This is a genomic window from Halorussus salinus, from assembly GCF_004765815.2.
Taxonomy (GTDB): Archaea; Halobacteriota; Halobacteria; order Halobacteriales; family Haladaptataceae; genus Halorussus; species Halorussus salinus.
The window spans coordinates 225,538-280,829 of record NZ_ML974129.1; the positions used below are offsets into that span (position 1 = coordinate 225,538).

58 protein-coding genes (1 of these 58 running past the window's edge) are annotated in these 55,292 nt (G+C 66.5%); 33 read left to right on the forward strand and 25 right to left on the reverse strand.

Annotated elements, in window-relative coordinates:
- The first annotated feature begins 12 nt into the window (after window positions 1–12).
- From EPL00_RS23565 to EPL00_RS13045, 5 genes are all read left to right on the forward strand, one after another.
- Window positions 13–255 (forward strand): hypothetical protein, encoded by a 243-nt coding sequence (locus tag EPL00_RS23565; protein ID WP_202932636.1) that lies wholly within the window; start codon window positions 13–15, stop codon window positions 253–255.
- Window positions 248–841 carry a hypothetical protein gene (locus EPL00_RS13030; protein WP_162224216.1) on the forward strand — a complete coding sequence of 198 codons (594 nt, stop codon included), beginning with the start codon at window positions 248–250 and terminating at the stop codon, window positions 839–841. Before EPL00_RS23565 ends, EPL00_RS13030 begins: the two co-directional genes overlap by 8 nt.
- A gap of 46 nt (window positions 842–887) precedes the next feature.
- Window positions 888–2,435, forward strand: coding sequence for a glutamate--cysteine ligase family protein (locus EPL00_RS13035; RefSeq protein ID WP_135854592.1), 1,548 nt, complete (start codon window positions 888–890; stop codon window positions 2,433–2,435).
- Window positions 2,436–2,553: 118 nt separating this feature from the next.
- Window positions 2,554–3,765: an outer membrane protein assembly factor BamB family protein gene (locus EPL00_RS13040; protein ID WP_135854593.1), complete on the forward strand. Its 1,212-nt coding sequence runs from the start codon at window positions 2,554–2,556 to the stop codon at window positions 3,763–3,765.
- Complete coding sequence (locus EPL00_RS13045) at window positions 3,762–4,667, forward strand: hypothetical protein (protein ID WP_135854594.1); 906 nt, start codon at window positions 3,762–3,764, stop codon at window positions 4,665–4,667. The genes EPL00_RS13040 and EPL00_RS13045 overlap by 4 nt, the downstream gene beginning before the upstream one ends.
- Window positions 4,668–4,824: 157 nt before the next feature.
- Here the strand turns inward: EPL00_RS13045 and psmB are convergent, their stop codons facing one another.
- Both psmB and EPL00_RS23570 read right to left on the reverse strand, forming a co-directional pair.
- Entirely contained in the window at window positions 4,825–5,541 is a 717-nt protein-coding gene (gene psmB / locus EPL00_RS13050; RefSeq protein WP_274380997.1) for an archaeal proteasome endopeptidase complex subunit beta, read from the reverse strand.
- Window positions 5,542–5,684: 143 nt separating this feature from the next.
- A complete protein-coding gene (locus tag EPL00_RS23570) occupies window positions 5,685–5,852 on the reverse strand; it encodes a hypothetical protein (protein WP_202932637.1) in 168 nt (55 codons plus the stop codon).
- A gap of 382 nt (window positions 5,853–6,234) precedes the next feature.
- On the opposite strand from EPL00_RS23570, the gene EPL00_RS13055 reads away from it, so the two are divergent.
- The 9 genes from EPL00_RS13055 (at window position 6,235) to EPL00_RS13095 (ending at window position 13,983) form a co-directional block, all read left to right on the forward strand.
- Window positions 6,235–6,615: a DUF555 domain-containing protein gene (locus tag EPL00_RS13055; protein ID WP_135854596.1), complete on the forward strand. Its 381-nt coding sequence runs from the start codon at window positions 6,235–6,237 to the stop codon at window positions 6,613–6,615.
- 74 nt (window positions 6,616–6,689) lie between these two features.
- On the forward strand, window positions 6,690–7,229 hold the full coding sequence (locus EPL00_RS13060; protein ID WP_135854597.1) for a CBS domain-containing protein: 540 nt from the start codon (window positions 6,690–6,692) through the stop codon (window positions 7,227–7,229).
- 85 nt (window positions 7,230–7,314) lie between these two features.
- The gene (locus EPL00_RS13065) at window positions 7,315–8,436 is read left to right on the forward strand and encodes a pyridoxal phosphate-dependent aminotransferase (protein WP_135854598.1); all 1,122 of its coding nucleotides are present in this window, start codon (window positions 7,315–7,317) and stop codon (window positions 8,434–8,436) included.
- Window positions 8,437–8,657: 221 nt separating this feature from the next.
- Window positions 8,658–9,293 carry a hypothetical protein gene (locus EPL00_RS13070; protein WP_135854599.1) on the forward strand — a complete coding sequence of 212 codons (636 nt, stop codon included), beginning with the start codon at window positions 8,658–8,660 and terminating at the stop codon, window positions 9,291–9,293.
- Window positions 9,290–10,093 (forward strand): RNA methyltransferase, encoded by an 804-nt coding sequence (locus EPL00_RS13075; protein ID WP_135854600.1) that lies wholly within the window; start codon window positions 9,290–9,292, stop codon window positions 10,091–10,093. Before EPL00_RS13070 ends, EPL00_RS13075 begins: the two co-directional genes overlap by 4 nt.
- Before the next feature lie 162 nt (window positions 10,094–10,255).
- Entirely contained in the window at window positions 10,256–11,083 is an 828-nt protein-coding gene (locus EPL00_RS13080; RefSeq protein WP_135854601.1) for a phosphatase PAP2 family protein, read from the forward strand.
- A gap of 97 nt (window positions 11,084–11,180) precedes the next feature.
- Complete coding sequence (locus EPL00_RS13085; protein WP_135854602.1) at window positions 11,181–12,677, forward strand: globin-coupled sensor protein; 1,497 nt, start codon at window positions 11,181–11,183, stop codon at window positions 12,675–12,677.
- A 105-nt stretch (window positions 12,678–12,782) separates the two neighbouring features.
- Entirely contained in the window at window positions 12,783–13,208 is a 426-nt protein-coding gene (locus EPL00_RS13090) for a TATA-box-binding protein (protein WP_162224217.1), read from the forward strand.
- 13 nt (window positions 13,209–13,221) lie between these two features.
- Window positions 13,222–13,983 (forward strand): HEAT repeat domain-containing protein, encoded by a 762-nt coding sequence (locus tag EPL00_RS13095; RefSeq protein WP_135854604.1) that lies wholly within the window; start codon window positions 13,222–13,224, stop codon window positions 13,981–13,983.
- A gap of 122 nt (window positions 13,984–14,105) precedes the next feature.
- On the opposite strand, the gene gatE is transcribed toward EPL00_RS13095, so the two are convergent.
- From gatE to EPL00_RS13115, 4 genes are all read right to left on the reverse strand, one after another.
- Window positions 14,106–15,977, reverse strand: a complete 1,872-nt coding sequence (gatE, locus tag EPL00_RS13100; RefSeq protein WP_135854605.1) for a Glu-tRNA(Gln) amidotransferase subunit GatE — start codon at window positions 15,975–15,977, stop codon at window positions 14,106–14,108.
- Window positions 15,978–16,031: 54 nt separating this feature from the next.
- Window positions 16,032–16,301: a hypothetical protein gene (locus EPL00_RS23815; RefSeq protein ID WP_135854606.1), complete on the reverse strand. Its 270-nt coding sequence runs from the start codon at window positions 16,299–16,301 to the stop codon at window positions 16,032–16,034.
- Window positions 16,302–16,445: 144 nt separating this feature from the next.
- Window positions 16,446–17,930 carry a PH domain-containing protein gene (locus tag EPL00_RS13110; RefSeq protein ID WP_202932638.1) on the reverse strand — a complete coding sequence of 495 codons (1,485 nt, stop codon included), beginning with the start codon at window positions 17,928–17,930 and terminating at the stop codon, window positions 16,446–16,448.
- Window positions 17,927–18,391 (reverse strand): PH domain-containing protein, encoded by a 465-nt coding sequence (locus EPL00_RS13115; protein WP_135854607.1) that lies wholly within the window; start codon window positions 18,389–18,391, stop codon window positions 17,927–17,929. Before EPL00_RS13115 ends, EPL00_RS13110 begins: the two co-directional genes overlap by 4 nt.
- A gap of 186 nt (window positions 18,392–18,577) precedes the next feature.
- On the opposite strand from EPL00_RS13115, the gene EPL00_RS13120 reads away from it, so the two are divergent.
- The 3 genes from EPL00_RS13120 to EPL00_RS13130 all read left to right on the forward strand — a co-directional run bounded on the left by EPL00_RS13120 (window position 18,578) and on the right by EPL00_RS13130 (window position 22,246).
- Complete coding sequence (locus tag EPL00_RS13120; RefSeq protein WP_135854608.1) at window positions 18,578–20,506, forward strand: ABC transporter ATP-binding protein; 1,929 nt, start codon at window positions 18,578–18,580, stop codon at window positions 20,504–20,506.
- Window positions 20,507–20,586: 80 nt separating this feature from the next.
- On the forward strand, window positions 20,587–21,306 hold the full coding sequence (locus EPL00_RS13125) for a hypothetical protein (RefSeq protein WP_135854609.1): 720 nt from the start codon (window positions 20,587–20,589) through the stop codon (window positions 21,304–21,306).
- A gap of 238 nt (window positions 21,307–21,544) precedes the next feature.
- Window positions 21,545–22,246, forward strand: coding sequence for a TMEM165/GDT1 family protein (locus EPL00_RS13130; protein WP_135854610.1), 702 nt, complete (start codon window positions 21,545–21,547; stop codon window positions 22,244–22,246).
- A gap of 50 nt (window positions 22,247–22,296) precedes the next feature.
- Here EPL00_RS13130 and EPL00_RS13135 read toward each other — a convergent pair whose 3' ends face one another.
- Both EPL00_RS13135 and EPL00_RS13140 read right to left on the reverse strand, forming a co-directional pair.
- A complete protein-coding gene (locus tag EPL00_RS13135) occupies window positions 22,297–22,689 on the reverse strand; it encodes a hypothetical protein (RefSeq protein ID WP_135854611.1) in 393 nt (130 codons plus the stop codon).
- Between the two features lie 130 nt (window positions 22,690–22,819).
- Window positions 22,820–24,235: a class II fumarate hydratase gene (locus tag EPL00_RS13140; protein ID WP_135854612.1), complete on the reverse strand. Its 1,416-nt coding sequence runs from the start codon at window positions 24,233–24,235 to the stop codon at window positions 22,820–22,822.
- 422 nt (window positions 24,236–24,657) lie between these two features.
- Between EPL00_RS13140 and EPL00_RS13145 the strand changes: the two genes are divergently transcribed.
- The 5 genes from EPL00_RS13145 to EPL00_RS13165 all read left to right on the forward strand — a co-directional run bounded on the left by EPL00_RS13145 (window position 24,658) and on the right by EPL00_RS13165 (window position 30,819).
- Window positions 24,658–26,043, forward strand: a complete 1,386-nt coding sequence (locus EPL00_RS13145; RefSeq protein WP_135854613.1) for an ABC transporter substrate-binding protein — start codon at window positions 24,658–24,660, stop codon at window positions 26,041–26,043.
- 27 nt (window positions 26,044–26,070) lie between these two features.
- The gene (locus EPL00_RS13150; RefSeq protein WP_135854614.1) at window positions 26,071–27,087 is read left to right on the forward strand and encodes a carbohydrate ABC transporter permease; all 1,017 of its coding nucleotides are present in this window, start codon (window positions 26,071–26,073) and stop codon (window positions 27,085–27,087) included.
- Complete coding sequence (locus EPL00_RS13155; protein ID WP_135854615.1) at window positions 27,084–28,025, forward strand: carbohydrate ABC transporter permease; 942 nt, start codon at window positions 27,084–27,086, stop codon at window positions 28,023–28,025. Before EPL00_RS13150 ends, EPL00_RS13155 begins: the two co-directional genes overlap by 4 nt.
- A 46-nt stretch (window positions 28,026–28,071) precedes the next feature.
- On the forward strand, window positions 28,072–29,232 hold the full coding sequence (locus tag EPL00_RS13160; protein ID WP_135854616.1) for an ABC transporter ATP-binding protein: 1,161 nt from the start codon (window positions 28,072–28,074) through the stop codon (window positions 29,230–29,232).
- A 159-nt stretch (window positions 29,233–29,391) separates the two neighbouring features.
- A complete protein-coding gene (locus EPL00_RS13165) occupies window positions 29,392–30,819 on the forward strand; it encodes a S8 family peptidase (protein WP_135854617.1) in 1,428 nt (475 codons plus the stop codon).
- A 54-nt stretch (window positions 30,820–30,873) separates the two neighbouring features.
- Here the strand turns inward: EPL00_RS13165 and EPL00_RS13170 are convergent, their stop codons facing one another.
- From EPL00_RS13170 to EPL00_RS13185, 4 genes are all read right to left on the reverse strand, one after another.
- The gene (locus EPL00_RS13170) at window positions 30,874–31,548 is read right to left on the reverse strand and encodes a trimeric intracellular cation channel family protein (protein ID WP_135854618.1); all 675 of its coding nucleotides are present in this window, start codon (window positions 31,546–31,548) and stop codon (window positions 30,874–30,876) included.
- Between the two features lie 10 nt (window positions 31,549–31,558).
- Complete coding sequence (locus tag EPL00_RS13175; protein WP_135854619.1) at window positions 31,559–31,816, reverse strand: BolA family protein; 258 nt, start codon at window positions 31,814–31,816, stop codon at window positions 31,559–31,561.
- A gap of 426 nt (window positions 31,817–32,242) precedes the next feature.
- Window positions 32,243–32,539, reverse strand: coding sequence for a hypothetical protein (locus EPL00_RS13180; protein ID WP_135854620.1), 297 nt, complete (start codon window positions 32,537–32,539; stop codon window positions 32,243–32,245).
- A gap of 300 nt (window positions 32,540–32,839) precedes the next feature.
- Window positions 32,840–33,115 (reverse strand): MarR family transcriptional regulator, encoded by a 276-nt coding sequence (locus EPL00_RS13185; RefSeq protein ID WP_135854621.1) that lies wholly within the window; start codon window positions 33,113–33,115, stop codon window positions 32,840–32,842.
- Between the two features lie 253 nt (window positions 33,116–33,368).
- Here EPL00_RS13185 and pan1 point away from each other — a divergent pair, with 253 nt between their 5' ends.
- The gene (pan1, locus tag EPL00_RS13190) at window positions 33,369–34,583 is read left to right on the forward strand and encodes a proteasome-activating nucleotidase Pan1 (RefSeq protein WP_135854622.1); all 1,215 of its coding nucleotides are present in this window, start codon (window positions 33,369–33,371) and stop codon (window positions 34,581–34,583) included.
- Between the two features lie 149 nt (window positions 34,584–34,732).
- Here pan1 and EPL00_RS13195 read toward each other — a convergent pair whose 3' ends face one another.
- The 3 genes from EPL00_RS13195 to EPL00_RS13200 all read right to left on the reverse strand — a co-directional run bounded on the left by EPL00_RS13195 (window position 34,733) and on the right by EPL00_RS13200 (window position 36,396).
- Window positions 34,733–35,872 (reverse strand): lamin tail domain-containing protein, encoded by a 1,140-nt coding sequence (locus tag EPL00_RS13195; protein ID WP_135854623.1) that lies wholly within the window; start codon window positions 35,870–35,872, stop codon window positions 34,733–34,735.
- 64 nt (window positions 35,873–35,936) lie between these two features.
- A complete protein-coding gene (locus EPL00_RS23580; protein ID WP_202932639.1) occupies window positions 35,937–36,074 on the reverse strand; it encodes a hypothetical protein in 138 nt (45 codons plus the stop codon).
- 124 nt (window positions 36,075–36,198) lie between these two features.
- Window positions 36,199–36,396, reverse strand: coding sequence for a DUF5800 family protein (locus EPL00_RS13200; protein WP_135854624.1), 198 nt, complete (start codon window positions 36,394–36,396; stop codon window positions 36,199–36,201).
- 114 nt (window positions 36,397–36,510) lie between these two features.
- Here EPL00_RS13200 and EPL00_RS13205 point away from each other — a divergent pair, with 114 nt between their 5' ends.
- The 7 genes from EPL00_RS13205 (at window position 36,511) to EPL00_RS13235 (ending at window position 44,157) form a co-directional block, all read left to right on the forward strand.
- Window positions 36,511–37,635: a polymer-forming cytoskeletal protein gene (locus EPL00_RS13205; protein ID WP_135854625.1), complete on the forward strand. Its 1,125-nt coding sequence runs from the start codon at window positions 36,511–36,513 to the stop codon at window positions 37,633–37,635.
- Between the two features lie 210 nt (window positions 37,636–37,845).
- Complete coding sequence (locus EPL00_RS13210; protein WP_135854626.1) at window positions 37,846–38,715, forward strand: electron transfer flavoprotein subunit beta/FixA family protein; 870 nt, start codon at window positions 37,846–37,848, stop codon at window positions 38,713–38,715.
- A 2-nt stretch (window positions 38,716–38,717) separates the two neighbouring features.
- Entirely contained in the window at window positions 38,718–40,319 is a 1,602-nt protein-coding gene (locus EPL00_RS13215) for an electron transfer flavoprotein subunit alpha/FixB family protein (protein WP_135854627.1), read from the forward strand.
- On the forward strand, window positions 40,312–41,985 hold the full coding sequence (locus tag EPL00_RS13220) for an FAD-dependent monooxygenase (protein WP_135854628.1): 1,674 nt from the start codon (window positions 40,312–40,314) through the stop codon (window positions 41,983–41,985). Before EPL00_RS13215 ends, EPL00_RS13220 begins: the two co-directional genes overlap by 8 nt.
- Window positions 41,986–42,438 (forward strand): hypothetical protein, encoded by a 453-nt coding sequence (locus EPL00_RS13225; protein ID WP_135854629.1) that lies wholly within the window; start codon window positions 41,986–41,988, stop codon window positions 42,436–42,438.
- A 24-nt stretch (window positions 42,439–42,462) separates the two neighbouring features.
- Window positions 42,463–43,242 carry a bifunctional helix-turn-helix transcriptional regulator/GNAT family N-acetyltransferase gene (locus EPL00_RS13230; protein ID WP_135854630.1) on the forward strand — a complete coding sequence of 260 codons (780 nt, stop codon included), beginning with the start codon at window positions 42,463–42,465 and terminating at the stop codon, window positions 43,240–43,242.
- 96 nt (window positions 43,243–43,338) lie between these two features.
- Window positions 43,339–44,157, forward strand: coding sequence for a hypothetical protein (locus EPL00_RS13235; RefSeq protein ID WP_135854631.1), 819 nt, complete (start codon window positions 43,339–43,341; stop codon window positions 44,155–44,157).
- A gap of 40 nt (window positions 44,158–44,197) precedes the next feature.
- On the opposite strand, the gene EPL00_RS13240 is transcribed toward EPL00_RS13235, so the two are convergent.
- Window positions 44,198–44,407 carry a dodecin family protein gene (locus EPL00_RS13240; RefSeq protein ID WP_135854632.1) on the reverse strand — a complete coding sequence of 70 codons (210 nt, stop codon included), beginning with the start codon at window positions 44,405–44,407 and terminating at the stop codon, window positions 44,198–44,200.
- A gap of 208 nt (window positions 44,408–44,615) precedes the next feature.
- Window positions 44,616–45,638, reverse strand: coding sequence for a phosphoribosylformylglycinamidine cyclo-ligase (gene purM / locus EPL00_RS13245; RefSeq protein WP_135854633.1), 1,023 nt, complete (start codon window positions 45,636–45,638; stop codon window positions 44,616–44,618).
- A gap of 550 nt (window positions 45,639–46,188) precedes the next feature.
- Here purM and EPL00_RS13250 point away from each other — a divergent pair.
- Window positions 46,189–46,431 carry a PRC-barrel domain containing protein gene (locus EPL00_RS13250; protein WP_135854634.1) on the forward strand — a complete coding sequence of 81 codons (243 nt, stop codon included), beginning with the start codon at window positions 46,189–46,191 and terminating at the stop codon, window positions 46,429–46,431.
- 22 nt (window positions 46,432–46,453) lie between these two features.
- On the opposite strand, the gene EPL00_RS13255 is transcribed toward EPL00_RS13250, so the two are convergent.
- Window positions 46,454–47,056 (reverse strand): metalloprotease, encoded by a 603-nt coding sequence (locus tag EPL00_RS13255; protein ID WP_238398205.1) that lies wholly within the window; start codon window positions 47,054–47,056, stop codon window positions 46,454–46,456.
- A 46-nt stretch (window positions 47,057–47,102) separates the two neighbouring features.
- Window positions 47,103–48,404: a TraB/GumN family protein gene (locus tag EPL00_RS13260; protein WP_135854636.1), complete on the reverse strand. Its 1,302-nt coding sequence runs from the start codon at window positions 48,402–48,404 to the stop codon at window positions 47,103–47,105.
- A 212-nt stretch (window positions 48,405–48,616) separates the two neighbouring features.
- Between EPL00_RS13260 and EPL00_RS13265 the strand changes: the two genes are divergently transcribed.
- Complete coding sequence (locus tag EPL00_RS13265) at window positions 48,617–49,108, forward strand: acyl-CoA thioesterase (RefSeq protein WP_135854637.1); 492 nt, start codon at window positions 48,617–48,619, stop codon at window positions 49,106–49,108.
- Between the two features lie 6 nt (window positions 49,109–49,114).
- On the opposite strand, the gene EPL00_RS13270 is transcribed toward EPL00_RS13265, so the two are convergent.
- The 4 genes from EPL00_RS13270 to EPL00_RS13285 form a co-directional block, all read right to left on the reverse strand.
- A complete protein-coding gene (locus tag EPL00_RS13270) occupies window positions 49,115–49,999 on the reverse strand; it encodes a DUF4397 domain-containing protein (RefSeq protein ID WP_135854638.1) in 885 nt (294 codons plus the stop codon).
- Between the two features lie 219 nt (window positions 50,000–50,218).
- Window positions 50,219–51,082 carry a DUF4397 domain-containing protein gene (locus tag EPL00_RS13275; RefSeq protein WP_162224218.1) on the reverse strand — a complete coding sequence of 288 codons (864 nt, stop codon included), beginning with the start codon at window positions 51,080–51,082 and terminating at the stop codon, window positions 50,219–50,221.
- A 202-nt stretch (window positions 51,083–51,284) separates the two neighbouring features.
- Entirely contained in the window at window positions 51,285–52,115 is an 831-nt protein-coding gene (locus EPL00_RS13280) for a DUF4397 domain-containing protein (protein ID WP_135854640.1), read from the reverse strand.
- Between the two features lie 135 nt (window positions 52,116–52,250).
- The gene (locus tag EPL00_RS13285; RefSeq protein ID WP_135854641.1) at window positions 52,251–53,018 is read right to left on the reverse strand and encodes a DUF4397 domain-containing protein; all 768 of its coding nucleotides are present in this window, start codon (window positions 53,016–53,018) and stop codon (window positions 52,251–52,253) included.
- 249 nt (window positions 53,019–53,267) lie between these two features.
- On the opposite strand from EPL00_RS13285, the gene EPL00_RS13290 reads away from it, so the two are divergent.
- On the forward strand, window positions 53,268–53,732 hold the full coding sequence (locus EPL00_RS13290) for a hypothetical protein (protein WP_135854696.1): 465 nt from the start codon (window positions 53,268–53,270) through the stop codon (window positions 53,730–53,732).
- 39 nt (window positions 53,733–53,771) lie between these two features.
- On the opposite strand, the gene EPL00_RS13295 is transcribed toward EPL00_RS13290, so the two are convergent.
- Window positions 53,772–54,683, reverse strand: a complete 912-nt coding sequence (locus EPL00_RS13295; RefSeq protein ID WP_135854642.1) for a DUF7551 domain-containing protein — start codon at window positions 54,681–54,683, stop codon at window positions 53,772–53,774.
- 52 nt (window positions 54,684–54,735) lie between these two features.
- On the reverse strand, window positions 54,736–55,292 hold the 3' portion of the coding sequence (locus EPL00_RS13300; protein WP_135854643.1) for a substrate-binding domain-containing protein. The gene runs 346 nt beyond the window's last position; 557 of the gene's 903 nt are visible here — the last part of the coding sequence; its start codon lies beyond the right edge, outside the window; it ends in the stop codon at window positions 54,736–54,738.

Below are 55,292 nucleotides of genomic sequence, written 5' to 3' on the forward strand. Positions count from 1 at the left end.
CGGGCGCCGGCGGTGGCCCGTCCGCTCCTGGCGGTGGGCCCGCGCCACGTTCCGGGCGGCGCGACCGCAACGACCGGTTCGACCGCGGCCGCGAACGCGAGCGACGGGACCGACTCGACCGGGGCTACCGGAGCCGATTCGACCGCGACCGCCGCGCCGAACATCGACGCACGGGTACTCCGCCTCGGCTACGCCGCGACCGCGCTCTCGCTGGCCCTCCTCGTCGCGCTCGCGGAGGTGTTGGCGCATGGCTGAGGAGTCCCCGCCGCTCGCGCTCGCCCGCGTCGCCGACGACCCGCTCGTCGTCTGGGCGCTGGCGTCGTTCCACACCGCGGCGCTGACCGCCCTCCTCGTCGGCGCGCTCTACCTGTCGGGCGCGCTCGGCGACCTGCTGGGCGGCCTCGACACGCTGGTCGGTCTCGGACTCTATCTGGGCCTCTGGGCGACGACGTGGTGGACGACCCGCCGGGCGTTCGCCGCGATTGGAGCGGCGGGACGCGACGGGCCGGTCTCGCGCTCGGTCCTCGTCGGGACCGGCGGGAAGTGGGCGGGAGTGGACGGCGTCCTGTTTCTCTGGTTGCTCGTCGGCGTCGTCGTCGCCTCGTCGGTCTCGGTCGGGTCGGCGACCGTCGAGGGCGCGCTCTACCTCCTCGCGTTCGTCGGCGTCGCGACGTTGCTGGCGTTCGCGGTCGGCGCGGTAGTCGGCCTGCTGTTCGCGGCGCTCGACCTCGCGGCGTTCCGCATCGCCGGGAGTCTCACCGCGAGCGCCCGGCGAGAGCGCCGGGATTCGGACGAAGCGTCAGATGCCGACGAGGAGGCTGACGCGGACGAGACGCCCTGACGCGATAGCCCGTGGATTCAAGGCAGTCCCCCGAGACGTACCGGGTATGCCTGAGTCCGACCTCGCAGGGCAGGTCGAAGACGTGCTTTCGGTCGCTCCAGACGAGTTCCAAGCGGAGGTCGAAGCGGACGCCGAGGTCATCGTCGAGGAGGTAGACGACGGGACCTTCGACAACCCGCAGGCCATCATCGGCTTCGAGTACGAGTTCTACGCCGTGGACGCCGACAGCGGGGCGCTCCGGCGGGTTCCCCGACGGCTCCTCGACCTCATCGGCTTCGAGAAGGAACTGGGACTTCACAACGCCGAGATGTCCACCAGTCCCCAACCGCTGAACACGCACGGACTGGCCGCCCAAGAGGCCGAAGTGAAGGCCCGACTCTCCGCCGCCGAGGACCGCACCGGCGCGGAGGGGATGCGACTGGTCAGCGACGCGATGTGGACCGTCCCGCCCGAGGGCGAGACGGCCCGCCAGTACCTGACCGACAGCGTCTCGGACCGCGGGGTCCGCATCGCCTCGAACATGAGCGATTCGGTGCGCTACCACGCGATGGCCAACTCCGAGGGCGAGGCCGGGATGTGTCTCGACGCCCCGCACGTCTCCCTGTCGGCGGACACCGTGATGCCCGAGAGCCTCATCACCTCCATCCAGCCCCACTATCAGGTGCCTCACGCGCGGGACCTGCCGACCTACTTCCAGTACGCGATTCGCATCGCGGGACCCCTGCTGGCGCTCGGGGTCAACTCACCGTTCTTCCCGCCGGACCTCTACGACGACGACGCGACTGCCGACGAGATTCTGGCCGACGGCTACGACGAGCATCGCATCGGCGTCTTCGAGACGGTCCTCAATCGGTCGGTGGACGAGTCGGACAAGGTGCGGTTCCCGCGGGACTTCGACAGCGTCGAGGAGGCCGTCGGGCGCATCGCGAGCGACCGGACCATCGTCCCGATGCCCGTCTCGACCACCGACCGGTTCGACGACGAGTTCGCCCACTTCCGACACAAGCACGGGACCTACTGGCGTTGGGTTCGCCCCGTGTTCGGCGGGGCCACCCGGTCGGCCGCCAACGCTCGCATCGAGTTTCGGCCCATCGCGGCCCAACCCACGGTTCGAGACTCCATCGCGTTTCAGGCCGCGTTCGCGGGCCTGCTGGAATCGACCTACCGGCGCGAACACCCGGTCCGGCACCTCGACTGGGTGGTCGCCAAGGACAACTTCTACGACGCGATGGAGGAGGGCCTCGACGCCGACCTCTACTGGATTACCAACGACGGCAAGGAGACCACCGACCACGAGGAGGTCTACTCCGACATCTTCGCCCACGCCAAGGACGGGCTTCAGATGCGGGGCCTGAGCGACCAGCAGGCCGCCAAATACCTCTACCCGCTCCGTCAGCGCGCGCGCCACCGCCTCACCCCCGCGAGTTGGAAGCGCGAGCGCGTCCGCGACGAGGTGGACGGCGGCGCGGACTTCGAGGACGCGGTGTACGAGATGCAGAGCCAGTACGTCGAGCGACAGAGCGAGACCTTGATAGACGGCACCTTCGCGGACTGGGTGGGACGGGGCGACACCGAGATGGAACGCGAGGACTGACACCCACGGTTTCTTTTTACCGCATCTGACACCGAATGCGATAGCGACGCACCGAGGCGACGCGCGACACGCGAGCGCCGAGCGGGACTTTCTTGTCGGGACGCTCCCACGACCCGGTATGGTCCCTCACTGCTCTCGACGGTCTCTCCTCTCCCGGCGGTCCGCCCTCGCCGGACTCGGCTCCGGACTGGTCGGAATCGGTGCGGTTCGCGCCAGCGGCGACGACGGTTCCGCCTCCCACGACGACTCGGCGCTCGACTGGCCGATGGCGCGCTACGACGCCGCGGGCACCGGCTACAACCCCGACGCCGCCGGACCGAAAGACGGCGCGCGGGTCGCGTGGCGGCGCGAACCCGACGAGTTCTCCGGCCCGAGCGCCGCCCCGATTCTGCTTGGCGACACCCTCTACGCGACGGGTGGCTCCCTCCTCGCGCTCGACGCCGCGACCGGCGAGACCCGCTTCTCCCACGCGGGGGCGTATCGGTCGAGTCCGGCCCGCGCTCCCGCCGAAGCGTACACCACCGATACGCTGGCAGTTGCGACCCGCCGGACCGTCGTCGGTCTGAACGCGGACGGCGGATTCGGATTGTTCGACCGCGAGTTCGGCGTCGAGCGGTGGCGAGGCCCACGCCGGAACTCCGCGCTAAGCGTCCTCTACAGCGTTCCGCCGGTCGCGGTCGGCGGGACCGTCTACGCGGCGATGCCCAACAGTCGCTACGTCGTGGCGCTCAACGCGAGCAGCGGCCGGGAACGGTGGCGCGCGTCGCCCGGCGACGAACTCCGGCGTCTCGCGGTTCGGGACGGCCGGGTCTTCGCGGTCAACTGGCCCTATCGCGCGACGGCCTACGACGCCGCGACCGGCGAGCTGCTGTGGCGGACCGACCTCGACGAACAGATGGTCCTCGCGCCGACCGCGACCAGCGAGGGCGTCGTCGTCCCGGACCGAACCGGCGTCACCCTGCTGGACGCGGCCGACGGGTCGGTTCGCTGGCGCGCGGACCACGGCGGCAACGCGACCGAGGGCGCGGCCGCGGTGGCGGAGGGCACGGTGTACGTCCAATCGTCCACCGGCGGGCGACTCCACGCGCTGGCCCTCGACACGGGCGAGGAGCTATGGTCCGCGCCGGATTTCACCGAGGGGACCCCGGTGGTCGCCGACGGTGTGGTCTACGGGCGCAACTACGACGAACTCGTGGCGCTCGACGCGGCCGACGGGTCGGTCCGCTGGCGCTACGAGTCGCGCCTGCCGCTCTCGACGCCAGCGGTCGGCGACGGCGCGGTTTATTTCGTCGCCCGCGACCGAATCGTCGCGCTGGAGGAGGACCGATGAGCGCCGACGGGCCGACCGGGACCGACGCGCCCGGCGACGGACGGGGCGTCCCGCCTGCCGAGAGCGTGGACCGCGAGCGCCTGCCGAGTACGTCGGTCTCGGGTCTCCTCCGCGCGTCCCTCGGTCGCATCGTCGCCGACCCGTGGCTCGCGGTCCCGTTCCTCGTCGCGGGAGTCGTCCTGACGGGCGTCGATTGGCTCCGGGCGCACGACCCGGTGCCGACCACGACGCCCGAACTCGTCGGCGACGTGACCGTCAGCGTGGCGTATCGGTTCTATCCGACGGGACTCCGCGCGACCGGGACCCGGCCCGCGGCGCTGGTGGACCTCGAAGTCGGCTATCTGGCGCGGACGCTCGGTCTCGAACTCGCGGCCCTCCTCGCGGTGGCAATCGCGGGGTGGCTCACGCTCTCGCGGGCGAGAGACGCTGGCGAGTCCCTGACTCGCTCGCGCTCGGGCGACCGGTCCGGTTCCGCTCGGTCCGGTTCCACTCGGTCCGATTCCGGCCGGTTCGACTTCGACTCGCTCGACTCCGGCCGCCTCGGTTCCTACCTCGGGTTCGTCGTCGTCGCCCACGTCCTCGTCGGTCTGTTCGGACTCCTCGACGGTCTCGGGTGGTTCGCGGTGGTCGGCCTCGTCGCGTACGCCGTCGTCGCGGTCCGCCTGTTCGCCGCGCCCGCGCTGGTGGTCGGCGGGTCGGGAGTCCGCGCGGGGATGGTTCGAAGTCACCGGCGCGCCGTCGGCGAGGGCGCGACCGTCTTCGGTCTCGTCGTCCTGTTCGGCCTCGGCGCGTGGCTACTGGGGAGCGTCCCGGTCGTCGGTGCCGCGGCGAGTACCGCGGTCGTCGCGCCGATTCACGCCGTGGCGACGGTGGTCTTCGCCGACCGGACGCGCGACGAGTAGCGACCGGCCGTCTTCGTCGGCCGACTCTCGACGCACCCCGACGAGCGACCGCGGTCTCCTCGAAAGGAACCGCGGTCTCCTCGATGCGGATAGCTCGCGCTACCGGGCGAAAATAGCGAGGTCGAGGGCGTAGTGCCCCAGAAACGGATTCGTCGTCTTACAGCGCGTCGTCGTAGTCTTCGTAGTCCGAAATCTCGACGCCCTCTTGGTCGATTTCGGCGAGCCAGATGCCGTTGCCGGAGGCGGTGTCACGCTCGACCGCGCTCTTGAGCGCGCGGACCGCGACCTCGCGGGCCTCGTCCTGTCCGAGGTCCTCGTGGTAGTCCTGTTCGAGGACGCCGAGCGCGAACTGCGACCCGGAGCCGGAGACGCTGTAGGTCTCCTCGGTCACGCCGCCGAGCGCGTCGTAGGAGTAGATGTGGCCGCCCTCCTCGTCCACGCCGCCGAGGACCGGCACCGTGATGAGGAAGCCACCGGAGCGCAGGAGGTTGCTCGTGAGCGTCGAGAGCGCCTGCATGCTCATGTCCTCGCCGCGCCGCGTGTTGTAGAGGTTACCCTCGACCTGCAGGGTGCGGATGAGCGACTGGGCCGCCGAGACCGACCCGGAGATGGTGAGCGCGCCGGTCGGGTGGACCTGCTCGACCTTCTGGGCGGTCTTCGACGAGACCATGTTCCCGAGGCTGGCGCGCTTGTCCGTGACCATCACGACGCCGTCGGTCGTCGTCAGACCGATGGTCGTGGTGCCGGTCTTGAGTTCTTGGATCTCCTCGGCGTCGACCGAGCGGTTCGGGAGCGAGCCGAGTTCCGGCTCGTAGGGGTTCGTGCTGTCCGGTTCGAGACGCGAGACGTTCTGAGAGAATTCGGAACCGTGCATTGGGCTACGCATTACCCGTCCCTAGTCCGCCGGTACTGATAAAACCAACTCTTCGGACGACTGGGGTCTCGGTGGTCTTTGCCGGAGTCGCCACTCCGGAGTCGGTCGGCCGAGAAATCGTCGCGCTGGTCGTCGGGGGAACGTCAGGCCGTCGCGTCGTAGGCCTGTTCCAACCGCTGTACGATTCTGTGCGCCGGAAGCGTGACGCCGACCTGCCGGGTCAGGACGGCGAGGGGCAACAGCAGGATGCTGGTCGCGACGCTCGTCTGGTACAGGGCGAACAGGATTGCACGGTGAATCCGCGTGGGCATCTGAGTTCGTACCTCGGGCGAGGGTCAACCGAGGGAGTATAAAAGAGTTACTGAAAGAAATAATTTATAATGGATTATATTTTGGTTTGAGGTCGCCGCAGTCTTGCGATTCAACCTCGGTTGCGTTCGGTTCAACGAAATAGGAGTTCCGGACCGCGCGGACGTAGGCACCGACTTGGCGACGCCCGGCGTACGCATAACTTATGAGAATTATACCGCTCACGTCCGCGGCTCGGGCGCGGGTGGCGCGTACCGACCTCGGCTCGGTGGTATCGACGTTCGGCCCGGTAACTCCTCGTGCGTCCGCGTGTCTCGTGCGCACGGCCCACGCGCACCGGTTCAAAACCGAAAGACACGAACCACCGCGGAACGAGGCCCCGATATGAGCAACTATCTCGTTGCGATGGAGGCGGCATGGTTGGTACGCGACGTAGAGGACATCGACGACGCCATCGGCGTCGCGGTCAGCGAGGCCGGAAGACGGCTCAACGAAAAGGACATGGACTACGTGGAAGTCGAAGTCGGCGCGACGCCGTGTCCGGCCTGCGGCGAGCCGTTCGACTCGTCGTTCATCGCGGCGGGAACCGCGCTCGTGGGACTCTTGTTGGAGATGAAGGTCTTCAACGCCGACAGCGAGGAGCACGCCCAACGCATCGCAAAGAGCGAAATCGGTGGGGCACTCCGGGACGTGCCCCTCGAAATCGTCGAGACCATCGAGTACGAGGAGGACGAGGACATCGAACTCGGTAGCGGCGACGAATAAGTCGGCCGAGCGCAACTCGGACGCCCGTACCGTAGAACCGAACCTTTATTTATAACCGTTAGTTATGCGAGGGCATGGAACTACCGACGCCCCAAGACATCCGGGAGCGCCGGACCGAACTCGGCCTGACCCAGAGCGAACTGGCCGACCGGGCGGGCGTCTCGCAACCCCTCATCGCCCGCATCGAAGGCGGCGACGTGGACCCGCGGCTCTCGACGCTCCGACACATCGTGGACGCCTTGGACGAATCGGAAGGTGACATCGTTCGCGCGGGCGACCTGATGCACGAGGACGTAGTCAGCGTCGGTCCGGACGACTCGGTGAGTCAGGCGGTCTCGAAGATGCAGGAAGCGGGGTTCTCGCAACTGCCGGTCATCGAGGACGGCGTGCCGGTCGGCTCCATCAGCTTCGAGGACCTGATGAGCGTCGGCGAGGAGTCCCGCGACAAACCGGTCTCGGAGTTCATGGGCGAGAGCTTCCCCACCAAGGGGCAGAACGCCACGCTGGACGAGTTGAGTACCGACCTCGGGCACAACAAGGCGGTCATCGTGACCGAGCGCGGCAACACCGTCGGCATCATCACGGAAGCCGACATCGCGGCGCGGCTCTCCTGACGTTTGTTTCCGGCCGTCGTATCTTTCGTTTCGAGTCAGCTTCGGAACACCAACAATTATCGTTCGGGGTGCCACAGTGGGACACATGACGGACTTCTCCGACAGAGTAGAGCAGGTCTCCATCAGCGGCATCCGCGAAGTGTTCGAGGCGGCTGGCGAGGACGCCATCAACCTCGGCATCGGGCAACCCGACTTCCCGACGCCCGAACACGCCCGACAGGCCGCGGTCGAGGCCATCGAGTCCGGGAAAGCGGACGCCTACACCTCCAACAAGGGGACGCTCGAACTCCGCGAGGCCATCAGCGCGAAGCACGACCGGGACAACGACTTCTCGGTCCCGCCCGAGAATCTCGTGGCGACGGCGGGCGGGAGCGAGGCGCTACACCTCGCGCTCGAAGCGCACGTGGACCTCGGCGAGGAGGTAATCTATCCCGACCCCGGCTTCGTCTCCTACGAGGCACTGACCCACATCGCTGGCGGGGAGCCGAAGCCTGTCGCGCTCCGCGAGGACCTCACGCTCGACCCCGCGGCGGTCGAGGAGGCCATCACCGACGACACCGCGGCGTTCATCGTCAACAGCCCCGCGAACCCGACCGGCGCGGTCCAGAGCGAGGCGGACATGCGGGAGTTCGCCCGCATCGCCGACGAACACGACGTTCTCTGTATCTCCGACGAGGTGTACGAACACATCGTCTTCGAGGGCGACCACCACTCGCCGATGGTCTACGCCGAGTCGGACAACGTGGTCGTGGTCAACGCCTGCTCGAAGACCTACTCGATGACCGGGTGGCGACTCGGTTGGGTCGCCGCGAGCGAGCGCCGCATCGAGCGCATGCTCCGGGTCCACCAGTACGTGCAGGCCTGCGCCAGCGCCCCGGCGCAGTTCGCCGCGGAGGCCGCCCTCTCCGGGCCGCAGGACTGCGTGGACGAGATGGTCGCCGCGTTCGAGGAGCGCCGCGACGTACTGCTGGACGGCTTCGCCGACATGGGACTGGACTGCCCGACGCCCGAGGGCGCGTTCTACGCGATGCCGAAGGTCCCCGAGGGCTGGACCGACGAGGTGCTGGACCGCGGCGTCGTCGTCGTGCCCGGCGAGGCGTTCGGCGACCACGGCGAGGGCTACGCCCGCATCTCCTACGCGACCGACATGGAGTCGCTGAAGGAAGCCGTCGAAATCATGCGCGAGGCGACGAACGCGGTTCACTGAGGTCCGAGACTGGTCCCGACGGCTCTCTGACGTTCGCTCGCAGGTGATACGATACGACCGTGAACCGTACTGCGGCCGCGAACCGAACTATCGCCGATACCTATCGGACCGCAACCGCCCCGCACGGCACCGTCGGCGGCCCGAACATGTCCGCCTCGAACGCGCCCCGCGACGGCCGAGAACGCGCTCTTTTTCACCGCCGAACACGAACCCTCGCGCAAATGGGCAAAGTGAGTATCGGGCTTCGCGGCTGGCGGTTCGACGAGGACGAGGTGTTCACCGACGAGGGCGAGTTCAAACCGATGGACGACATCCCCTCGGACCCGCGCAAGCGACTGGTCCGGTTGCAGGCGCTGGTCGCCTCACCCTGCGACGGCTGTTGGTTGATTCACGGCGACGAGGAGGTCCACCGGTGCAACGAGTCGGAAGTCGTCTACGGCGAACCGCTCGGCGAGGTGGTCCTCTGTGCCGACCACGAACCGGACTTCCTCTACTGGTTCGCCGAGGAGGGCGGGAGCCAGTACAAGGGCCAACAGGAGCTACAGGACGAGTTCCACGAGTGGTTCGCCGACGGCGGGCGCGCCCCCGAGGGGTACGGCGGCGTCGAACACGTCGAGACCGACCCCGACGACATCCCCGAACCGCCGGAACCGGACATGGAGGACCTGAACGTCGATATGCCCGACGACGAGCGCGAGCGCATCGACCTCCGGAACATGGAGACCACGACCGGCGAGGAGGCCGCCGAGCGGAAAGCCGACCCGGACCCGCGGTCGGGCGACGCCGACGCGAAAGACGACGAGAGCGACGCCGAACCCGAAGACGACCTCGACTTGGGTCGTGACTACCCGTCATGAAGCCGCCAGCCGTCGCCGTCGTCGAACCGAAGACGCCGGGCAACATCGGTACCATCGCGCGGGCGATGAAGAACTTCGGCATGCACGACCTCAAACTGGTGGACCCGCCGGAGTTCGGCCGGGACAGCGAGGCCTACGGCTTCGCCGGACAGGCCCGCGAGGACATCCTCCCGAACTACGACGAGGTGACGTTCGACCACCTCGTGGAGAACTACCACACCGTCGGCCTGACCGCGACGACCAACGAGGACGCCCGGAAACACCGCCGGTTCCCGTTCGAGACGGTAGACCAACTGGCCGACAGTCTGGCCGACGTGGACGCCGACACCTGCCTCATTTTCGGCCGCGAGGACAACGGGCTGACCAACGACGAGGTGGCCCGCGTGGACCAAGTGTGTTCGATTCCCGCGAGCGCCGACTACTCGTCGCTGAATTTGGGGCAGGCCGCGACCGTCACGCTCTACGAACTCCGAGAGCTGACCGTCGAGGAGACCCAACTGCCGGACGTAGAACGCGAGCGCGCCGACGAGGCCGAAATCGAGGGGTTCTACGACCACTTCGGCGAGTTCTTGGACGCCATCGACCACCCCGCCGAGAAGCGCGACAAGACGGTCCGACTCGCCCGGCGACTCCTCGGGCGCGCCCACCCCACCGGCCGCGAGGTCCAGACGCTCCGCGGTCTCCTCCGGCGCGCGATGTACCACGCCGAGAGCGGGGGCGACCCCGCTGAAACCGGGGACGACTACGCCGACCACGGAGACGACGCCACCGAGCGAACGGCGACGCCGGACGACCGATAGGACTTGCGCCAGAACGGTTTTCAGGTTCGCTGTCGATACTCTTTCCCAGAGTCGTTCGTGGGGGTTCCAATCGTGCTACACAGTCTCGTATCGCTCTCTCGGCCGCGCTCAGGGCGAGAAAGTCAAATCTTTTATCGGACTAGCAGATAACTACCTACGAGTATGTTTGCCTCCCTCCCGCTCGGTACGCAGTTTACCCTCCTCGTCGCGGTCCCGAGCATCGCGGCCATGCTCGTCGGCAAGCGAGTGTTCCTCCCCGACGAGCGGTTCCGGACCCTACTGGTGGAGTTCGTCCGGACCGATTGGAAGTATCTCGGGGTCGCGTGGGTCGTGACCGAAATCGTCAACAGACTCGCGCTCAACTTCCACGTCGCTCGGACATTCACCGGGGCCATCTACGCCGTCGAAGGCGCGACCGTCGCGGCGTTCCAAGCGTTCACGAGCATCCCCCTGACCGTGTTGGCCACCGGAGTCTACCTCGTGGGATTCCCCTTCATCGTGCTGTTCACGTACTTCAAGCTGAAGGCCCACGACGAGGAGCAGGCCCATCGCTACGCGCTGGCGTACGTCATCGTCGTCGTCTGCGCGGTGCCGTTCTTCCTCCTGTTCCCGGTGAAGGTGTCGGGACTCTACCTCTCGACGGTCGAACCGCTGATGTACGAGTTGACCCCCGCCATCCAGCACGGCATCTACAGCACCGATACGCTGGTCAAGGCGTTCCCCAGTCTCCACACCGGCCTGTCGGTGCTGGCGGCGTTGTACGCCCAGAAGGCCGACACGCGCTACGCCTACACGGCGGCGCTTCTGGCGGGAGCCATCGTCCTCTCGACGCTGTATCTGGGCGTCCACTGGGTGACCGACGCCGCGTTCGCGGTCCTGCTGGTGTGGGTCGCCTACCGACTCTCACAGCGGGTCAGCGAACCCCACTGGTCGGTCGTCTCCCGCGAGTTCGTCTCGGGCCTCCGGCGCTACGCGTGGCCCCGGACGTGAGGCCCCCGATAAATGCGCCGCACGCGTTCGGTCGAGTCTTTTTCAGCGATGATAATATTCAGAGTGATTAAGTGACGGGACTACAGTCGTGAGGAACATGGAATCTGCAGTTCCCGACGACGGGTTGGCGGAGCGAGTAGACGGCGACTCGTTGCTCGCGGCGCTCGACGTGGACGACGACGAGATTCGGTGGCGCAAGGAGTTCACCGGCTTCGGCCCGGACGACGCGGCGCGACTCGCCGACATGGCCGACCTCTTCGAGTCGGTCGCCGACGAGGCGGTCGACGAGTTCTACGACCATCTGACCGACTACGACGAGACGACCGCGGTGTTGAATCGCTCGACCCGGACCGTCGAGCAACTCAAAGAGACCCAAGCCGAGTATCTCCTCTCGCTGGCGACCGGCGAGTACGACCGCGAGTACTTCGAGAACCGCGCGCGAATCGGCAAGATTCACGACATGCTCGACATGCCGATGAAACACTACCTCGGGGCGTACGCGCTCTATCTCAACGTTCTCGTGCCCCGAATCGGCGAGCGCGTCGTGGAGCGGACCGCCGACCGCGTCGGCGACGAGGCCGCCGAAGTCGTCCGCGAGGAGTTCACCGAGGGAATCGACGAGATTCTGTCCCTCCTGCGGGTGGTCAACCTCGACATGCAGGTGGTTTCCGACACCTACATCGAGTCGTACAACGAGGAGGTCCGCGAGACCAACGAACGGCTCGTTGACCTTCAAGAGGCAATCTCCGAGGACGTGGAGGAGTCGCTGGACGACCTCTCGGATTCGGCGGAAGACGTGGCCGAGAGCGCCGACCAGATTCACGAACTGACCCGCGAGCAGGCCGGTGACGTGGACGACATCGCCGAGGAGACCGAGAACATGAGCGCGACCGTCGAGGAGGTCGCGGCCAGCGCCGAGCAGGTCGAACAGACCAGCCGACAGGCCAAGAAACTCGCCACCGAGGGGCAAGCGACCGCCAGCGACGCGATGTCGGCGATGGAGGACATCGACGCCGCCCGCGCAGACGTGACCGGCGACATGGCCGACCTACAGGAGACCGTGGCCGAAATCGACGAGGTGGTGGAGGTCATCGACGACATCGCCGAGCAGACGAACCTGCTGGCGCTCAACGCCTCCATCGAGGCCGCGCGCGCTGGCGAGGCCGGAGACGGCTTCGCGGTCGTCGCCGAGGAGGTAAAGAGCCTCGCCGAGCAGTCCAAAGAGCAGGCCAGCGAAATCGAGGCGATGGTCGGCGAGATTCAGACCAAGACCGACGACACGGTCGAGAGTCTGGACCGGACCGAGCGCCGCATCCAGTCGGGCGTCGAGAACGTCGAGTCCTCGCTGGAGACCCTACAGGACATCGTGGAGGCGGTCGAGGAGACCGTCCACGGCATCGGCGAGGTCGCCGAGGCCACCGACGAGCAGGCGGTCGCCGCCGAACAGGTCTCGGCGATGGTCGAGGAGGTCTCCCGACACGCGACCGACATCGCCAGCGAGGTCGCCGACGTGGCGGAGGCGACCGACGAGCAGGTCGAGCGCATCGAGCGCATCGAGGGGTCGGTCGAGCGACTGCACGACGACGCGGCGTAATCGCGGGCCACACTGCGGGACGGATTTTCGAGTCGATTACTCGCGAAGACACGTGAGCGTCACAGAACCAGAATATTTAATAATATTTGATTTGTGCTACGTTTTGTGTCAGAAAATACGATATCGGTAGCAGAACTCCGCTCTCGGGTATCCGAACTCCCGATTACTCTGTCGGAGGGAGAGAACGCCGCGTACGCCAGCGTCGATCAGGCGTTCTCGTTGGAGTCGGTCGTGATCGCCTTGGACGAAGAAGACTGCGTCTACGACGAGGAGACGTTCTCCGGTGTCGCGTACCAGCCCGACAGTCCGCTAGCGACGGTCGTCGTCTCGGGCGACGGAACGATTGTCGCCCTCGACGCACGGGAGCAAGCGGACGCGAAGACGGCCGTCTCGCAGGTCGTCGATAAATTGGACGACCTCGGTTTGCTCACCGGGGACTCCTCTCCGGAACTCTCCACGGACACGCGGGCCGTCCCGTTCGCGCTGGACGCGCCCGCGGTAGAGACGCTGGGCTACGACGACGAGTCGTAACTTCGACGGAAAGATGTCAGACACGCCCACCGACCGACAACGACGCACGCTCGATGCAGTCGGGGAATCGCCATCGTCTGCCGACGCAGACGACGTGACGACACTCGCCGAACTGGCCAGCCACCGCTCCGAAGACGTTCGGACGGACGCCGCGGAGACGCTGTCGGTCGTCGCCGCCGCGCAACCCGACCTCGTCGCCGACGAGATGGGTCCCGTCCTTCGAACGTTCCAACACGGCGATATAAACGTCCGAACGTTCGCGCTGGATACCGTCGCCACGCTGGGACAGCACTCCCCCGAGCGGTTCGCCGAGACGACCGCGATTACCAACGTCGCACAGGCGCTCAACGACCGCAACGAGTGGATTCGCGCCAGTGCGGCGGAGGCGCTCGGCGACATCGGCACCGAATCCCCGGCGCTTTTGGCGGACGCCGAAGTCGTCCGAACGCTCGCGCGCCGAATCGAATCCGAGGAGTTCCCCGACGCCCGCGCACAGATGGCGCGGGCTCTCGGACGAATCGGGCGGACGGCTCCCGAACTGATAGACCGGCGCGACGAGGCGACGCTCGAACGTCTCGTCGGCGAAGACGACGAGATAGCGGAGTCCCTTCGGTTCGCCGTCGACGCTATCGCGGAGGGCCGAGAGGCGGCGAGTGGGAGGGACTCCGAGTCCCGAGGAGCGGCGGGAACGGCGTTCTGCCCGGACTGCGGAACGGAGATTACGGCCGAGTCCGTTCCGAACTTCTGTCGAAACTGCGGACACGAGCTATCCTGAACGACCGGGCGTTCGCTTCGGTGCAGTTCACCTCCTCGTCCCGTTTCGACCCGGCGTTCTACGCCCGGCGAAAACTGGAGAATGCTTAGGGAACGAATTCCCTTGCTTTGGGAAACGTGTAGTCAGGCGCGTTTCTGAATCTCCTCACGTAACAACTCGCTCACCGTGTCGCCGTCCGCTTTCCCGCCGAGCGCGCCCATCGCCTCGCCCATCAGGCCGGAGAACGCCTGCATGCCCTCGTCTTGTACTTGCTCCTCGTTGCGCTCCACGACCTCCACGACGGCCTCGCGCACCTCGTCTTCGCCCGCACTGCCGAGACCTTCCCGCTCGATGGCCTCGCTGGCGGTCAGTTCGAGGTTCTCCGCGAGCGCCCCGAGGAGGTCCCCGACGTTGCCCTTCGCGGTCTCGCCGTCGGCGACCGCGTCGAGCGTCCCGAGGAAGTGGTCGTCGGTCAGGTTCTCGACCGGCACGCCGTCGCGCCGGAGTTCCGTGACCGTACTCTCGACGGTCTGGGCCGCGAGCGTGGGGTCCGCGCCCAACTCGCCGACCGCGCGCTCGAACAGCGGCATGCGCTCGCCGTAGGCGACCTGCTCGGCGAGGCCCGCGTCGAGACCGTACTCGTCCTGATACCGCTCGACCTTCTCGGTCAGCAGTTCGGGCGTCTCGACCTCGCTCGGGTCGGGTTCGACCGGGGGCACGTCGGTCTCGGGGTACATCCGCGCCGCGCCGGGGAGCGGCCGGAGATAGCGGGTCGTGCCGTCCTCGTTCGCGCCGCGAGTCTCCTCGGGCACGCCCTCAAGCGCGGTCTCGGCGCGCTCGGCCGCGGCCTCGATGGCCAACTCGGCGGTCTCGGGGTCGGCGGCGACGATGGCCACCGCGTCCTGCTCGCCCGCGCCGACCGCTTCGCGCAGGGCATCGACCTCGTCGTCGGTGACGCCGTAGGCCGGGAGTTCGTCGGTGTGGAAGATGCCGCCCGCGCCGTGGCGCTTGGCGTGGTCCGAGAGTTCGGTCCCGAGGCGGCGGTCCGGTTGAATCTCCGCGCCGACCAGTCCGTCGAAGCCGTAGAGGGGGACCGCCGTGACCTTCCCGCCGGATTCGAGCGCCGAGCCGATGACGCCGCTCTCGGTGTCGGCGAAGGTGTCGGTCACGTCCACCACGTCGCCGACCGAGGCGTCGCGCTCGCGGAGTTCGTCGCGGAGTTCGAGGAGCCGAACCTGTCGGTGGACCTCGTTCTCCACGAGGTCGTCGATGTCGTCCAAGCTCTGGACGCCCTTGACCTCGACGCGCGCGCCCTCGGCGATGGAGATGTTCACGTCTTGGCGGATGGTGCCCAGTCCGCGCTTGACCTTCCCCGTCGAGCGCAGGAGCATCCCGATTCGCTCGGCGGCCTCGCGGGCCTGCTCGGGCGAGCGGATGTCGGGCTTGGTGCCGATTTCGACCAGCGGGATGCCGAGTCGGTCGAGGCTGTAGAGGACGCCCTCCTCGCGCTCCTCGACGCGCTGGGCGCTCTCCTCTTCGAGCATCAGGTCCTCGATGCCGACCGCGCCCTCGCTGGTCGAAATCTCGCCGTCGGAGGCCATCAGCGTCGAGCGCTGGAACCCGGAGGTGTTCGAGCCGTCCACGACGATTTTCCGCATGACGTGGGCTTGGTCCACCACGTCCATGTCCAGCAGTTGCGCGATTTCGAGGACGACCGCTTGGGCCTCGTCGTCCAGTCGGTGGGGCGGTTCGTCGTCCTCCTCGACCAGACAAGTGGTGTCGTAGGCCAGATACTCGAACTCGCGCTCGACGCGGCTCTCTTCGAGCGCCGCCTCGTCTAGCTCGCCCAGCTCGCTCTTGGTCGGGTGGAGGTAGCGGTGGAACCGCCGGTCGGACTCGTCGGGTTCCCGGAGTTCGGTCGGACAGTTACAGAACAACTTGGATTCCGTATCGAGTTGCTGGTGAATCTCCAGTCCCGCGACGAGACCCAACTCGTCGTAATCGTGGTCGGTCATTACCCGGCAATGAGTCGGCGAGGGGTAAAAAACCGTTCAGTCTCGGTCGCCGTCTCAGGGTTCGAGGTAACCGCCACCGCCGCCACCGCCGTCGTCGCCGCCTCCGCCACCGCCGGAGTCGAGTTCGACGACAAAGTCGTCGGCGAGACTCGGTTTGAACTCGCCGTTACCGCCGCCGTCGTCGTCGTCACCGCCGCCGCCGTCGAGGCAACTACAGGACGTTCCGAGGTCGGCGGGCGCTTGCGCGGTGACGCCAGCAGTCGAGAATCCGACCGCGAGCAGTGCGAGCGATACTGTAACGAGTAGCGTCGTGGTTCGTCTCATGGTGGAGTCTCCATCGCTCGGCGAACCGAGGATGGGATGGTCTGACATACCAATCCATCGGATATAAAATTTTCTAACTCACTCATTATTTGTACTTATCTGAGAAAGAACCGAACGCTGTGCAGGGCGGCGACGAACTCCCGACTACTCCGAGGAGGCCGCTTCGGCCCGTCGCGCCGCCAGACTCGCCTGTAACTCCTCGCCGACCGTCTCGCGCAGTTCGCGCGCGGTCTCGGCGTCCACGTCCACCGCGGCGGCGACTCCGCCCGCGGAACTCGCGGTGTCGATGACCACGGTGGCGAGTCTCCGCCGACGCTGGAAGACGGTCTGGGTCTGGATGACGGTCTGGACCCGGTAGTAGGGCACTACTTTGGTCGTCCTGCTCCAGAAGCCGTTGCGCGTCAGCACGTGGTCGTCGCCCACCGCGTAGCCGCGGTTGCGCCACTTGAGGTGCGCCGCGACCGGAACCACGGGGAGAAAGACCAGCGGTATCGACGCGAGCGGAACCGGGACGGGCGCGGGCGGGCCGACGACCACCTGTAAGGCGAACAGCGCCGCGGACAGGCCCGCGACGACGAGCGCGTACCGGACCGCGTAGCGCGTCCGGGCGCGCTTGGGCGGCCGGGAGAACTCGCCCATCTCGAACTCCTCGACTTCGCGGGCGAGTCGAAGCACGCGCTCGCGGGTCGCCAGCGGAATCGCGGCCTCGGACCCGCCGGAGGGCGCTTGAGCCGGGCCGTAGCCAGCCGTCTCGACCGCGAGCGTGGTGTAGCCGAACCGCCGCATCAGGACGTTCGCGTCGAGGGTGAGCGTCTGGACCTTCCCGAGCGGAATCGACCCGTCGTACCGCTGGAGGAGTCCCCGTTCGTATCGTAACTCGTCGCCGAGCCGACTCAGCCGGAAGTCGTAGTAGCGCGCGAAGGTGAGCGCGGCGCTGAGCGCCCACATCGCGCCCGCCAGCAGCGCGACCAACACGACGCCGCCGAGGAAGGCCAGTTCCGCGAACCCCGGCACGAACGGGAGCGCGGCCGGGCCGAACGCCAACACCGAGAGGTACCGGAAGTCGAACGAGAGGAGGCTGAGCAGGACGAGTTCGCTCGTCTGTAACTCGAACAGGACCGTCTCGCGCTCGTCGGGGTCGGCCCCGGCGGCTTCGCCGTCCGTCTCGCCGTCGGCCTCCTCGTCGCGTTTTAGGCGTTGAATCTCGCGCTGGACGCGCTTGGCCTCGTCGTAGCCGACGTACCGGAGGCTCGCTTCGGTCGCGCCCCCGCCCGCCGTCTCCACGTCGAGGACCGCGATGCCGAGCGCGCGCTGAATCACGTTCCGGGAGATGTCCACGTTCTGGATGCGCCGGAGCGGAATCTCTCGGTTCCGTCTGGAGAGGACCCCCGAGGCGATTTCGAGGCCGTCGCCCGTAAGCTGATACTCGAAGCGCCGGTAGTAGGCGACCTGCCACGCCGCCGCGGCGACGACGCCGAGCGCCCCGAGCGCGACCAGCATCGGTCCCGACACCGGGATGGGAAGCTCCTCGGCGTCGCCGAGCGACTGGCCGACGAAAAACAGCATCAGCCCGAGGCTCAGGCCGCGCGAGACCGCTCGGTAGGGAATCGAGAGGCGGTGGAGCTTCATACCGCGTCGGTCTCGCGCTCGCTCTCGATGGCGAGGCGACGGAGCTGTTCTTGCAGGTCGTCGGCTCGCTCGGGCGTCAGGCCGGGAATCGACACGTCGGCCCCGCGCGAGCCAGCGGTGTAGACCACGACGCTCGCCAGTCCGAGCGTGCGCTCGACCGGTCCGCGCTGGGTGTCCACGTGCTGGACGCGGACGAACGGGACGACGGTGTTGACCCGCGTCAGGACGCCGCGTTCGAGGTAGAGGTCGTCCTCTCGCACCTCGAACTTCCAACTCCGATACCGCAACACGACGAAGACGAGACCGAGCGCCAGCGCCCCGACGGCGACGGCGAGACCGACGGTGACGCCGGGACCGAGGGTGAATCGGCTGACCACCGCCGCGAGGAGGCCCACGATACCTGCGGTCACGAACGCGCCGACCGCCCAAGCGAAGCGGACGCGCGGGTTCAGCACTTCCATGCCCGATACAAGTGCCTCGCGGCCGATAAGTCTCCCCGTCTTCGTCCGTGACGAACTCCTCGTCCGGGTCGCTGGCGGACTCCTCGTCCTCGGTGGCCGGTCGAGCGACCGGAAGTCGGACACGCATGCTGGTTCGGCAAGCCTTTTCACTTGGCTGGCAATATCTCTCGAAGATTACCGAGTTCGATGAGTACCGACGAAGCCATCGACGCCGAGTACGTCGAGAAACACCGCCAAGAGGTAGAGAATCCGCTGATACAGCTGTTTCGGCGTTACGGAGAGGGGAGTCGCCGCTGGTTCGCGGTCGGCATCCTGTCGAGTATCGGAGCGCGCTTCCTCTCGCTGGTCCCGCCGGTCGTCCTCGGCGTCGCCATCGACGCCGTCTTCCGGGACAACCAAGCGTTCGCACTGCCCGGCGTCCCGGCGGCGTGGCTTCCGAACGAGACCGCCGACCAGTTCTGGTTCGCCATCGTCCTGATGGGCGTGGCGATGGTCGGGCAGGCCGTCCTCAACTTCGTTCGCCAGACCTCGCTGAATCTGTTCTCCCACCGGGTGAAACACGAGGTCCGGACCGCGACCTACCAGCAGATGCAGCGACTCGACATGGAATTCTTCGACGAGATGCAGACCGGCGAACTCATCTCGATTCTGAGCAACGACACCAACCGACTGGAGCAGTTCCTCGACTCGATGATGGGCGAGGCCATCCAGTTGGGCGTCCTGATGTTGGGAACCGCGGTCGTCCTGCTGTGGCTGAACCCGCAACTCGCCGCGATTACCCTCGTCGTCATCCCCCTCTCGATGCTGTTCACCTACTGGTACACCCGACTCGCCGAGGAGCGATACGCCGACGTGCGCTCGTCCATCGGCGACCTCAACAGCAGATTGGAGAACAACCTCAACGGGATTCAGGTCATCAAGGCGAGCAACACCGAGGAGTACGAGGACGACCGCGTCGAGGACCACTCCTACAAGTACTTCCGGCTGGACTGGCTCGCGCTCCGACTCAGCTTCGTCTACCGGCCCGGCTTGCAGGCGCTGACCTCGCTGGCGTTCATCGCCACGTTCGTCGTCGGCGGCGTCTGGATTCTGGAGGGGCCGCCGGGTCCGTTCTCGGGCGACCTCTCGGTCGGTAGTCTAGTCACGTTCCTCTTGTTGACTCAGCGGATGGTCAATCCCCTCGCCCAGATGGGGACCATCGTGGAACGATACGAGGACGCGCGGGCCTCGACCAAGCGCATCCTCGGGCTGATGAGCCTCCCCGCGAGCGTCGAGAACGCGCCCGACGCCATCGACCTCGAATCGGTCCGCGGCCGAGTCCGGTTCCGGGACGTGACCTTCGGCTACGAGGACGAGACGGTCCTCGAAGACGTTGACTTCGAGGTCGAACCGGGCGAGACCGTCGGCGTCGTCGGCCCGACCGGCGCGGGCAAGACCACCATCGTCAAACTTCTCCTGCGCCTCTACGACGTGGACGACGGGGAAATCGAAATCGACGGTCACGACGTTCGGGACGTGACGCTGTCCAGCCTCCGCCGGTCGATGGGCTACGTCGGACAGGACAACTTCCTGTTCGACGGCACGGTCCGGGAGAACATCGAGTACGGCCACTTCGACGCCGACCGCGACGAGGTCGAGGAGGCCGCGAAACGCGCCGAGGCTCACGAGTTCATCACCAACCTCCCGGAGGGGTACGACACCGACATCGGCGAGCGGGGCGTCAAGCTCTCGGGCGGCCAGCGCCAGCGCGTCGCCATCGCGCGGACCATCCTCCAACACCCCGAAATCCTCATCTTCGACGAGGCCACCTCCGCGGTGGACACCGAGACCGAGATGCTCATCCAGCAGTCCATCGACAAACTCGCGGCCGACCGCACCACCTTCGTCATCGCCCACCGGCTCTCGACGGTCCGGGACGCCGACACCATCCTCGTCGTCGAGGAGGGCCGCATCGTCCAGCGGGGCACCCACGAGGACCTCCTCGCCGAGGGCGGTCTCTACGCGAACCTCTGGCGGGTGCAGGCGGGCGAAATCGAGCAGTTGCCCGACGAGTTCGTCCGCGAGGCCAGCGCCCGCGTCGCCCGCGAGGGCATCGGTGGCGGCGAGGCGGAGTAGGTCGGGCGAGCGAAGCGGGGAGTCCCCGATTCCCGCACACCCCCGGAATTTATATCAACCGTCTGTTAACCGGGGAACCGATGGGAACCGAACGACATCCCGAATCGGTCGAACCGACCGACGACGTTCACGTCCGCACCCTCGGAGTCGGTGACACGCTCCTGTGGTCGTGGGAGGCGCTGACCGACCGCCTCGAACTCGTCGGCTTCGCGCTCGCCGTCGCGTCGCTCTCGGTCGTCGCGCTCGTCGGCATCTCTGCGCCAGCGTCAGGTGAGCTCCCCGAAGTCGCGACGTGGGTCTGGGCGCTGTATCTCGTCTACCTCCTCGCCATCGCGGTGGTCTGGGGCGTCGCGTACGCCAGTTCGGCGGACGCCGTGGCGAACCGAACGCGACCGCTCGGCGACCACCTCGTCCCGGTCGCCAAGCGCGTTCCGGCGCTCGTCGCCGTGGCTATCCCGGTGGGGATACTCACCGCGGTCGGACTCGTCCTGTTCGTCCTGCCGGGCGTCTACCTCTTTCACCGATTCCTGTTGGCGTTCCCGGCCTGCGTCGTGGACGGGAAGGGTCCGCTCGCCAGCCTGAAAGCCGGGTGGCGCGCGGGCGGCGGGAACGTCACCAAGATATTCGGGGTCAGCCTCGTCTACTTCGTCTCGGTCGGCCTGTCGAACGTCGCGACGAACACGCTCGGCCCGTACACGCTGGTCGGCGGCGTCGTCTCCGCCGGGATGAGCGCGGTCCTCCTCCCGCTTTTCGGTCTCGCGCTCGGGCACCTCTACCTCGAAGCCAGTCGCAACCAGTAGCCCGGATGCGTCGGAGGCTGGCCGCCTCCGTCGAGGCGGCCGCGTCGCTTTTTTCCGCCGAGTCGGTAGGGTATCGCAGTCGTCGCGAGTCGCAGTCTCGACTCCGAATCGGGAAAAACTGATTAGAAGGAAAGGTACTTTAGTTTAGACGTATCTAATTTTTAGCAACGATGCGCTTCCTTCCCACGCTCGCGTCGCAGACGGTTCCGTTACGTGCGGCCGCGGAGGTGACGACTCGATGACCGGCTGGCTCGAAATCACGGTGGTCGCGTTCACGGCGCAACTGGCGGTGCTTCCGGGCGAGAAGGTCCAGTTCATCATCGCTGGCCTCTCGACGCGATACAACCCGTGGGTCGTCGTCGCGGCCGCCGGAAGCGCCTTCGCCGGGTGGACCGCGCTCGAAATCTGGTTCGGGAGCGCGCTGAAGGGCGCGCTTCCGGGTGTCTACCTCGACGCGTTCACCGCGGCGCTCTTTCTGGTCTTCGCGGCCCTCCTCGTCCGGTCGGCCCCCGAGCGCGGCGAGACCCCCGCCGAGACCGACGGCGGAATGATGGGCACGGGCGACCTCGACGTGTCGGTGTTCGGCCGCGAGGTCCCCGACGCCCTCGGCGGCTTCCTCCCCATCTTCGTGATGATGGTCACGGGTGAGTTCGGCGACAAGACCCAACTGGTCACCATCGGTCTGGCGGCCCAGTACGGCGCGACTCCCGCGATTTGGGCGGGCGAGATGCTGGCCATCATCCCGGTCAGCCTCGCCAACGCCTTCTTCTTCCACACGTTCTCGCACAAGTTCGACGTGCGGAAGGCCCACTACGCCGGGGCGGTGCTGTTCCTGTTCTTCGGTCTCGACACCGTGCTGTCCATCTTCACCGGCTTCTCGGTCTGGGAGACCGTCGTCGGCTCCGTCGCTGGTGCGCTCACCGCCGCGCTCCCGCTCTGAACTCGGGCCGGACGAGACTCAGGCCGGGCGGCGAGCGGACCCCGCCGCGGTTACGAATCGAACGAGTCGGCGATTCGCTGGCGTACGTCCTCGGCGGTCCCCGCGTTCTCGTGACTCTCGTCCAACTCGAACCCGGCGAGCGCGTCGGTCACGGCGTCGGCCTCCGCGCGGGACAGTTCGACCTCCTCGGTGTCGTCGGGGTCGTTGCCGCCGAAGATGGAGTCGTTGTCGAGCCATCCCGTGTCGTCCCCGGCGGCCATCTCGCCCTTCTCGACGCCGCGGTGTTCGTCGAAGTCGAACTCGGCCGCGAGGTGGTCCTGCACGTTCTGAAGGCGCATCCCCCGGTCACCGGAGGAAGTCATCTCCTCGTCGGAAAGCGCGGCGATGACTACGCGGGCCTCGTTGCGCGTCATGTCGAAGGTCGCGGTGTCACGGTCGGACATGGAGAGAGACACGGTAGCCTGTCTGAAACGACTGGTGGGCGATTCGAGCGCGCGGATTTCGTGGCCGAGTTAGCGGCCGATGGCGCGCCACGCTACGAAAAGCGAGAACGTCGGCGGGAGGTCGCCGTTCTCAGTCGTCGCTTCCGAGGATACCGCGGTGGGTCATCTTCTCGGGGTCGATGACCTCGTCGGCCTCCTCCTCGCTGAGATACCCCTTCTCCACGACGACTTGCTTGACCGTCTTGCCCTCCTTCAGGGCGGTCTTGGCGGCGTCGCTGGCCTTGTCGTAGCCGATGTGGGGGTTGAGTGCGGTGGCGAGCGCCATGCTCTGTTCGACCTGCTCCTCGCAGTGCTGTTCGTTGGCTTCCAGTTTCCGGACGAACTTCTCGCCGAAGACCTCCGCGGAGTTGGCCAGCAGTTCGGCCGACTGGAGGAAGTTGTGCGCCAACACCGGCTTGTAGAGGTTGAGGTCGATTTGGCCCTCGGCGGCCCCGGCGCTCACGGCGGCGTCGTTGCCCACGACCTGCTTGTGGACCTGATTGACCGCCTCGGCGACGACCGGGTTTATCTTGCCGGGCATGATGGAGCTACCGGGCTGGTTCTCGGGCTGTTCGAGTTCGCCGAGTCCGTTCCGGGGGCCGGACGCCAGCAGACGCAGGTCGTTCGCTATCTTGTTCAGCGAGCCAGCGATGGTCCGGAGCGCGCCGTGGGCCTCCGACATCGCGTCGTGAGCGGCTTGGGCCTCGAAGTGGTCGTCGGCCTCGCGGAACTCCACGCCGGTCTCCTCGGAGATGTACTCGGCGGCCTTCTCCGGGAACTCGGGGTGGGTGTTCAGGCCGGTGCCGACTGCGGTACCGCCGAGCGCGAGTTCCGAGAGGTGGTCCCGAACGTGGTCCAGACGCGCGAGACCCTTCTCGACCTGCGTGCGGTAGCCGCCGAACTCCTGTCCGAGTCGGACCGGGGTGGCGTCCTGCAGGTGGGTGCGGCCCGTCTTGACCACGCCGTCGAACTCACCCTCCTTCGCGGCGAGGGCTTCCCGGAGCGAGTCGAGCGCGGGCAGGAGGTCCTTCTCGACGGCTTCCAGCGACGCGACGTGCATCGCGGTCGGAATCACGTCGTTGGACGACTGGCCGAAGTTCACGTGGTCGTTGGGGTGAATCTCCCTGCTCCCGATTTCGCCGCCGTAGATTTCGGTGGCGCGGTTGGCGATGACCTCGTTGGCGTTCATGTTCGAGGAGGTCCCGCTCCCGGTCTGGAACACGTCCACGGGGAACTGGTCGTCGTGGTCGCCCGCGATGACCTCGTCGGCGGCTTCCACGATAGCGTCGGCCTTCTCCTCCGGAATCATTTCGAGGTCGCGGTTCGCTCGCGCGGCCGACTTCTTGACGACGCCGAGCGCGCGGACGAATCGCCGCCCGAACGTGATGCCCGAGATGGGGAAGTTCTGGAGCGCGCGCTGGGTCTGTGCGCCCCAGTAGGCGTCGGCCGGGACCTGCATCTCTCCGAGACTGTCCTCCTCCGTCCGGTAGTCCTCGTCGTTAGTCATCCGTTCGAAGGTCCATCACCCGCAGATAAATATCGTGCGCACTCGGTCTCGTCGTCGGGTACGAGGGAGGCGAAGCGCCCACGGTGAGAACCGAGACCGGAAACAGGAACCGGTCCGAACGGTCGAATTTTCTCGGTGGAGTGTCGGAACGAACGCGAGAGTCGGTCGTTTCGGTTATAGTTCTGGATTACTTGACATCTAATAAGCCGTTTCAGCCCCACTACTATTCGTTTTCCGACAAGCTATCGTTCCGATACGACCTCAAGTAAATTTACCTGCCCATATACTTCCAACGGCGAGGGGCTACCGAACAGGACCTTCTACCGACCCGTGTGTCACTGAGTAACAATTTACTCGGTCTTGCATTAATTTCAACAACGTTTAAGAGGCTGGTGGGAGATGTTTTCGTTTAGGCTCACAGTATGACAGATGCCAACGAAGGTTCCGACGTTTCTCGGCGCGATTACATCAAGGCGGCCGGTGCGGGTACTATCGGCGTCACCGGACTAGCTGGCTGTATGGGCGGTGGCGGTGAGGGCGAGTCTACGACGACTACCGACTCCGGGTCGGACGAGACCACCGAGTCGATGGACGACGGTGAGGAGACCACCACCGAGGAGTCCTCGAACTACGAGACGCTGGAGGTCCAGCACTGGTGGACCGGCGGCGACGGTGCCGCGGCGGTCGAGGCGCTGTTCGAAGGGTTCGCGGAGGCGTACCCCGACATCGAGGTCAACCAGAACCCGGTCTCCGGCGGCGCGGGCCAGAACCTCGAAACGGTCATCAAGAAGCGCGTGCTGAACAACAACCCGCCCAGTTCGTGGCAGGCGTGGCCGGGCGCGAACCTCCAGCCGTACGTGGCGGCGGACAAGCTCGAAGACATCGGCGACTCGGTCTGGTCGCAGAACGGGATGAAGGACGCCTACCTCGAAGGCCCGAAGGAGGCGGCTCGCCCCGGCGGGAACTTCGTGACGGTGCCGCTGAACATCCACCGCATCAACAACCTGTTCTACAACGTCTCGGTCGTCGAGGACGCGGGCGTAGACCCCGCCTCCATCGAGACGCCCGGCGACCTCGTCTCGGCGATGGAGACCGTCGAGTCCGAGACGGACGCGGTCGGGATGGCCCACCAGACCTCCTCGGCGTGGTCGACCACGCAGCTCTGGGCGACGGTCCTGCTGGGCGAGAACGACGTGGAGACGTACAACTCCTTCGCGGAGGGTAACGTCGCCGACAACGAGGAGGCGGTCAAAAGCTCGCTCCAGACGGTCGTCGATTACACCGAACACGTCAACGACGACGCCGGTTCCGTGAGCTGGACCGAGGCCAACCAGAAAATCCTCAACGGCGAGGCCGCCTTCTTCCATCAGGGCGACTGGGCCGCGGGGATGTACCGCGGACAGGACGGCTTCGAGTTCGAGGACGACTGGGGTCACGTTCCGTTCCCCGGAACCGAGGGCGTCTACGCGCTCAACATGGACTCGTTCCCCTTCCCGACGAACAACCCCTCGCCCGAGGCGACGACGAAGTTCCTGCAGTACGTCGGCTCCGTCGACGCCCAAGAGCGGTTCAACCCCAAGAAGGGGTCGATTCCGCCCCGGACCGACGTGCCGAGCGACGCGTTCGGGCCGTTCCTCACCCGACAGATGGACGACTTCCAGAACTCCGACTCGCAGGTCCAGTCCATCGAACACGGCCTCGCTATCGCGCCCGACCCCAAGAGCAACATCAGCGACGCGATGGCGAGTTTCATCTCGAACTGGAACGTGGACAACACCTACCAGCAACTGACGCAGGCGTTCAACTGAAGTCGATTCCGACTGTCCCTTTTTCACATGCAACGACTCAAAGACGCACTCCGACGGATAACCCCCCGGAACGGCGACGAGACGGGCGAGGTTCGGACCGACGGCGGAGCCACCGTTACGGGCGAGTCCGCCGAGTCCGAGACGGGAACCGGCCGGTCGCTCCTGTCGAGCGACTTCCTCCGGTCGATGCCGTTCTGGCTCCCGCCGTTCCTGCTGATGGGCTTTTTCGTCTACGGGGCCATCGGGTGGAACCTCGTCATCTCGCTGACGGACTTCGAGGGGCTACTGCTGCCGGAGTACAAGATTTCGGAGTTCGACCTCGAAATGTACCGGGAGGCGTTCTCGGACCCGTCGTTCTGGACCGCGGCCCAGAACACGCTGGTCCTGCTGGTGGCGTTCACGGGAGTCTGTCTCGTCGTCGGCCTCCTGCTCGCCATCCTCGTGGACCAAGAGATACGGTTCGAGAACACCTTCCGCATCGTCTACCTGCTACCGATGAGCCTGTCGTTCGTCGTGACCGCGAAGTTCTGGGCGTGGATGTACAATCCCGAAATCGGGATGATAAACGTCACGCTCCGCCAGTTGGGGCTGGACTTCCTCACCTTACAGTGGATTTCGAACCCCGAGACGAAACTGGCGGCGGTCATCTTCGCGCTCATCTGGCAGTTCTCGGGGTACGCGATGGTCGTGTACCTCGCGGGGCTTCGAGCGATTCCGACCGCTCACTACGAGGCCGCGAAGGTCGACGGCGCGAGTAGCCTGAAGATGTACTGGCGGGTCATCCTGCCACAGCTTCGGGCCTCGACCATGAGCGCCGCGGTGGTGCTGATGGTGTTCGCGCTGAAGGCCTTCGACTTCCTCTACGTGATGTTCGGCAACAACCCCGGCCCGGCCGCCGACATCCTCGCCACGATGATGTTCCGCGAGGCGTTCGGGTCGAACAACTGGGCGTACGGGTCGGCCATCGCCATCGTGCTGTTCGGCATGGCGCTGGCGGTGGTCGCACCGTACCTCTACAGCGAATACCGACGAGGAGAACTATGAGCGGCGCGCCAGCCAGTCCGAATCCGGACGACCACACCAGACGGGAGCGAATCGAGCGGCGAGTGAGAGACACCGACGGGCGACGGGCCGCGCTGTACGCCTTGCTCCTCGGACTCGTCGCGTTCTACCTCGCGCCGCTGGAGGCGGGCCTGATGACCGCGTTCAAGACGACCGACGCGTTCAATCGGACCGTGCCGTTCCTGCCGCCCTTCGGCGGCGGGTTCACCGTCGAGCCGTGGGAAATCGCGTTCGACGCCATGTCGAACGCGCTCGTCAACAGCCTCCTGCTGGCGGTTCCGGCGACGGTGCTGTCGGCGACGCTCGGGTCCATCGCGGCCTACGGGCTGACGACCATCGACTGGAAGTACCAGACCGCGCTGGTCGCGCTGTTCATCGCGGGCATCTTCATCCCGTATCAGGCGGTGTTGGTGCCCCTATCGCGGCTCTACGCCATCGTGAACACGCAGGAACTGCTGTCGTTCCTCTGGGGCCTGCCGCTGATGCACGAACACTACGCGAGCATCATCAACCTCATCGTCACGCACACCGCGTACGGGATTCCCATCACGTTCCTGCTGTTCAGAGGCTACTACCAGTCGCTGTCCCACGAGATGATAGAGGCCGCGCGACTCGACGGCGCGAGCGTCTACAGCATCTACCGCAACATCGTCCTGCCGCTGTCGAAACCGATGTTCGCGGTGACGCTCATCTACCAGTTCACGCAGGTCTGGAACGACCTGCTGTTTGCGCTGGTCATCCTGCCGTCCGGCGGCGGTGCGGCCGCGCCGGTGACCATCGCGCTCAACAGCCTCACCGGCGGCATCGTGGAGTCGTTCAACACGCAGATGGCGGGCGCGTTCGTCGCGGCTCTGCCGACGCTGCTGGTGTACGTCCTGTTCGGCGAACAGTTCGCAAAGGGAGTTGCCGGAGAGGCCTGAGAATCATGACAAACACTTACACTACTCTACGACGGAGGACGAAACGATGGCCGAACTGACGTTAGACGGAGTGACCAAGTGGTTCGAGGACGACGGGGGCCGCATCGTGGCGGTGGACGACGCTCACGTCGAAATCGAGGACGGCGAGTTCCTCGTGTTGGTCGGTCCCTCGGGCTGTGGCAAATCGACCACCCTGCGGATGATAGCCGGTCTCGAAACCGTCTCGCAGGGCGACATCCGACTCGGGAACCACTCCATCACCGACGAACCGCCGACCGCGCGCGACATCGCGATGGTGTTCCAGTCCTACGCGCTCTACCCCCACATGACCGTGCGGGAGAACATGAGCTTCGGACTGGAGGAGTCCACCGACATGCCCGACGACGAGATAGCGACGCAGGTCGAGGAGACCGCCGCGATGATGGGCATCGGCGACCTGCTCGACCGCAAGCCCGGCGAGCTGTCGGGCGGCCAGCAACAGCGCGTCGCGCTGGGTCGGGCAATCGTCCGGGACCCCGAGGTGTTCCTGATGGACGAACCGCTGAGCAATTTGGACGCGAAGCTCCGCTCGCAGATGCGGACGGAACTCCAGCGGTTGCAGGAGGACCTCGGCGTGACGACGGTGTACGTCACCCACGACCAGACCGAGGCGATGACGATGGGCGACCGCATCGCCATCCTGAACGACGGCGAACTCCAGCAGGTCGGCACGCCGCTGGAGTGTTACCACGAACCCGCCAACGTCTTCGTCGCGGGGTTCATCGGCGAACCGTCGATGAACTTCTTCGACGTGGACCTGCGGGGCGAGAGCCTCGTCGCCGACGAGTTCGAGTATCTCCTCTCCGACGAGTTGCTGGCCGACGTGGAGGGCCACGAGCGACTCGTCCTCGGCATCCGGCCCGAGGACATCGAACTCGCCGCGGAGGGCGACGGTCCCCACGAGTTCGAGACGACCGTGGACGTGGTCGAACCGATGGGCGACGAGAACAACGTCTACCTGACTTTCGCCGACGCGGAGGCGGTAGGGTCCGGCGGCGAGGTCGAGACCTTCGTCGCCACCGTCTCGGGCCTGCGAAACGTCGAGAGCGGCCAGACCGTGGTCGCGCGGATTCCCGAGGAGGCGATTCACGTCTTCGACCGCGAGACGGGCGAGTCGCTGCACAACCGCGAACTCAACCGGACGGAAGTCGCACAGCCGAACTTCTGAGTCGGTCCCTTTTTTCAGGACAGTCAGTCGAACCGACCGTCCGTACTCGACGACGATCCAGTATCGGAGATATTATTGGATAAATTAGTAGAACGGAAGAGGTATTTACAGCCGTTTATGCTAAATATTAAGTATGTGTCTCCCAAGGATGAGGATGGAATGTCAGACCATAGCAGACGGACGTTTCTCAAGGCGGCTGGTGGAGCGGTCGGCAGTGCGGCGCTGTTGACGGGCGGCGCGAGCGCGGACGGCGGCGCGAGCGGGCCGGACCGACGCTTCCTCGTGGACCTCCGCGAGGTATCGCGCAGCGAGATTCCGGACGACGTGGAGATAATCCACGACATCTCGGAGATAGATGTACTCGCCGCGCGTGGCGACCCCGGCGCGGTACCCGGTTCGGCCTCGACGGTGGCCGACTTGGCGGTCTACCAGCACGACCAGACACCCGACGGCGGCCCGGTGAAAGAACACCCGGCGAAGGGCCGCGGGAGTTCGGGCCCGGCGTGGGACAGCGGCGCGCCTACGAACACCGAACTCCAGTGGGACAAGCGCGCCCAGCGCGTCGGCGACCTGACCGAGAACCCCGGCAACGGCCGGACGGTCCAAGACACGACGACCGGCGAGGGGACCCGCGTCGCGGTCGTGGACACGGGCGTCTACGACCATCCAGACCTCGACGGCGTCGTCAACGAGGAGCTATCGGAGAACTTCACCACGGACCCCTACGACTTCCGACCGAACGGCGCGGGCGACCACGGCACCCACGTCGCGGGCACCGTCGCGGCGACCAACGACGGCGGCGACGGCGTCCTCGGCACTGCGCCCGACACCGAAGTCCTCTCCCACCGGGTCTTCTCCGGCGTGGCGGGTGCGACGGGCGACACCATCGCGGCGCTCGTGGACGCGGCCAACAAGGACTGTGACGCCGCGAACATCAGCCTCGGCTACCCGCTCCCGTACGTCTACCCCGACGAGTACCCGTTCCTCCTCGACGTGAAGGAGATGTACCGGCGCACCGCCGAGTACGCTCGCGAGCAGGACATGATAATCGTCAACTCCGCGGGTAACGACGCGCTCGACATGGACCAAGAGGGCGTCCTCAGCCTCCCGACCGAAGTCGAGGGCATCTTCGGCGTCGCCGCGACCGGTCCCATCGGCTACCTCTGGGACGACAAGAAGAAGAGCCGCGAGGACAAGGCGCTGAAGAAGTTGGAGAAATCGACGGCCCAACCCGCCAACTACACCAACTACGGCGAGGCTGTGGACGTGAGCGCGGCAGGCGGGAACTACGACCCCGAAGCAATCGACCAAGTCGAGGGCTGGTACTACGACCTCGTGTTCTCGACGGTTTACGAGACGAACGAGAACGGCGAGATCGAACCCAGCTACGGGTGGAAAGCCGGTACGTCGATGGCTGCACCCCAGATTACGGGTGCCATCGCGCTCGTGCGCTCGCTTCGCCCCGACGCCAGCGCGACCGAAGTCGAGAATCTCATCAAGGAGACCGCGAACGACGCGCCCGGTGGCGAGACCTACCACGGCGCGGGCCACCTCGACCTCCGCCGTCTGGTCAAGCGCGCTCGGTAGCGACGCGACGATTCCGCCTTCGTCAGGCTATCGGGCCTCCGTCGAACGACTCCGCTATCTCTTTTCGCCGACTCGCTCGCGGGCCAGTCCGAGCGTCTGGGCCGTCGGGAGTCCCCAGTCGTAGTTGACCGCCGCGAGTCGCGTCGCGAGCGTCGTGGCGGCGCAGACGGCGGCGGCGGTACCTCCTCCGAGGCCGACTGCTCCGGCGGCCCAGTAGGCGCTCCCGCCGAGGAGCGCGCAACTCGCGTAGAAGTCGTCGAAGAGGACGAACGGCGAGCGGTCGAGCAGGAGGTCGGCGAACGCGCCGCCGCCGACCGCGTTGATGGTCGCTATCGCCACGACGCCGAAACTCGACAGTCCGGCGTCGGTCGCCACGATGGACCCGGCGGTGGCGAACGCCGCGAGTCCCACGGCGTCGGCCGCGAGCGTGACGGGGTGGGCCTCCGGCGAGTCGAGGAGGACGGTCAGTCCGACCGCCAGCGCGACCCCGAGGAGACCGAGGCTGATCTCGCCGAGCGACCCGAGCGCGAGCGGGACGCGGTTCACCAGCACGTCGCGGGTGGCCCCGCCAGCGAAGGCGGTGACGAGGCCGACGACGGCGATGCCGAACACGTCGAACTCCTCGCGTATCGCCTTGGTCGCGCCGACGAGCGCGAACGCGACCAGCCCCACCGTGTTCATCGCGGTGAACGGGTCGGCCACCAGCGGGCCGAGGAGGTCTCGAATCACGCTCGGTCGGTTACTCCTCGGCGCGCTCGGCGTACTCGTCGGGCGTGTAGGTCTTGAGTTCGAGCGCGTGGATGTCGTCGGTCATGTGGTCGCCCAGCGCGTCGTAGACCAGTTCGTGTTGGGCGACGAGCGGTTCGCCCTCGAACGCGGGCGAGACGACGGTGGCCGCAAGGTGGTCCTCGTCGTCCACGCCGCGGGGGTGGCTGACGGTCGCCTCGGCGTCTTCGAGATTCGATTCGATGAGTTCCTTCACGTCGTCGGCGTTCATGGCTTCGGATAGGAAGCGAGAGGCCAAATGCGTGTGGATACCCGACCGCGCGTTTCGGTCGAGGGGGCTTCGGACCAGCACGGAATACTGGAGAATCGGCGACGACTGCGACTGTACCACCTTTCAATTCGGCGCGTGCGGACGCGACTGCTCTGCGTGTCGCGTCCTTCCGCGCGAGGGATGAGTAGCGCAGTGGAGCGAAGCGACCGAGCAACGCAATCGGTTGGGGAGGGTGTGGCTCTCGTGGTGCCGTGCGGTGACTCCTCGTTGTCGGCGATAGTCCGCTGTACGGTTGCGGTGCTGTCGTAGTGCTGTACTACGGTGCTGTCGTAGTGCTGTACTACAGTGCTGTCGTAGTGCTGTACTGCGGTGCTGTCGTGGTGCTGTACGATTCCCGGTACAGTCACGAAAAAATCGCCGACTCGTTCACTCGCTCGCGGGGACGATGCTATCCAACCGACCGACCGTCTCGGTCTCGGGGTCGTCACCCTCCTCCAAGCCGCCCTCGACGCGCTCGACCACCGGTTTCCGGTAGTCGGTGTAGACGTTGATGGCGTCGTCGTCGCGTTGGACGGTGAACTCCTCGACCTCCTCGTCGGGCCGCCAGACCCGCGTGACCTCGCCGGTCGCGGCGTCGCTGGCCCCGCGACCGCCCCGCGGCGACCACTCGACGCGAACGCGCGTTCCCTCCTCTACGTCGTCGGGTTGCAGTTCGTCGCCCATACTCGGCCCTTGCTCGTCGTCGCCCCTGAACACTTCGGCCGCGGCGCGTCGTTCCGGGAGTGGACCGAGAGACGAGGCGGGACGAGAAGCGGACCGAGAGACGAGGCGGGGCGAGAAGCGGACCGAGAGACGAGGAGGGACGAGGAGACGGCGAGGACCCGAGAGACGAGGAGGCCGAAACGAGAGGACAGCGGCACGTCTCCCGATATTGCGTCGTTGGAAAAACTGTAGAGCGTTCCGAGAGCCGACCGGTACCCCACGCTCCCCGAAGGCGCTCGGTCGAAGTCTGGCGGTCGGCGGTCAGTCGAGGTCCAGCGTGTAGAGTCGCTTGCGGGCGTCCGAGAACGAGAACCGCGAGGAGACGATGCCCTCGTCGTCGAGGCGGTTCAGCGCGTAGCGGACCGTCCGGTCCGGAAGCAGGGACTCCTCGGCGATCTGGCTCTGGGTCAGGGTGTCGTTGTACTCCAGCACCTTGGCGACCAACTTGGCGCTCGGCGGCAGGTCCCGTATCTCCTCGGTGGCGTTCTCCCCCGTCAGCCGACTCTCCTTCGTGCGTGCAGTCTCTGAGGTACTCATGCTACGACCTACTTTTGGATACGGCCTAATAATATTTCTCCTTTCGATATATTACTGTTGTTTATTTCACCGGTCCGCCCCGACGGGCGCGCGAGCGACGAGCGAGTCGGACGCCTCTCCCCCGTTCCGTCCGCAAGATTACCTCCTCGGAGAGGTGTAAACTATCCCGACTCGCCGACCCGACTGTGATACTGTCTGACATGCGTCACACCCACCCGAAGCCTCTTATGAGGGAGGGACCTAGAGCGTCGTGATGACCGACACTGTGGAAGACGTAGACCTCCCCTACGACGAGGAGAGCGCGTCCCAGCAGGACAAGATAGAGGCCCTTCAAGAGCGGTTGGAGGTTCTGGAGTCGCAGAACGAGGAGATGCGCGACAAGCTTCTGGATGCGAACGCCGAGAACAACAAGTACCAGCAGAAGCTCGAACGCCTGACCCACGAGAACAAGAAACTCAAGCAGTCGCCGCTGTTCGTCGCCACCGTCCAAGAACTCACCGACGAGGGCGTCATCATCAAACAGCACGGCAACAACCAAGAGGCCGTCACCGAGGTCACCGACGAGATGCGCGAGGACCTCGAACCCGACGACCGCGTGGCCGTCAACAACTCTCTGTCTATCGTGAAGACGCTGGAGAACGAGACCGACGTGCGCGCCCGAGTCATGCAGGTCGAGGAGAGTCCTTCCGTGACCTACGAGGACATCGGCGGCCTCGAAGAGCAGATGAACGAGGTCCGCGAGACCGTCGAGATGCCCCTCGAACGCCCCGAGATGTTCGGCGAGGTCGGCATCGAGCCGCCGAGCGGCGTCCTCCTGTACGGCCCGCCCGGCACGGGCAAGACGATGCTCGCCAAAGCCGTCGCCAACCAGACCGACGCCACCTTCATCAAGATGGCCGGGTCGGAACTCGTTCACAAGTTCATCGGCGAGGGGGCGAAACTGGTCCGTGACCTCTTCGAGGTCGCGCGCCAGCACGAACCCGCCGTCCTCTTCATCGACGAGATAGACGCCATCGCCGCCAAGCGCACCGACTCGAAGACCTCCGGCGACGCCGAGGTCCAGCGGACGATGATGCAACTGCTCAGCGAGATGGACGGCTTCGAGGACCGCGGCGAGATTCGCATCATCGCGGCCACGAACCGCTTCGACATGCTCGACCGCGCCATCCTGCGGCCCGGCCGGTTCGACCGCCTCATCGAGGTGCCTAAGCCGAACCTCGAAGGCCGCGAGAAAATCTTCCGCATCCACACCCGCGACATGAACGTCGCCGACGACGTGGATTTCGAGAAGTTGGCCAAGAACGCCGAGGACGCCTCCGGCGCGGACATCAAGGCCGTCTGCACCGAGGCCGGGATGTTCGCCATCCGCGACGACCGCACCGAGATTCGGATGGCGGACTTCGAGGAGGCCAAGGCGAAGATCGACGCCGAGGACGAAGAAGAAGAGATCTCGAAGACGTTCGCCTGACGCGAACTCCCGCACAACGGGGCTCCTCGTCGTACTTTCCCTTCTCTCCACGAACCGGGTAGCCGACCGGCCGTCGGTCGGACGACGCGCCGTCTCGATACGACACCGGAATACGCCCCGCCTCAGCACGACAGCCGACTAACGCGTCGTCAGTACGATACCCGAATCACGCGCCGGTCGGTCTCGTCGCGGACGGTCACCACGTCGCCGGTGTTCTTCCAGACCGCGCGGGACGACCCCCAGAAGAGGTGGTCGTCGGCGTCCTCGCCCGACCCGGAGTGAATCGTCACCGACCGGTTCGGATCGAGGAGGAACTCGTCGGGAAACTCGTAGGTCGTCCCGTCGGAGTTCTCGACGGTCCACCCCGTCAGGTCCAGCGGGTCGTCGGCCTCGTTGCGGAGGACGACGTACTCGTCGTTCTTGTTCCAGTGGTCGTAGCCCCGCGCGTTCTCGTGAATCTCGTCCACCACGAGTCCGGCGGTCAGTCTCGGCACTCGCGGGCGGCGGTTGCCGAGTACCTCGTCGGGGACGCCCTCGGCGGTCGAACCGCGTGCCGGGTCCGTGTCCGGACTCGTCTCGTCGTCGGCCGCGTCGCGGTCGGCCTCCTCGGCCGTGTCGCGGTCGGCCCCCGTCTCGCCTCCGGCGACCGGCACCGTCTCCACGGCGACGACGGCCACGTCCGCCTCGGGCACGTCGGCGACCCCGGTCGCCTCGCGGTTCACGAACCGGTGGAAGTCGCTTCGCTCGCCGCTCTTCTTGGTGTCCTGATAGCGTAGGGCCAGTCGCTCGCGGTCGAACTTCTCGAAGAACTGCTCCCACGAAATCGCGTCGAGTCGCGGGTCCGGGTCCTCCTCGGGGAAGTCGAGTCGCAGGATGCCAACGTCGTCGCCCTCGCCCGTGCCGACGACGTGGGCGGGCGTCGCGTCTCGCTTCTCGGCCCACTCGCGGATAGCCTCGCGGTCGGTCGTCGTCTTCGTCCGGCCGGGCATCACGTCGCGACTCACGAACCGGTGGAAGTAGCTCCGTTCGCCGTTCTTCTTCTCGTTCTGGTAGCGAAACGCGAGGTCGGCCTCCTCGAACTTCCCGAAGAACCGGTCCCATGGGACGGCTTCGAGGTTTCGGTCCGGGCCGTCGTCCGGAAAGTCGATGCGTAAGACGCCGAGGTCGTCGCCCTCGCCGGTCTGCTGTACGTGTGTGGGTTCGGCGTCGCGGGCCTCGACCCACTCGCGTATCTCGTCGTGGTCGGTCGTGGTTCTGGTCGTCCACGGATTCGTGTCTGTCACTCCCATTCCCCCGACGGAGAACCGACCGCAGGACGCTTAGCTATTCGGAGCTGTCGGAGAGCAGACAGGTTCACCCGAGAGCGAGGAACGCCGCGTAGGGGACCAGAAACAGCACGACGAACATCGCCAGCAGGATGGCACCGTAACCGGCGAGCGTTCCGAACGCGGTCACCCACGAGGGGTGGTCGAAGTCGGCGGGCAGGTTCATACCCGATTGCTCGGGCCAGCGGCCCTTAACCCTACCTGAAACCGGCGGCAGGTTGTCGAAACCGGGGAACTGCGAATCCGGGACCGACGCCGGAGCCGCGCTCCGCGACGAGGAGTGGCGCGCGCTATCGCAGGATATCGCCGATGCGTCGGGCCTCGCCAGCCAGTTCCGGGTCCTTCTCGACGATTCGAAGCACCTCGTGGTCGGTCACGTCGAAGTAGGACTTGCCGGTCGCCCCTTCGATGAGGTCCTTCGAGAGGCGAAACTCCGTGCCCTCGTACACCACGTCCACGCCGTCCTCGTCGAACGCGAGCGTCGTCATACCCCCGCGTTTGGGGCCAGTATTTAAAAACCTCTCCGAATCGGTGCGGGGAGTGTTCGATTTCCGGCAGATGTCTGACTGAAGTTTATAATGGTTCGACCGAAACGTTCCGGTGTGCCGCTTGGTTCGGACCCCTTGGACGAACTCGCCATCCCGGACGGGACGACAGTCGAGGAGCACGACCTCGTGACCGACGGCGACGTAATCGTCGGCGGCCAGAGTACGGTCGAGTTCGGCGTCCGAGGCCACAACGTCATCGCCGGGGAGCGCGTCCAGTTCGGCGGCCACATCGAGGCCGAGGCCGACTGTCGCCTCGACATGTGGTCGGACGTGCGGGACAACGTGCTGGTGGGCCGGGACGCCTACCTCGGCGAGCGCGTCCACGTCGGCGGTCGCCTAATGGTCAGCGGCGACCTCGACATCGGCGACGACGTGGACATCGAGGAGGGGTTCGAGGCCAACGGGTGGATAGTCATCCGGAACCCGATGCCGACCATCGTCTTCGTGTTCGTCTACCTCCAGCAACTGCTTCGCATCGGCGAGGAGGAAGCCGCCGAGGAGGTCTTCTCGGAACTCCTCGAAAACGAGGAGGTCGAAGCCGACCCGGTCGTCGTCCCGCGGAACGGCCACGTCTCCGACGACTCGTGGCGGGTCTCGACCCCCGCGACCATCGGCGACGACTGCCGACTCCACGGTAACATCCGCGCCGAGTCCATCGCAATCGGCCAGCGCAACGACGTGTTCGGGAGTCTCCGAGCGCGCGGCGACATCGCCGTCGGCGAGAGTACGGTCATCCACGGCGACGTGACGACCCGGAACGGGACCGTCGAACTCGCGGACGACGTGGAGGTCCGGGGCGACGTGTCCTGCGAAGACCTCCACTTCCACGAGGGTGCGATAGTGGACGGGACGATGCGCGCGAGCGGCGAGATGTCGATGGTCAAGGCCGGGACTCACGAACACATCGCCGCGGACGGCGACGGCGGCCGGAAGCGATACCACGGCGACGACGACGACGATACGGGAAGCGAGACCGGAGCCGTCGCCGCCGGAAGCGCGGCGGCCGACGGGACCGCCGAGAGCGTCGGGACGACCGACTCCGGCGTCGAACGCGCAGACGAGAGCGAGTCGGCCGCCGAAGGCGAGTCAGCCTCCGAGACCGATTCGACCTCCGAGACCGATTCGACCTCCGAGACCGACGGCGACGCTTCGGCGACCGAATCGCCCACCGACGACTGATTCTGCGACGTACGTTTCTCGGCGACTCCCGACCCTGTAGCGGTTTCGCCGAACGATTCGACGGACTTCGACCGGTTCGGCGGTCGAACACTCGGTTTTGCCGTTGATTTCCGAAGCTGAGGGGCGGTATCCGGGGTTAATGTAATAAACATTGACGATGATATACTGACGACGTATGGGAGAGAGACTCACTATTGTCAGGTGGTGTCGATGCACTCGGTAGTTCTCACGAAGGGCGTGCCGGACTTCAGGGAGGGACAGGTGTCGTTCGACGAGGACGGCCACCTCGAACGCGGCGCGACCCCCACGGTGATGAACCCCAACGACGAGTTCGCCTTGCAGGCCGCGCTTCAGACCAAGGTCAAGCAGGGCGGACGAGTCAGCGTGATGAGCATGGGGCCGCCGGGCTACGAGAGCGTGCTGGAGGAGGCGATGGGCGTCTACGCCGACGACCTCTATCTCCTCTCGGATCGGGAGATGGCCGCGGCCGACACGTGGTCCACGGCCATCACCCTCTCGGGCGGCATCGAGAAGATAGCCGAGGAAGACGGTCAATCGGGCGAACCCGACCTCGTGTTCGCGGGATTCAAGACCGCGGACGGCGAGACCGGCCAGACCGGCCCGCAGACCAGTTGGTGTCTCGACAGGCCCATCGTGACCCACGTCATCTCGCTGGACGTGGACGAGGAGGCCGGGCGACTCCGCGCCAAGCGACTCGTGGAGGGCGACGTGGACGAGATAGAGACCGTCGAGGCTCCCCTGCCCGCGTTCGTCGTGACCGACCCCGAGTTCGAGCCGTCGTATCGGCGGGCCGAACACCGACTCAGACACAAGCGACTCGTGGCCGAGACCGAGGAACGCGTCGCGGAGTACGAGGACCACCTCACGACGTGGAGCGCCGAGGACCTCGATTTGGACCCCGACTTCATCGGTCTCGACGGCTCGCCGACCATCGTCTCGGGCGTGGACCCGATTCCGAAGGCTCCCTCCGAGCGCGAGGCGACGACGATGACCCCCGACGACGAGGAGGGAATGGCGGAACTCCTCGAAACGATGCGGCCGATGGCGGGAGGTGACTGAGCGTGGCCGACGATACCGACCTCGACCCGAGCGAGTACACCGTCGAGCAACTGGAGGAGAAACTCGCGGCGGCCGACGACCCCGCGACGCTCGACGCCGCGCTCGCGGCCGAACAGGAAGGCAAGGACCGCAAGACGGCCAGAGAGGCGATTCAGGCCCGCATCGACGAGTTAGAGGACTCGACCGAGGGCGGGGAGACCGCGGCCGACGCCGAGGATGGGGAGGCCGCCGACACCGACCACGACGAGGAGTACGCCGACGAGGGCGGCACCGACGCGCCCGAGGAAGCCGGTGACGCCGAACAGGGCGAAGTGGCTCCTGACGCGGGCGAAGTCAGCTACGAGGTCGAACGCCAGTCCCGCGACAAGAAGCACGTCCGGGCGCTGAAGGGCGGCGAGTACGGGGACATGTGGGTCTACTGCGAGACCCAAGGCGGCGAACTGCTGGACGTGTCCAAGGAGATGCTGGGGAAGGCCCGCGAGCTGATGGACGCGTACAACGACGAGTACGAATCGGAGCGCGTGGTCGGCCTCCTCGTCGGCGACGCCGACGCGACGACCGACCTCGCCGACGAGGTAATCGCGTACGGCGCGGACGTGGCCGTCTACCACGAGGACGACCGTCTCCAGCGGTTCCGCCACAAGCCGTACACCGAAATCGTCGCCGACATGGCCCGCGGCGGGGCCGAACCGCCCAACTGGGCGACCGGCGACCCCGGCACCGAACCGACCGCCGAGTGGCGCGACTACGACAAGCCCCGCTACTTCCTCTTCCCGGCGACGAACAACGGCCGGGACCTCTCGGCGCAGGTGCAGGCCGAACTCGACTCCGGCCTCGCGTCGGACTGCTCCGGACTCTTCATCGAGGAGGAACTGATATCCAACCCGGTCAAGACCGGCGAACCCGGCGAGAAGGTCGAGTTCGAGCGCGTCCTGCACATGAAGCGCCCGGACTTCTCGGGGTTCGAGTACTCCACGATTCTGTGTCTCGACAACCCCGGCCGGGAGTTCCACCCGCAGGGCTGTTCGGTGATTCCGGGGAGCTTCGACCCCATCGACCCGGATTACGACCGGGAGGGCGAGGTAATCGAACACGACCTCGCGCTCGCCGACGACTGGTTCCGCGTGGACGTGACCGAGTTCGACCGACTGGACGAGGGCGTCGATTTGACCGGCCACGAGGTCGTCGTAGCCCTCGGCCGGGGCATCGGCGACGACCCGACGAAGGGAATCGAACTCGGCTTGGACCTCGTAGACGCCTTCGAGGACGCCGCGCTCGGTCTCTCGCGGGGCGTGGTCACGGCCTCCTACGACGTGGACGGCCACGTCGCCAACTACGTCGCCGAGGAGCGCCAAATCGGCGAGACCGGCCAAGAGGTCGCGCCGACTCTCTACGTCGCGGCCGGAATCTCGGGCGCGGTCCAGCACAAGGTCGGGATGGACGAGTCGGACACCATCGTCGCCATCAACACCGACCCCGACGCTCGGATTCGGGACTTCAGCGACTACTACGTCGAGGGCGACCTGTTCGAGGTGCTTCCCCGCCTCACCGACTCCATCGAGGCGGGCGAACTGAAAGCGACGGCGGAGGTAAGCGATGACTGACGAACACGAACACTACGAGGCGGTCGTGGTCGGGGCCGGACCCGGCGGGGCCGCCGCCGCGGCGGTACTGGCGCGAAACGGCGTGGAGACGCTGGTCCTCGAACGCGGGGTCGAAGCCGGGTCGAAGAACGTGACGGGCGGACTCGTCTACGCCGAGGAGTCCGCGCCCTACACCGTGGACGCGCTCTTCCCGGACTTCCGCGAGGAGGCCACGGAACGCCCCGTCACCGACTACTACCTGCACAACGTCGCGGGCGAGAAGGTCGAGACCTTCGACATCACGGACCTCCACGAACACGACACCGCGTGGTCCGACGCGGTGCTTCGCCGGAGGATGGACTCGTGGATGGCCGACCGCGTCCACGAGATGGCCAGCGAGACCGGCGGCGGACTCCTGACCGACGTGCGGGTGAACGGCTTGCTCCGCGAACGCGGGGAAATCGTCGGCGTCACCTGCGACGAACTCGACCCGATTCGGGCCGACCTCGTGGTCGCGGCCGACGGCGTGAACTCGGAGTTGGCCCGCGACGCGGGCCTGATGGACTGGGAGGAGCCAGAGGAGTGGTTCCAAGGCGTCAAGGCGGTCGTGGACGTGCCCCCGGAAATCATCGCCGAGCGGTTCGGCGTCGCCGACGACGAGGGCGAGGCCCACCTGTTCTCGGGGGACCTGTTCCAAGACGTGCGCGGCGGCGGGTTCGTCTACACCAACGAGGACTCGCTGTCTATCGGCTCGGTGTTCCACCTCGACAGCATCGTGGAACAGGAGGCCGAACCCCACCAATTGCTCGACAACCTGCTGACCCATCCCCTGCTCGCCGACTGGCTGGAGGGCCACTACGACGAAGTGGAGTACAGCGCGAAGCTGGTGCCCGACTCGAAGAAGGCCGCGAACCCCTCGCCCCACGAGGGGCGACTCCTCGTCGTCGGCGACGCGGCGGGCCAGATGCAAGCGCAGGGTCCCATCATCAAGGGGATGAACCACGCCGTCTCGGCCGGGGCGCTCGCGGGCGAGGCGTTCGCCGAGGCCAAACTGCGCGGCAAACCCGAGCAGGCTGGCGACCTCTACGAGCGAAAGCTCCGCGACGAGGGCGTCATGGGCAAACTCCGGCCGAAAGGGTATCGGGTCGCCAGCGCGCTCGGCGAGCGCGACGCCGTGGCCGACCTGACCGACTCGCTGGTCTCGTCGTCGGTCGGTCGCCTCGGCGTGCGCCTGCTCGGCGGGGCGGGTCTCCTCGAAGACCTCTACTCCTCGCCGTACCTCTCCCAAATCGTGCCCGACACCCAGACGCCGTACGTCACTTTGCCGACCGTCATCGCCGAGGAGCTAGGCGAGCGTGTCACCGGCGAGGCCGACTTCGAACCGAAGGACCTCGCGACGCGCATCGGCGACCTGACCTACGATACCGACGTGGGCAACCCCCACATCGAGCTACGGGACAATTCGGTGGAAGCCAGCGGCGCGGCCGTCACCGCCTGCCCGGTCAGCGCGCGGGACTTCGGCGGCGGCTGTTACCGCGAGGAGACCGTCAAGACCAACGGGAGCGAACAGAAGCGCGTCAGCCTCGACACCCAGCCCTGCGTCGAGTGTGGCACCTGCGCCGTGGTCGCCGACACCGACTGGGAACACCCGCGAGGAGGCAAGGGCGTCGAGTACAAGGAGGGGTAGATGAGCGACTACCGCGAGCGAATCGAGCGACTGGCCGAGCGCGCCCGCGAGGAGCGCCGGACCTTCGACTCGCCCGCGGATTCGGCCGACCCGTCGGACGACGAGCGCGCCGACCGGCCCGAGGAGCGCGCCGACCGACTCGAAGAGCGCGCCGTGGGCTACTGTCGCGACGGCGTCGGCGAGGTGGTCGCGGTGTACGTCGAGGCCCGGACCGGCGAGTACGCGCCCCTCGACCGCGCGGAGATGTCGGCGCTGGAGCAGGCCACGAACGACTGGCTCGAACTGTACGCCCGGTGTCACGGCCGGGAGATAACCGCGGAGTTCACCGTCCGGGAGGTCGCCGAGACCGTGGTCGAAACCCGAGACGTAGTCGAGACCGCGCGACTGCTGACCGGCGTACCCGAGCGCGACCGGAGCGTCGCGTGGGGAGGAGCGCGAGAAACAGTTAAGTAATCGCGGAGTGTGTTATCATTAACCATGAAGTTTTCAGAAACGCTCGAATTCGACCACGAGGACCGGAAACGAATCTACGAGTACGTCGAGAGCCACGGCGAGGTGGATGCAGACGAGGCCCGCGACGTGTTACACGTGGACCCCGGCGGGTTCCGCCACCACGTCGCCATCCTCAAACGCGACGGCTATCTGGAGGAACACGACGGGATGTTACGGGCCTCCTTCGACGAGGGCACGGCCGAGGAGTACGACGTAGACGGTATCGAGTTCACCATCCGGCCTGCGCGACAGGAGGACCTCGCGGGCATCGTCGGCGCGATTCGCCGGGTCGCAGAACAGGGCAGTTACATCGTCGCCGAGAGCGTCGCCGACGAGATAGACCACGACGAGGCGCTGTTGCGCCACAACGAAATCGAATCCCGGATGTTCTTCGTCGCCACGGTCGGCGGCGAGGCGCGCGGCGACTCGGACGGTTCGACCGGCGTCCGGCCGGGAGACGAGGTGGTCGGGTGGGTCCACCTCTACGCGCCGGAACTCGACAAGTTGGCCCACACCGCGGAGTTGACCGTCGGCGTGCTGGACGAGTATCAAGGACACGGCATCGGGAGCCACCTGCTGGCGCGCGGACTGGAGTGGGCCGGGTCGAACGGCTACGAGAAAGTCTACCAGAGCGCGCCCTCGACAAACGAGTACGCCATCGGGTTCCTGAAAGACCACGGCTGGGAGACCGAGGCGGTCCGCGAGGACCACTACAAGATAGGCGGCGAGTACGTGGACGAAGTGATGATGGCCGTCGAGTTGTAACGTCGCTCCGTCCCCGATTTTTCGTCCGGGCTTTCGACGGACACGTCGGCCAGACGACACCACAAGAGGTTTACTCGCGCCGTCGAGACGCCGGGTATGAACGCTCGGTCGGTCGGCGTCCTCCTCGCCGTCGTCGGTCTCGCGCTCGTCGCCCATCCGCTCTATCTCTTTCCGCACCACGGTGAGACCGCCCACTTCGTCTCGTCGGTCGAAAAGGTCGGCGAACAGTCGCCGGACGAGACCGTCGCCTACGACGACCTCCCGCCGGTCGCGCGGGACCGCTTCGAGGAGGCGCTAGATGACGGCTACTCCGAGAGCGTGTGGTCCGGCGAACACGCCGCGTCCTCCGAGGCGCTCGCTGACCACGAGTACGTGCGGTATCGGGGCGTCTACTACGAGTACCAACTGCGAGACGCCGGGAGCCTCGGGTTGGGTGGTATTCTCCGGATGCTCCTCTCGACGCTCGCGGTGATTTCGTTCGTCGTCGGCATCTTCGCCGCCCGGTCGGGTCGATATCGACCGTTGACGCCGCGACGTGCGCTCTGGATTCCGCTCGGCGTCTTCGCCGCACTCGTGGCGACCGAGTACTACGACGTGGTGGTCGGCGGCGCGCACGAACCGCAGTCGTACGTTCACTTGCAGGCGATGGCCGCGGCGTTCGTCTCGATGTCGGTCGTCGGGTCGGCGGTCTGCGACAGGGGGTCGCTCCGGCCGTTGGTTCCGGTCGGTCTCCTCGTGGTCGGTGGTACGCTCTACGCTGTCGCGGCGGGGTACGGGTCCGCAGTCGGGGGCGGCGCGGTCGCGTTCGCGCTCGTGACGACGCCGTGGTTCGTACTCGGGTACGCTCTGACTGCCCCGGCGGAGGAGGCACCTTGGCGGGTGAACGCCGCGGAACCCACCGACGCCGGAAAGTAAGCGACCGACTCGCTCCGCGAGACGCGACCCGAGAGTCGCGTTACTGCTGTTCGTGGACCGGGAACGCGACCTCGACGGTGGTCTTGTACTCCTGAATCTCGCCGTTCTCCACGTCGGCGGTCCAGTCTTCGACCTCGATGCCGTGGATGTCGTCGATGGTGTGGCTCGCCTGCTCGACCGCTTCGTGAGCGGCCTGCTCCCATCCCTCCTCGGAAGTCCCGAGAACTTTGATGATTTTCACTGCCGTCATGGCCAGCGGCCGTACGACGCGATTCCTGTAGCGTCTTGTGGCCGCGAACTGAGACGTATCGGAGACAGATTTAGACGTGGTAAAACTACATCTTTCGTTTTTCGAGACAGGTGTAGGTTTCGGACGGTGGCAGAGAACGGACGGCCGACGAAGGAACGAGCGACCGCCGACGCCGAGCGGACCGCAACCGCACGTCACCGCTCCGGCGTTACAGTTCGAGGTCCCGAATCGCCACGCAGTCGCCCTCGCGGACCTCGCCGATAATCCGGCCGTCGGTCTCGTCGGCCAGCGACTCGGCGTCGTCTTCGGGGAGCGCGACGACGAAGCCGGTGCCCATGTTGAACGTCCGGTGCATCTCCTCGTCGCCGACGTTGCCCTCCTGCTGGACGAACTCGAAGACCGGTTGGGCGTCGAACGGGTCGGCGATTTCGTAGCGGAACTCGCCCATCCGTGAGAGGTTGGTCCATCCGCCGCCGGTGACGTGGGCCGCGGCGTGGACCTCGCGGCCGCGCAGGTGGTCCAGCAGGTAGGTGTAGATGCGCGTCGGTTCCAGCAGGACCTCGCCGACGGAGCGAGGTTCGGTCTCGTTTCCGTCGCCGTCCTCCTCGTCGCTCGCGGCTCCGCTGGCGTCGAGCGGGAAGGGGTCGCCGTACTCGTGGTTTCGCGTCGCGGCCTCCCGCGCCAAGGTGAGTCCGTTAGAGTGGATGCCGCTGGAGGAGAACCCGACCAGCGCGTCGCCGACCTCGGCCTCGCCGGGGAACACGGCGTCTTTCGGCGCGAGACCGACGCACGCGCCCGCCAAGTCGAGTCCCTTGATGACCTCGGGCATCACGGCCGTCTCGCCGCCGACCAGCGCGATACCGGCCTCGTCGGCACCGGCGGCAAGTCCGTCGCCGACCTGCTTCGAGAACTCCTCGCTCGGCTCGTCCACCGCGAGGTAGTCCACGAACGCGACGGGTTCGACGCCCGAGGCCAAGAGGTCGTTGACGTTCATGGCGATGCAGTCGATGCCGACCGTCGAGTAGTCGCCCAACGCTTCGGCCACGAGGAGTTTCGTGCCCACGCCGTCGGTCGCCAGCGCGAGGTAGCGGTCGCCGATGTCGAGCAGTCCCGCGTACTCGCTCTCGTCGATGTCGCCCACGGCACCGACTAGCGCCGCGGTCGCGGCCTCGCTGGCCTCGATGTCCACTCCTGCGTCCGCGTAAGTGAGTTCCTCCTCGTCTTCGGTCATGGTGAGACGGGCGGGTCGCGCGAGTAAAATTCCACCGTTTGCGCGTCGGGAGAGGGATGGCTCCGGATTCTATCGACTCTTCGACTCGGCGCGCGCGGGCGGACCCTCGTGGTCCGGCACGTCGTGCGAGGGACGACCGACGCGACCGCAGGGAGCGAGGGAGGAGGGTGGGGAGGACGAGGTGCGGTTAGCGGCATGATTTGCTCAAGCCTGAAGCTAGCTTCTTCGTCCAACCGTCTCGTTCTGCAATGTGGCCGAACAGGAGCGCGATTCCCTCTTCGAAAGCCCCCGCCCGCTCGCGGTCGCTCGGCGACATCTCCTCCGCTCGCGGTCGCTCGCTCCGGAGAGCGGTCGCTGAGACGACCACGGGTCTCCGACCCGCGAGCGGGCGGCCCCTTTATCCCATCCCGCGGTTCGTCGCGTCGAGCGTTCGCTTCGGTGGTCCGTGTCACCGAGCGCGTTTCGGTTGGCTCGAAAGTCGGTCTCCTCTCCACGTTCCTACCAGCTATCGCCCACAGTACTCTTTGCCGAATCGACCGGAAAACGGTACGTGAACGAACCGCTCACCGAGGAGGCCGAAGGCAAGCGAATCGTGAGCCACGACGGCGAGACCGTCGGCACCGTCACCAAGGTGGACCAAGGCGTCGCGCACGTGGACCCCGAGGACCCCGAGACCAGCCAGCAGTACCTCGACCGGGCGGACTCCTCCGACGAGGACTACACCGTCCAAGAGACCGCAGTCGAGGAGGCCACCGCCGACGAAATCGTGTTAAAGAAGGACGGCGAGCGCTGAAGTCGGCGTTTTCTCGCCGAACTCAGAAGAACGAGAAGCCGAAGAGCGCCCACGCCGCCAGCGCGAAGCAGGGCAGGCCGAACCCGACGAACGCCGGGAGACTCCACTCTTTGACCGTGTTGCCGTCGAGCGGGCCGAACGGAATCATGTTGAACCCCGCCAGCAGGAAGTTGATGCGGACGCCCAGCGCCGCGACGCTCCCGAGCGTCCCGCCGAGCGCGAGTTCCAGCGGGAAGAACACCATCCCGAGTGCGACGTTCGTCAGCGGCCCGGCGAGCGCGATGAGGCCGTTCTCCCGGAGCGTCGAGCGACCCTGATGATAGACTGCGCCGGGCGCGGCAAAGAGGAACCCGGCAAGCGCGCCCGCGACGGCGAGAAAGAGCATGCCGTAGTCGGCGCGGAACTCCGCGACCTGCCCGAAGCGAATCGCGGTCACCTTGTGGGCCATCTCGTGAAGCAGGAAGCCCAGTCCCGCGGTGACGAGACTCGCGGGAAGCAGGCCGACCAAGACGCCGGGGCGGTAGAGAATCGTCCGGCCGCCACCGCCGAAGAACAGCGCGAACGCGACGCTCAGGGCCGCCCACGCGATGGCGATGTCCAGCAGTTCGCGCGTCCCGAACCGAATCGAGCCGACCTTCACGCCGACCGCACCTCCATCTCGGCGCTCCTCGTCATGTCAAGGTCCGCACGAGGAGGTCCGCGCTGTTCTGTGCGCCCTGTATCATCAGGTCGGTTATCTCGGCGACGCCGCCGACCTGCGAGCCGAGCAACGGCAGGATGACGAACGGGAACGCGAAACTCGCTATCATGCTCCCGATATTCGTCATCGCCACGATGGCGATGAGTCTGAACAGCGGCACGTCGAGCATCTGGGAGAGGAGGTCCCCGAGCGGGGTCTCCTCGTCGCTCATCAACTCGTTGAGTGTGGCGATATCGCTGACGTTGACCGAGGTGTACTTCAACTCGACGTAGCCCGCGAACCATCCCGGCGCGAGCAGGGGGTTGACGCTGGTGAGCCACGCGACCGCGCCGCCGACGCCCGCGGAGGTCCAGCGCGCGCCCGCCAACTTCGCCAGTCCGAACGCGAAGATGCCGTTGAACAGGAACCACGCCGCGAACACTTCCAGCAGGAGCGAGTTGCGCACGCCCGCCATGAACAGCAGGAAGAAAAACGAGAGGAAGCCCAGCGCCATCACGTAGCCGAAGATTTTGAACAGCGAGAAGCGACTCCCCGACTCGGTGCCCACCAACTCCTCCATCGGGGGCAACCGCTCGGGGTGGTCGAGATACTCCTCGATGCCCGCGCGGTGGCCCGCGCCGACGACCGCCAGCACGTCGTGGCCCGCGTCGCGCAACTGGACGAGTCGGTGGGCGATGAACGCGTCGCGCTCGTCGATGAGGGCTTCCGCACCGCCCGGCGAGAACTGGCGGAACTCCTCCATCATCGCGGTCACCACGTCTCCGTCGGTCATTTCGCTGATATCGAACTCCTCGTCTTCGTCGGGTTCGCCGATACCGACCATCGCCAGACAGAGTTCCCAGACCATCCGCAACTTCTCGAAGAAACTCATCCGCGCCCAGAATCGCTGGATGGTCATCTGGATGTCCCGGTCCACCAGCGCGACCTCGCTCCCGACCGCCTCGGCGGCGTCGATGGCGGCCTGCATGTCCGCGCCGGGTTCGATGTCGAAGCGGTCGCCCATCCGGGCCTGTACGTACGACAGCATCCAGTAGGCGAGGAACTGGAAGACCGTGTTCCCTTCGAGCAGGTCCGAGGGTTCGAGGTCTTGAGCCACCTCGCCCTGCATCTGGCGATACCTGCCCTCGTCGAGTTCGACCGCGACCACGTCGGGGCGCTCCTCGTCGATGGTCTCGCGGACCTCCTCGACGCTGTCAGCGGAGACGTGGGCGGTCCCGAGGACGTGGACGCTGCCCTCGCCGTCTCCGGCGTCCAACTCGGCTGAATCGCTCATCGTTCGCCTTACACGCTATCCCTTTTTACCGTTGTCGGTGCCGAGAGAAATACCAGCCCGCCGAGAGTTTCCCGAGTCACGAATCCGAAATCTCGGGTCTCCTCGGACGATAATTGCCGGGTTACGCGGGAGTAGGCTCGGGGTACGTTCACACCTCGAAGCGAACGTGCGAGGAGAAAAGCGAATAACCGCCGAGCGAGACGGTCCGAACGATGTCGGACACAGCGACGCTGATGGACTCGTACACCGAGATGACCGAACTCCTGTTGCCCAACGACACCAACAACCTCGGGCGGGCGCTCGGGGGTGCCGTCCTCCACTGGATGGACATCTGCGGGGCCATCGCCGCCATGCGGTTCTCGAACCACCAGTGCGTCACGGCCTCGATGGACCACGTGGACTTCATCTCGCCCATCGACCTCGGCGAGGTCGCCATCGTGGAGGCGTTCGTCTTCGACACCGGCCGGACCAGCATCGACGTGAAGGTGGACGTGCGCGCCGAGGACCCCCGGAAGGGCGAGGAGCGCGAGACGACCACCTCCTTCTTCACGTTCGTCGCGCTGGACGACGAGGGCACGCCGACCGAGGTGCCCGACCTCGACTGCCCGTCGGAGAACCAGCGGGCGCTCCGGGACGCCGCGCGCGACCAGCGCCGCGAGCAGTTGTCCGCGGTCGCCGAGAAAATCGAGACGGACGACGAGTAAGCCGAGTTAGGATTCTGTCGTCGCGTTCTCGGCGGTCGTGGTCATGTTCTCGGCTGTCGTGGTCGAGTCCTCGGCGACGGTCGTCGCGCCGGGTATCTCGGGGTTGTCGGTCTGGTCGATGGCGACGAACAGCGCGACCGGTTCGTCGGGTTGCTCGTCCTCCGGTGCCGCGAACACCGAGTAAGCGGTCCGGTTCTGGAGGCTCTCGGTGTGCGTCGAAAGGAGGGTCCCGTTGTTGCCCTCGGCCGCCTCACGGACATTCAGCGTGTAGACGCCAGACGGGACGGTGACGTACTCGGTCGCGTTGCCGAAGGTCACGTCGTCGAACAGCACCTCGCCGGTCCGGTTAACGGTCACGTCCACCGGTCCGAGGTCGGGCGAGACGTGGACGAGTCGGACCGACGCGTTGGCCCCGGTCGGCGCTCGCCGCGCGTCCGAGAGCGCGACGAGGCGGAACTCCTCGGTGGCGTTCTCGGCGACCTGCCCGATTGCCGCGACGGTGAGTCGTTCGTTGGCCGGGACCGAGAGTTGGACCTCCGAGACGGTGGTCTCGTTCTCCGCGGTGACGATGCTGACGCGATACTCGCCCTCCTGCAGGTCGAGGTAGTCGGTCACGTCGCCGAATTCGAGGTCCTGCGCGACCGTCTCGTTGCCGACTCGCACGTCCACTGCGGGCGCGTCGGCGGACATGTGCGCGATGCGAACCTGCGAGTTCTCGGGGTCCTGTACGGTCGCCGCGTTCGGATCGGCCAGCGACGCGACTGGGCCGACGCCGAGGCTGGCGACGACGAGGGCCGCGACGGCGACCGTCGTCGCCCGAACGAGCGTGGAACGGCTGTCGGTCGCGTTTCGGTCGGTGGTGTGTCTATCGGTCGTATGCCGGTCGGTCATGTCTCGGACCTGACTGTGACTCGACGGACGATAAAGCGAGGGGACGCTCCATCCCGGTAATCCGACCGAGACGAGCGCAACGGCGTGATTTCGCTCGGTCGAGTCGGCGTCGATTCGAAGAAATATCGCTTACGCGGGTTCTACCGCGCGTTTAGCTGGCGGCGAATCGCCGAACCGCGAGCGGTCCGGGGTCCGACGCTCCGTCTCCGGGACGCGATGCTACGCTTCCGTCGTCGTCTCGTCGGCCGTCTCGTTGGTCTCGCCGTTCATCGCGGTCGTCGTCTCGGCCATCTCCGTCTCGTTGCCCATCGTCGCGTCGTCGGTCGCGTTGGCGTCTACGCCGACGAAGAGGTCGAGCGACTGGTTCGCGGGCGCGTCCTCGGGCGAGGCGTACCCGGCCGCGAAGGTGGTGTACGCGGTGCCTTCGAGGAGGCTCTCGTTGAACGTGGCGACGACGGTGCCGTTGTTGTCCTCGGCGGCCGCCCGGACCTCTATCTCGTAGACGCCCGAGGGGACGGTGACGTACTCGGTCGCGTTGCCGAACGTCAGGTTCTCCGCGAGGACGGCGTCGGAGTCGGCGACGGTCACGTCCACTGGCCCGGCGTCGGGCGAGAAGTGCGCGACGCGGACCGCGGAGTCGTTACCGCTCGGCACGGCGGGGTCGGTCCGGAGGATGACCGGTGCGAACTCCTCGGTGGCGTTCTCCGAGACCTCGCCCGCGGCCGTGACGGTGTAGCTTTCGTTGGCGCGGAGCGAGACGGTCCCGTCGAAGACGGTGGTCTCGTTCTCGGCGGTGACGATGGTGACCTGATGGTCGCCGGGTTCGAGTTCCACGAACTCGGTCACGTCACCGAAATCGAGGTTCTGGAAGGCGGTCTCGTTGTCCACCCGCACGTCCACGGCGGGCGCGTCGGGCGACATGTGAGCGATGCGGACCTCCGCCGATTCGCCCTCGGCGTCTTGGGCGGTCGAGGCGACTGCTCCGTCGAGGCTGGCCACGGACCCGACGCCGAAACTGGCGGCGACGAGCAACGCGAGGCCGACGGCTACCGTGCGCGTCAGTGTCGAATTCGTTCCTGTCATACGCACCACCAGTTGTGGCATCGAGCGAAATAAAGCGCACCGACCGTCGCACCGCGTAAGCCGCGATAGAACGCCTCGAAGCCGCGATTTTCCGAGTTAGGCCGAGAAAAATGCGTCCGAAACGTGGCTTACGCCGACGTTCCCCTCGGAGCGGTACTCCTCGGCCGTTACGTCTTCTCGTGTGGTTACGTCTCCTCGGTCGTTACATCTCCTCGGTGGTCGTCTCGTTGCCCATCATCTCGGTCTCGGTTCCGTCCATCTCGGTTTCGGTCCCCATCATCTCGCCGCTCGAATCGGTGGCCAGAAGCACCTCGAAGGGCGTGTCGGCCGGTTCGTCGTCGGGCGAGAGGTAGCCAGCCGCGATGGCCGAGTACGCCGTGCCGCCCTCGACGGAGACGTTGACCGTGGTCACGACCTCGCCGTCGTTCTCCTCGGTCGCTCCTCGGATTTCGAGTTCGTAGTCGCCAGCCGGGACCTCCACGTAGTCGCTCGCGTTACCGAACGAGACGTTGTCGTACAGCACCGTGTCGGTGCCAGCGACAGTCACGTCCACCGCGGGCGCGTCGGGCGAGGCGTGGATGAGTCGGACCGTGGCGTTCTCGTCGCTGGGCATTTCGAAGTCGTCTTCGTAGACGACCGGTTCGAAGGTCTCCTCGGTCACTTCGCCGATGGCCGCGACGGTGTACATCTCACCGGCTTCGACCGAGACGTTGCCCTCGAAGACGACCGTCTCGTTCTCGGACGTTTGAATCGTTACCGTGTGTTCGCCCGCCGAGAGGGCGAGGTAGTCGCTGACGGCTCCGAACTCGACGCCTTCGAGCGCCGCTTGCCCGTCTACCAGCACGTCCACCGCGGGCGCGTCCGGCGAGAGGTGCGCGACTCTGACCTGCGCGTCCTCGTCTTGGGCGTTGTTTGCTCCGATTGCTGCGATTCCGATACCTGCGAAACTCGTCATCACCAACAGCGCGACGCCGAGCGTCGCCAGCCGTCGTGTGACAGTTGTTTGGTTCCCCCACATGCTGCACGCGGCCATCAGGACGAAGCGAACTTAAATCGACACGACCATTCACGGGCGTAACGTAGCAATAGCGACCGCGAGACAGGCGTTATCCGGGCTTATCGACGGTAGTCGCGGATGGACGGCTCCGACCCGAAAAGAAGGCGAGGACTACCCGACCGCTTCGGGCGCGGTCATGTTCATGCTCTCGGACCCCGAGTCGGTGGCCAACAGGACCTCGAAGGGCGTGTCGGCCGGTTCGTCGTCGGGCGAGAGATACCCGGCCGCGATGGCCGAGTAGGCCGTGCCACCTTCGAGCGAGACGTTGACCGTGGTCACGACCTCGCCATCGTTCTCCTCGGTCGCGGGTCGAATCTCCAGTTCGTAGTCGCCCGCCGGGACGGTCAGGTAGTCGCTGGCGTTACCGAACGAGACGTTGTCGTACAGCACCGTCTCGCCGTCCCCGACCGTCACGTCCACCGCAGGCGCGTCGGGCGAGGCGTGGATGAGTCGGACCGTGGCGTTCTCGTCGCTCGGCGTCTCGTAGTCGTCCACGTAGACGGCCGGTTCGAAGGTCTCCTCGGTCACTTCGCCGATGGCCGCGACGGTGTACATCGTCCCGGCCTCGACCGAGACCGCGCCCTCGAAGACCACGGTGTCGTTCTCGGCGGTCTGTATCGTCACCGTGCGCTCGCCCGCGGGCACCTCCAAGTACTCGCTGACGGTGCCGAACTCGACGCCTTCGAGGACCGCGTCGCCGTCTACGAGTACGTCCACCGCGGGCGCGTCCGGTGACAGGTGCGCGACCCGGACCTGCGCGGCACCGGAGTCGCTCGCGCCGCTCGTTGCTATCCCTACCCCTGCGAAACTCGTCAGCACCAGCAGGGCGACGCCGACCGTCGCCACCCGTCGCGTTTCGTTTGGTACGTTCCCCCACATACTGCGGGCGGGCCTCAGGACGAAGTGACCATAAATCGTTACGACGATTCACGGCGTAACGTGACCAAGAGCGGCGGAAATGGCGATTACGACCGCTCGTGAGCGAGACCATGACACCGGTTCCCGCGGGGAGAAAGCCGGTCCTAACTCGCCGCCGTCGTGAGCGCGAGCGCGACCGGTATCGGAGCCGACCTCCCCGAGGAGGCCCGGAAGGAATCCTTATCGGGATTGCGGGCGTACGACCCCGGCATGGGACTCGACGTGACGGTTCCGGACCCGCCCGAGTTGGCGGACGCGACGGACCTACAGGAGTACGACGACGTGGAGGTGCAGGGCGATACCGACTACCGCCGCGATGAGTTAGAGGAGTTCCTGCGCGAGGGCGCGTGGGACGAGGCGTTCGGCGAGTGGTCCGAACACACCGACTTGGACGAGTCGGAGTTCGACATCGCCACCGACCTCGACCTGTTCCGGGAGTTCGACTTCTTCTGGGACGACTTCGCCGACAGGGTGGGCTACCACGCGCCCGGCATCCCCGAGGACTGGAAAGCGCGGGACTACCACCCCGACCTCGACTCGTGGAACGCCGTCTCGGGCATCAACGCCGCGATGACCGAACTCGGACAGGTGGTCTGTGACACGCTCGAAACCGACTACATCGACTGGGAAGCCGACTACGAGGCCCCCGAGGACCTGCCGGACTTCGACGCCTGACCACGGACTCGTTCTCTTTCGTTTCCTTTCGCGGCGTTCTCAGCGGTCCTCCGGCGCGGCGAGGCTGACCGCCCGCGCGCTCGCGGCGTCCGCTGAGACGACGAACGTCCAGTCCGCTTCGCCGGTCGCCCGGAGGTCCGAGACCGCGATTCGCTCGTCGGGCAGTCGCCCGAGGAGTTCGACCGCGAACGGCAGGGTCGGCACCCGGCCGTCCACGCTGTCGAAGGCGTACTCCTCGACGGTGACCGTCCACGACCCGCCGGTCTCCTCGGCGTCGGTGCCGCCGACCGCGGCGCTCTCCTCGGCCGCGTCGTTCCGGACGACAGCGTAGTCGCCGACCAGCGAGAGGTCGTCGAGACGCGCGAGCGTCGCGGCCACGGGGTCTTCGTCCCGCGGTGTCTCCCGCTCGTCGCTCGCGCCGAGGAGGTCCGCGGCGACCCGCAGGACCTCGCCCTGCCGGTCGGGGGCAAGTCGGGCGTCGAGTTCGCTCGCGGCCGTCGAGAGCAAGACGAGACAGAGTTCGTCGGGGTCGGTCACCGACTCGGCGGAGTGGAGATACGCCTCCAAGACGGCGCGTTCGACTTCCTCCTCGCCGAGGTCCGAGAGCGCCTCGAACACCGCGGCCGCCACGTCGTGACAGAAGTCCGACGCCGAGGCGGCGTCGCTCGTCTCGTCGGCGACCGGAACCGGGTCCACCGGTCCCGACGCGCCGGGTTCCTCCGAGACTACGAGGTCGTAGTGAGCGAGTCGCGGGTCGTAGCGCCGGAGTTGAGCGCGGTACTCAGTGGCGAGTTCGGCGGCCCGAGCCGCGGTCTCGCGCGTGGGGAATCGTTTACCCGCGACCGGGACCGGTCGCTCGCCGGTCCGGGCACAGCTCACGTAAAACCGTCCGTCGTCGTCGTGTCGGTCCGCGATGCGTTCTCGCAGGTCCCGTAGCGTTCCGCCGACCATTTTAGGCTTGCCTAAAATGTGGGGCGACAAGTAAATTCCGGTTCCAGAACGGTCAGAACTGCGATACCTCGCGCTCCCGCGGGTACGCCTCCGGTACGCCGAACCCGGCGTCGCGCAGGGTCTCGCGTGCGGCCCCGAGCGCGCGGACCCACTCGCGTCCGCGCGGCGTGCGACCGGTCGCGGCGTACCGAATCGGCGCTCCGCGGACCGTCCGGTCGGCGAGTTCGAGGGTCTCCTCGGCGTACTCGTCGGCGAGTTCGGGGTTCGAGAAGTCGATTCCGTCGGGGAGGCTGAGATACGGCAGGTCGTGTTCGACCGCCATGTTCCGGTAGGCGAACGCGGCGTCGATGCCGCCCGCTTCGAGGGTCCGGAGGAGACCGGTCTCGGGGAACACGTCGATTCGGTCCGCGAGCGCGTCGGCGTCGATGCCGTCGGCGAGTTCGAGCGCCATCACCGTCCGGTAGCCCAACGGGTCGCGGTCGGGGTCGGTCCGGCCCAGCGCGAGGTCGCGGTCGGCGACGAGTGCCCGCCAGTCGTCGTACCGGTCGGCTAGCTCCTCGCGGACGGCGACGACCAGCGCGTTCGTGGCGAAGCAGGTCACGCGCTCGG

Bases quoted from the DNA above. Each gene is read 5' to 3' on its own strand.
- EPL00_RS13030 (WP_162224216.1), top strand. From the start codon at position 248: ATGGCTGAGGAGTCCCCGCCGCTCGCGCTCGCCCGCGTCGCCGACGAC.
- EPL00_RS13290 (WP_135854696.1), top strand. From the start codon at position 53,268: ATGGGACTCGACGTGACGGTTCCGGACCCGCCCGAGTTGGCGGACGCG.
- EPL00_RS13295 (WP_135854642.1), bottom strand. From the start codon at position 54,683: ATGGTCGGCGGAACGCTACGGGACCTGCGAGAACGCATCGCGGACCGA.
- EPL00_RS13230 (WP_135854630.1), top strand. From the start codon at position 42,463: ATGAAGTTTTCAGAAACGCTCGAATTCGACCACGAGGACCGGAAACGA.
- EPL00_RS13055 (WP_135854596.1), top strand. From the start codon at position 6,235: ATGAGCAACTATCTCGTTGCGATGGAGGCGGCATGGTTGGTACGCGAC.
- EPL00_RS13075 (WP_135854600.1), top strand. From the start codon at position 9,290: ATGAAGCCGCCAGCCGTCGCCGTCGTCGAACCGAAGACGCCGGGCAAC.
- EPL00_RS13125 (WP_135854609.1), top strand. From the start codon at position 20,587: ATGGGAACCGAACGACATCCCGAATCGGTCGAACCGACCGACGACGTT.
- EPL00_RS13220 (WP_135854628.1), top strand. From the start codon at position 40,312: ATGACTGACGAACACGAACACTACGAGGCGGTCGTGGTCGGGGCCGGA.
- EPL00_RS13185 (WP_135854621.1), bottom strand. From the start codon at position 33,115: ATGAGTACCTCAGAGACTGCACGCACGAAGGAGAGTCGGCTGACGGGG.
- EPL00_RS13240 (WP_135854632.1), bottom strand. From the start codon at position 44,407: ATGACGGCAGTGAAAATCATCAAAGTTCTCGGGACTTCCGAGGAGGGA.
- EPL00_RS13065 (WP_135854598.1), top strand. From the start codon at position 7,315: ATGACGGACTTCTCCGACAGAGTAGAGCAGGTCTCCATCAGCGGCATC.
- EPL00_RS13260 (WP_135854636.1), bottom strand. From the start codon at position 48,404: ATGAGCGATTCAGCCGAGTTGGACGCCGGAGACGGCGAGGGCAGCGTC.
- EPL00_RS13235 (WP_135854631.1), top strand. From the start codon at position 43,339: ATGAACGCTCGGTCGGTCGGCGTCCTCCTCGCCGTCGTCGGTCTCGCG.
- EPL00_RS13045 (WP_135854594.1), top strand. From the start codon at position 3,762: ATGAGCGCCGACGGGCCGACCGGGACCGACGCGCCCGGCGACGGACGG.
- EPL00_RS13040 (WP_135854593.1), top strand. From the start codon at position 2,554: ATGGTCCCTCACTGCTCTCGACGGTCTCTCCTCTCCCGGCGGTCCGCC.
- EPL00_RS13035 (WP_135854592.1), top strand. From the start codon at position 888: ATGCCTGAGTCCGACCTCGCAGGGCAGGTCGAAGACGTGCTTTCGGTC.
- EPL00_RS23570 (WP_202932637.1), bottom strand. From the start codon at position 5,852: ATGCCCACGCGGATTCACCGTGCAATCCTGTTCGCCCTGTACCAGACG.
- EPL00_RS13195 (WP_135854623.1), bottom strand. From the start codon at position 35,872: ATGGGAGTGACAGACACGAATCCGTGGACGACCAGAACCACGACCGAC.
- EPL00_RS13145 (WP_135854613.1), top strand. From the start codon at position 24,658: ATGACAGATGCCAACGAAGGTTCCGACGTTTCTCGGCGCGATTACATC.
- EPL00_RS13225 (WP_135854629.1), top strand. From the start codon at position 41,986: ATGAGCGACTACCGCGAGCGAATCGAGCGACTGGCCGAGCGCGCCCGC.
- pan1 (WP_135854622.1), top strand. From the start codon at position 33,369: ATGACCGACACTGTGGAAGACGTAGACCTCCCCTACGACGAGGAGAGC.
- EPL00_RS23815 (WP_135854606.1), bottom strand. From the start codon at position 16,301: ATGAGACGAACCACGACGCTACTCGTTACAGTATCGCTCGCACTGCTC.
- EPL00_RS13200 (WP_135854624.1), bottom strand. From the start codon at position 36,396: ATGACGACGCTCGCGTTCGACGAGGACGGCGTGGACGTGGTGTACGAG.
- EPL00_RS13135 (WP_135854611.1), bottom strand. From the start codon at position 22,689: ATGTCCGACCGTGACACCGCGACCTTCGACATGACGCGCAACGAGGCC.
- EPL00_RS13155 (WP_135854615.1), top strand. From the start codon at position 27,084: ATGAGCGGCGCGCCAGCCAGTCCGAATCCGGACGACCACACCAGACGG.
- EPL00_RS23580 (WP_202932639.1), bottom strand. From the start codon at position 36,074: ATGAACCTGCCCGCCGACTTCGACCACCCCTCGTGGGTGACCGCGTTC.
- EPL00_RS13110 (WP_202932638.1), bottom strand. From the start codon at position 17,930: ATGAAGCTCCACCGCCTCTCGATTCCCTACCGAGCGGTCTCGCGCGGC.
- EPL00_RS13275 (WP_162224218.1), bottom strand. From the start codon at position 51,082: ATGACAGGAACGAATTCGACACTGACGCGCACGGTAGCCGTCGGCCTC.
- gatE (WP_135854605.1), bottom strand. From the start codon at position 15,977: ATGACCGACCACGATTACGACGAGTTGGGTCTCGTCGCGGGACTGGAG.
- purM (WP_135854633.1), bottom strand. From the start codon at position 45,638: ATGACCGAAGACGAGGAGGAACTCACTTACGCGGACGCAGGAGTGGAC.
- EPL00_RS13140 (WP_135854612.1), bottom strand. From the start codon at position 24,235: ATGACTAACGACGAGGACTACCGGACGGAGGAGGACAGTCTCGGAGAG.
- EPL00_RS13285 (WP_135854641.1), bottom strand. From the start codon at position 53,018: ATGTGGGGGAACGTACCAAACGAAACGCGACGGGTGGCGACGGTCGGC.
- EPL00_RS13120 (WP_135854608.1), top strand. From the start codon at position 18,578: ATGAGTACCGACGAAGCCATCGACGCCGAGTACGTCGAGAAACACCGC.
- EPL00_RS13280 (WP_135854640.1), bottom strand. From the start codon at position 52,115: ATGGCCGCGTGCAGCATGTGGGGGAACCAAACAACTGTCACACGACGG.
- EPL00_RS13060 (WP_135854597.1), top strand. From the start codon at position 6,690: ATGGAACTACCGACGCCCCAAGACATCCGGGAGCGCCGGACCGAACTC.
- EPL00_RS13150 (WP_135854614.1), top strand. From the start codon at position 26,071: ATGCAACGACTCAAAGACGCACTCCGACGGATAACCCCCCGGAACGGC.
- EPL00_RS13085 (WP_135854602.1), top strand. From the start codon at position 11,181: ATGGAATCTGCAGTTCCCGACGACGGGTTGGCGGAGCGAGTAGACGGC.
- EPL00_RS13165 (WP_135854617.1), top strand. From the start codon at position 29,392: ATGTCAGACCATAGCAGACGGACGTTTCTCAAGGCGGCTGGTGGAGCG.
- EPL00_RS13115 (WP_135854607.1), bottom strand. From the start codon at position 18,391: ATGGAAGTGCTGAACCCGCGCGTCCGCTTCGCTTGGGCGGTCGGCGCG.
- EPL00_RS13070 (WP_135854599.1), top strand. From the start codon at position 8,658: ATGGGCAAAGTGAGTATCGGGCTTCGCGGCTGGCGGTTCGACGAGGAC.
- EPL00_RS13130 (WP_135854610.1), top strand. From the start codon at position 21,545: ATGACCGGCTGGCTCGAAATCACGGTGGTCGCGTTCACGGCGCAACTG.
- EPL00_RS13175 (WP_135854619.1), bottom strand. From the start codon at position 31,816: ATGAACGCCGACGACGTGAAGGAACTCATCGAATCGAATCTCGAAGAC.
- EPL00_RS13160 (WP_135854616.1), top strand. From the start codon at position 28,072: ATGGCCGAACTGACGTTAGACGGAGTGACCAAGTGGTTCGAGGACGAC.
- EPL00_RS13180 (WP_135854620.1), bottom strand. From the start codon at position 32,539: ATGGGCGACGAACTGCAACCCGACGACGTAGAGGAGGGAACGCGCGTT.
- EPL00_RS13095 (WP_135854604.1), top strand. From the start codon at position 13,222: ATGTCAGACACGCCCACCGACCGACAACGACGCACGCTCGATGCAGTC.
- EPL00_RS13080 (WP_135854601.1), top strand. From the start codon at position 10,256: ATGTTTGCCTCCCTCCCGCTCGGTACGCAGTTTACCCTCCTCGTCGCG.
- EPL00_RS13265 (WP_135854637.1), top strand. From the start codon at position 48,617: ATGTCGGACACAGCGACGCTGATGGACTCGTACACCGAGATGACCGAA.
- EPL00_RS13210 (WP_135854626.1), top strand. From the start codon at position 37,846: ATGCACTCGGTAGTTCTCACGAAGGGCGTGCCGGACTTCAGGGAGGGA.
- psmB (WP_274380997.1), bottom strand. From the start codon at position 5,541: ATGCACGGTTCCGAATTCTCTCAGAACGTCTCGCGTCTCGAACCGGAC.
- EPL00_RS13270 (WP_135854638.1), bottom strand. From the start codon at position 49,999: ATGACCGACCGGCATACGACCGATAGACACACCACCGACCGAAACGCG.